41 protein-coding genes (2 of these 41 cut by a window edge) are annotated in these 57,671 nt (G+C 64.4%); 31 read left to right on the top strand and 10 right to left on the bottom strand.

Annotated features, from left to right (window positions below):
* The 5 genes from IGS61_RS24930 to IGS61_RS24910 form a co-directional block, all read right to left on the bottom strand.
* Positions 1–634, bottom strand: partial view of an SDR family oxidoreductase gene (locus IGS61_RS24930; RefSeq protein ID WP_230542049.1) — the 5' portion only. It extends 35 nt beyond the left edge of the window; only the first 634 of its 669 coding nucleotides appear in the window; the start codon lies at positions 632–634; its stop codon lies off the left edge, out of view.
* A gap of 74 nt (positions 635–708) precedes the next feature.
* Positions 709–1,905 carry an acetyl-CoA C-acyltransferase gene (locus tag IGS61_RS24925; RefSeq protein ID WP_230542048.1) on the bottom strand — a complete coding sequence of 399 codons (1,197 nt, stop codon included), beginning with the start codon at positions 1,903–1,905 and terminating at the stop codon, positions 709–711.
* Complete coding sequence (gene aceK / locus IGS61_RS24920) at positions 1,902–3,701, bottom strand: bifunctional isocitrate dehydrogenase kinase/phosphatase (protein WP_230542047.1); 1,800 nt, start codon at positions 3,699–3,701, stop codon at positions 1,902–1,904. Before aceK ends, IGS61_RS24925 begins: the two co-directional genes overlap by 4 nt.
* A 53-nt stretch (positions 3,702–3,754) precedes the next feature.
* Positions 3,755–4,939, bottom strand: coding sequence for an isovaleryl-CoA dehydrogenase (locus IGS61_RS24915; RefSeq protein ID WP_070260712.1), 1,185 nt, complete (start codon positions 4,937–4,939; stop codon positions 3,755–3,757).
* Positions 4,940–5,065: 126 nt separating this feature from the next.
* Positions 5,066–5,470, bottom strand: a complete 405-nt coding sequence (locus tag IGS61_RS24910) for a MerR family transcriptional regulator (protein ID WP_034753754.1) — start codon at positions 5,468–5,470, stop codon at positions 5,066–5,068.
* 705 nt (positions 5,471–6,175) lie between these two features.
* Between IGS61_RS24910 and IGS61_RS24905 the strand changes: the two genes are divergently transcribed.
* Both IGS61_RS24905 and IGS61_RS24900 read left to right on the top strand, forming a co-directional pair.
* Positions 6,176–6,583: a hypothetical protein gene (locus tag IGS61_RS24905; protein ID WP_034753756.1), complete on the top strand. Its 408-nt coding sequence runs from the start codon at positions 6,176–6,178 to the stop codon at positions 6,581–6,583.
* Positions 6,584–6,672: 89 nt separating this feature from the next.
* Entirely contained in the window at positions 6,673–6,999 is a 327-nt protein-coding gene (locus tag IGS61_RS24900; protein WP_131689791.1) for a hypothetical protein, read from the top strand.
* A 136-nt stretch (positions 7,000–7,135) separates the two neighbouring features.
* On the opposite strand, the gene IGS61_RS24895 is transcribed toward IGS61_RS24900, so the two are convergent.
* From IGS61_RS24895 to IGS61_RS24875, 5 genes are all read right to left on the bottom strand, one after another.
* Positions 7,136–7,738 (bottom strand): UbiX family flavin prenyltransferase, encoded by a 603-nt coding sequence (locus tag IGS61_RS24895; RefSeq protein ID WP_230542046.1) that lies wholly within the window; start codon positions 7,736–7,738, stop codon positions 7,136–7,138.
* Complete coding sequence (gene grxD / locus IGS61_RS24890; RefSeq protein WP_034753766.1) at positions 7,731–8,042, bottom strand: Grx4 family monothiol glutaredoxin; 312 nt, start codon at positions 8,040–8,042, stop codon at positions 7,731–7,733. Before grxD ends, IGS61_RS24895 begins: the two co-directional genes overlap by 8 nt.
* 105 nt (positions 8,043–8,147) lie before the next feature.
* The gene (locus tag IGS61_RS24885) at positions 8,148–8,618 is read right to left on the bottom strand and encodes a GNAT family N-acetyltransferase (RefSeq protein WP_230542045.1); all 471 of its coding nucleotides are present in this window, start codon (positions 8,616–8,618) and stop codon (positions 8,148–8,150) included.
* 4 nt (positions 8,619–8,622) lie between these two features.
* Positions 8,623–10,971, bottom strand: coding sequence for a Tex family protein (locus IGS61_RS24880; protein ID WP_077398246.1), 2,349 nt, complete (start codon positions 10,969–10,971; stop codon positions 8,623–8,625).
* 94 nt (positions 10,972–11,065) lie between these two features.
* Positions 11,066–11,431 carry a hypothetical protein gene (locus IGS61_RS24875; RefSeq protein ID WP_230542044.1) on the bottom strand — a complete coding sequence of 122 codons (366 nt, stop codon included), beginning with the start codon at positions 11,429–11,431 and terminating at the stop codon, positions 11,066–11,068.
* 266 nt (positions 11,432–11,697) lie between these two features.
* Between IGS61_RS24875 and IGS61_RS24870 the strand changes: the two genes are divergently transcribed.
* The 29 genes from IGS61_RS24870 to hisD all read left to right on the top strand — a co-directional run.
* On the top strand, positions 11,698–12,351 hold the full coding sequence (locus IGS61_RS24870; RefSeq protein ID WP_230542043.1) for a secretin and TonB N-terminal domain-containing protein: 654 nt from the start codon (positions 11,698–11,700) through the stop codon (positions 12,349–12,351).
* A 2-nt stretch (positions 12,352–12,353) separates the two neighbouring features.
* A complete protein-coding gene (locus IGS61_RS24865) occupies positions 12,354–12,911 on the top strand; it encodes an RNA polymerase sigma factor (RefSeq protein ID WP_230542042.1) in 558 nt (185 codons plus the stop codon).
* Entirely contained in the window at positions 12,904–13,851 is a 948-nt protein-coding gene (locus IGS61_RS24860; protein ID WP_230542041.1) for a FecR family protein, read from the top strand. Before IGS61_RS24865 ends, IGS61_RS24860 begins: the two co-directional genes overlap by 8 nt.
* A gap of 253 nt (positions 13,852–14,104) precedes the next feature.
* A complete protein-coding gene (locus IGS61_RS24855) occupies positions 14,105–27,736 on the top strand; it encodes a filamentous haemagglutinin family protein (RefSeq protein WP_230542040.1) in 13,632 nt (4,543 codons plus the stop codon).
* Positions 27,737–27,892: 156 nt separating this feature from the next.
* Positions 27,893–29,521: a ShlB/FhaC/HecB family hemolysin secretion/activation protein gene (locus tag IGS61_RS24850; protein ID WP_230542039.1), complete on the top strand. Its 1,629-nt coding sequence runs from the start codon at positions 27,893–27,895 to the stop codon at positions 29,519–29,521.
* Positions 29,522–29,577: 56 nt separating this feature from the next.
* Positions 29,578–31,359, top strand: coding sequence for a DUF2341 domain-containing protein (locus tag IGS61_RS24845; RefSeq protein WP_230542038.1), 1,782 nt, complete (start codon positions 29,578–29,580; stop codon positions 31,357–31,359).
* A gap of 13 nt (positions 31,360–31,372) precedes the next feature.
* Positions 31,373–31,783: an ExbD/TolR family protein gene (locus IGS61_RS24840; RefSeq protein ID WP_034753784.1), complete on the top strand. Its 411-nt coding sequence runs from the start codon at positions 31,373–31,375 to the stop codon at positions 31,781–31,783.
* A 10-nt stretch (positions 31,784–31,793) separates the two neighbouring features.
* Positions 31,794–32,510, top strand: coding sequence for a hypothetical protein (locus IGS61_RS24835; protein ID WP_230542037.1), 717 nt, complete (start codon positions 31,794–31,796; stop codon positions 32,508–32,510).
* A gap of 37 nt (positions 32,511–32,547) precedes the next feature.
* A complete protein-coding gene (locus IGS61_RS24830; protein ID WP_230542036.1) occupies positions 32,548–34,281 on the top strand; it encodes a putative porin in 1,734 nt (577 codons plus the stop codon).
* Between the two features lie 9 nt (positions 34,282–34,290).
* Positions 34,291–34,986 (top strand): hypothetical protein, encoded by a 696-nt coding sequence (locus tag IGS61_RS24825; RefSeq protein ID WP_230542035.1) that lies wholly within the window; start codon positions 34,291–34,293, stop codon positions 34,984–34,986.
* Between the two features lie 29 nt (positions 34,987–35,015).
* Positions 35,016–35,504, top strand: coding sequence for a YbjN domain-containing protein (locus IGS61_RS24820; RefSeq protein ID WP_230542034.1), 489 nt, complete (start codon positions 35,016–35,018; stop codon positions 35,502–35,504).
* 209 nt (positions 35,505–35,713) lie between these two features.
* On the top strand, positions 35,714–38,818 hold the full coding sequence (locus IGS61_RS24815) for a DEAD/DEAH box helicase (RefSeq protein ID WP_230542033.1): 3,105 nt from the start codon (positions 35,714–35,716) through the stop codon (positions 38,816–38,818).
* Between the two features lie 51 nt (positions 38,819–38,869).
* Complete coding sequence (locus IGS61_RS24810; protein ID WP_230542032.1) at positions 38,870–39,997, top strand: PAS domain-containing sensor histidine kinase; 1,128 nt, start codon at positions 38,870–38,872, stop codon at positions 39,995–39,997.
* A gap of 137 nt (positions 39,998–40,134) precedes the next feature.
* Positions 40,135–40,815, top strand: coding sequence for a response regulator transcription factor (locus IGS61_RS24805; protein WP_034753797.1), 681 nt, complete (start codon positions 40,135–40,137; stop codon positions 40,813–40,815).
* 155 nt (positions 40,816–40,970) lie between these two features.
* Complete coding sequence (locus tag IGS61_RS24800; protein ID WP_230542031.1) at positions 40,971–41,678, top strand: transposase; 708 nt, start codon at positions 40,971–40,973, stop codon at positions 41,676–41,678.
* A 194-nt stretch (positions 41,679–41,872) separates the two neighbouring features.
* Positions 41,873–46,573: a glutamate synthase-related protein gene (locus tag IGS61_RS24795; RefSeq protein ID WP_230542030.1), complete on the top strand. Its 4,701-nt coding sequence runs from the start codon at positions 41,873–41,875 to the stop codon at positions 46,571–46,573.
* 67 nt (positions 46,574–46,640) lie between these two features.
* A complete protein-coding gene (locus IGS61_RS24790) occupies positions 46,641–48,104 on the top strand; it encodes a glutamate synthase subunit beta (RefSeq protein ID WP_230542029.1) in 1,464 nt (487 codons plus the stop codon).
* A gap of 259 nt (positions 48,105–48,363) precedes the next feature.
* Positions 48,364–49,173 (top strand): ABC transporter ATP-binding protein, encoded by an 810-nt coding sequence (locus IGS61_RS24785; RefSeq protein ID WP_230542028.1) that lies wholly within the window; start codon positions 48,364–48,366, stop codon positions 49,171–49,173.
* Positions 49,170–49,952: a lipid asymmetry maintenance ABC transporter permease subunit MlaE gene (mlaE, locus tag IGS61_RS24780; protein ID WP_230542027.1), complete on the top strand. Its 783-nt coding sequence runs from the start codon at positions 49,170–49,172 to the stop codon at positions 49,950–49,952. The genes IGS61_RS24785 and mlaE overlap by 4 nt, the downstream gene beginning before the upstream one ends.
* A 79-nt stretch (positions 49,953–50,031) precedes the next feature.
* A complete protein-coding gene (gene mlaD / locus IGS61_RS24775) occupies positions 50,032–50,502 on the top strand; it encodes an outer membrane lipid asymmetry maintenance protein MlaD (RefSeq protein ID WP_070219660.1) in 471 nt (156 codons plus the stop codon).
* Complete coding sequence (locus IGS61_RS24770) at positions 50,499–51,380, top strand: MlaA family lipoprotein (protein WP_230542026.1); 882 nt, start codon at positions 50,499–50,501, stop codon at positions 51,378–51,380. Before mlaD ends, IGS61_RS24770 begins: the two co-directional genes overlap by 4 nt.
* A gap of 72 nt (positions 51,381–51,452) precedes the next feature.
* Positions 51,453–52,088 (top strand): MlaC/ttg2D family ABC transporter substrate-binding protein, encoded by a 636-nt coding sequence (locus IGS61_RS24765; protein ID WP_230542025.1) that lies wholly within the window; start codon positions 51,453–51,455, stop codon positions 52,086–52,088.
* A 52-nt stretch (positions 52,089–52,140) separates the two neighbouring features.
* Positions 52,141–52,488, top strand: a complete 348-nt coding sequence (locus IGS61_RS24760; RefSeq protein ID WP_230542024.1) for an STAS domain-containing protein — start codon at positions 52,141–52,143, stop codon at positions 52,486–52,488.
* A gap of 210 nt (positions 52,489–52,698) precedes the next feature.
* Positions 52,699–53,616, top strand: a complete 918-nt coding sequence (locus tag IGS61_RS24755) for an ABC transporter ATP-binding protein (protein WP_230542023.1) — start codon at positions 52,699–52,701, stop codon at positions 53,614–53,616.
* Positions 53,613–54,374 carry an ABC transporter permease gene (locus tag IGS61_RS24750; protein WP_076569463.1) on the top strand — a complete coding sequence of 254 codons (762 nt, stop codon included), beginning with the start codon at positions 53,613–53,615 and terminating at the stop codon, positions 54,372–54,374. Before IGS61_RS24755 ends, IGS61_RS24750 begins: the two co-directional genes overlap by 4 nt.
* A 58-nt stretch (positions 54,375–54,432) precedes the next feature.
* Complete coding sequence (locus IGS61_RS24745) at positions 54,433–54,669, top strand: BolA family protein (protein ID WP_034753824.1); 237 nt, start codon at positions 54,433–54,435, stop codon at positions 54,667–54,669.
* A 4-nt stretch (positions 54,670–54,673) separates the two neighbouring features.
* Complete coding sequence (gene murA / locus IGS61_RS24740) at positions 54,674–55,924, top strand: UDP-N-acetylglucosamine 1-carboxyvinyltransferase (RefSeq protein WP_070257789.1); 1,251 nt, start codon at positions 54,674–54,676, stop codon at positions 55,922–55,924.
* Between the two features lie 12 nt (positions 55,925–55,936).
* Positions 55,937–56,617, top strand: coding sequence for an ATP phosphoribosyltransferase (hisG, locus tag IGS61_RS24735; RefSeq protein WP_035823105.1), 681 nt, complete (start codon positions 55,937–55,939; stop codon positions 56,615–56,617).
* A gap of 29 nt (positions 56,618–56,646) precedes the next feature.
* On the top strand, positions 56,647–57,671 hold the 5' portion of the coding sequence (hisD, locus tag IGS61_RS24730; protein WP_230542022.1) for a histidinol dehydrogenase. Its footprint extends 301 nt past the window's final position; the window shows 1,025 of its 1,326 coding nt (coding positions 1–1,025); the start codon lies at positions 56,647–56,649; its stop codon lies off the right edge, out of view.

Below are 57,671 nucleotides of genomic sequence, written 5' to 3'. Positions count from 1 at the left end.
ACACGGCCTTGTCCGTGGCCGGCAGGCTGGCCAGCGTGGCGCGCATGCCGGCTGCGCTTTCCTCGGGGGAAATATCGGCGCCGGCGCCGCCCATGTCCGTGCGCACCCAGCCCGGGTGGAAGGCCACGCAGCTGACGCCTTGCGGGCCATGCACGAGGGCCGTATCGATCAGCACGGAATTCAAGGCCGCCTTGCTGGCGCGGTACAGCGAACCGCTGGGGTTGCCCCGTTCGCTCAGGGAGCCCATGTGCGAGGACAGCACGGCGAGTTTTCCTTTTGCATTCGCCACCAGCGGCGCCAGGATCGGCAGCAGCCGCATGGCCGCCAGCACGTTGGTGTGCATGACGAGGTCGAAATCGGCTTGCGCAGGGAAACCGTCGTGGCGGGGGCCGTACACGCCCGCGTTGAGGATCGCCACGTCGAGCTTTTCATCGTCGAGCTTCCAGCCCAGGCCGGCACAGCCTTCCACATCCGTCACGTCGAGCTGGTGCGCTTCCGCGCCCAGTTGCCTGAGGGCCTCGCAAGCGTCCGGCGTGCGCGCCGTGGCGATCACGCGCCAGCCGTCGTGGCGGTATTGACGGACGAGTTCGTGGCCGATGCCGCGCGAGGCGCCGATGATCAATGCGGTTGGCATATGTTTTCTCCCTGGTAGTCAAATGAAAAGGCGCGCACCGTGAACTGCCGTGCGCGCCCGTGCTCGGGAAGAGCTTATACCAGTTCGATCGCCATCGCCGTCGCTTCGCCGCCGCCGATGCACAGGGCCGCCACGCCGCGCTTGCCGCCGGTTTTTTTCAGGGCGCCCAGCAGGGTGACGATGATGCGCGCGCCCGAGGCGCCGATCGGGTGGCCCAGCGCGCAGGCGCCGCCGTGGATGTTGATCTTGCTGTGTGGAATGTCGAGGTCGTGCATGGCGGCCATGGGCACGGCGGCGAACGCTTCATTGATCTCGAACAAGTCCACATTGCTGCTGCTCCAGCCCGTCTTGGCGTAGAGTTTCTTGACGGCGCCGATGGGGGCCGTGGTGAACTCGTTCGGCGCCTGCGCGTGCGTGGCGTGGCCGTGAATTTTCGCGATGACGGTGCAGCCGAGCTTTTTCGCCGTCGATTCGCGCATCAGCACCAGGGCGGCCGCGCCATCGTTGATCGACGACGACGAGGCGGCCGTGATGGTGCCGTCCTTCTTGAAGGCCGCCTTCAAGGTCGGGATTTTTTCCAGGCGGGCTTTTTGCGGGCCTTCATCGATGCTGACGATGGTGTCGCCGCCGCGGCCGGAAACGGTGACTGGCACGATTTCCCATTCGAAACTGCCATCCTTGGTGGCCGCTTGCGCGCGTTTCACGGATTCGATGGCAAACGCATCCTGCGCTTCGCGCGTGAAGCTGTATTGGCTGGCGCATTCTTCGGCAAACGTGCCCATCGAGCGGGCGTTGCCCTTTTCATCGCGGCTGTAGGCGTCTTCCAGGCCATCCATCATCATGTGGTCATAGATCATGCCGTGGCCGATGCGGTAGCCGCCGCGCGCCTTCGGCACCAGGTAGGGGGCGTTGGTCATCGATTCCATGCCGCCCGCCACCACCACGTCGGCGCTGCCGGCGAGCAAGGTGTCGTGCGCGAACATGGTCGTCTGCATGGCCGAGCCGCACATTTTCGACAGGGTCACGGCGCCCGTGGAATCGGGCAAGCCCGCCTTGCGCAAGGCCTGGCGCGCGGGCGCCTGGCCCTGGCCAGCCATCAGGCAATTGCCGAAAAACACGTGTTCCACGGCATCCGGCGCCACGCCGGACCGTTCGACGGCGGCGCGGATGGCCACGGCGCCCAGGTCGCTGGCGGTGACGTTGGCAAAATCGCCCTGGAAGGCGCCCATGGGGGTGCGCGCGGCACCGACGATTACGACTGGATCATTCATGTTGGATCTCCGGTTGAGGGTAGGGAAGGTGACTGCATACAAAAACGCAGGTGCTGCGGATACGGGAAGACGTCCTCGATATGGCCGTCTTCGATGCGCTGCTTGCGCGCCTGCCAGTATTGCGCCGTCAGCAGGTCGGCATGGTGCTGCATGAAATATTTACGGATGCGGGGATTACCCAGCAGGAAGGTGCCGAATTGTTCGGGAAACACATCGTGCTTGCCGATGGGATACCACGGTTCGGCCGACATTTCTTCCTCCTCCGTGCGGGCTTGCGGGATGGCGCGGAACTGGCAATCGGTGATGTACTCGATTTCATCGTAATCGTAAAATACGACACGCTGATGACGGGTCACGCCAAAGTTTTTGTACAGCATGTCGCCCGGAAAAATATTTGCCGCCACCAGCTCCTTGATGGCGTTGCCGTATTCGACGATGGCGTGTTCGACCAGGTCGTCGCGGCCTTCCTTCTCGGCATTGCTCAGCCACATGTTCAGCGGCACCATGCGCCGCTCGATGTACAGGTGGCGGATGATGATCTGCCCGTGCTCTTCCTCGATCAGCGAGGGGGCGAACTGTTTCAGCTCGGCCAGCAGTTCCGCGGCAAAACGGGCGCGGGGAAAAGCCACATTGGAATACTCAAGCGTGTCGGCCATGCGGCCCACGCGGTCGTGGTGTTTCACCAGCAAATACTTTTGCTGGACTTGCGCGCGCGTGGTTTCCTTGGGAGGAGGAAAGAAATCCTTGATCACCTTGAAGACATACGGAAACGACGGCAGGGCAAACACCAGCATCACCAGGCCGCGAATGCCGGGTGCGCTCTCGAAGTGGTCCGACGAGTGTTTTAAATGCTGCAGGTAGTCGCGGTAAAACAAGGTCTTGCCCTGCTTTTGCAAGCCCAGTATCGTATAAATCTCACTGCGAGGCTTGCGCGGGAGCAAACTTCGGAGAAATTGCACGTAGGCGGACGGCACTTCCATATCGACCAGGAAATACGCGCGCGTAAACGAAAACAGTACGGCGATTTGCTGCTGCTCGAACAGCACCGTGTCGAGCACCAGCTTGCCGTGGCGGTTGTGCAGGATGGGCACGACGAACGGGTATTCGCGGTTGCCGTTGATGGCCTTGCCGACCAGGTAGGCGCCCTTGTTGCGGTAGAACAAACTGGTCAGTACCTGGAGCTGGTGGTTCGGCTCCAGCCGGTCGCTGCCGAACAGCTGCTGCAGGCGCGCTTCCACCTGGGCCACGTCGCGCTCCAGGTTGGCAAATGCGCAGTCCAGCTGGAAGTTGCTCACCATGCGCTGCAAGGTGTGGCGCAAGCCATCCTTGCCCGGGTAATACACGCGGTAAGTAGGAGCGGGGTCTTGTGTTTCGATGTATTCCGTGGAAACGACGGGGCGCACGAAAATATAGTCGTTATTGAAATACGTGCGGTGCAGGATATTGCAGCAGACGGAATTGAAGAAGGTTTCCGCCAGTTCCGGCTGCTTGTGTTCCGTCAGCATGCCGATGTAGTGCAGCTTGAGTTCGCGCCATACTTCGTCGCTCAACTCCGACTCTTCGTACTCATCTTCGAGCATCTGCACGCATTCCTGCACGCGCTTGTCATAAAAGTCGATGCGTTCGCGGGCCGCCGCCTGTGCCGCGCTCCAGGCGCCTTGCTCGAAATACTGCTTGGCTTGCTGGCTCGTTTCGCGGAACAGGCGGTAATGCTTGTCGAAGCCGTCGCGGATGGTGCGCGCGATATCGAATGCAATCTGGGAAGAAAGCAATTTGGGGAAGGCAATGTGCGTCATAGCTGTGCTCGCATGAATGGCTCCTCACCCAGTCGATCGCCGCGCGCCCGTGCTTACTTTGTTTCCGCAAACAGTTCGCGGCCGATCAGCATGCGGCGGATTTCGCTGGTCCCGGCGCCGATTTCGTACAGCTTGGCATCGCGCCACAGGCGGCCGGCCGGATACTCGTTGATGTAGCCGTTGCCGCCCAGGGCCTGGATCGCTTCGCCTGCCATCCAGGTTGCCTTCTCCGCACTATACAGAATGGCGCCGGCCGCATCCTTGCGCAGCTGGCGCACGGCTTCCGGCGTGGTGGCGCGGTCGCAAGCCTGGCCCACGGCATACACATAGGCCTTGCAGGCCATCATGGTCGAATACATATCGGCCAGCTTACCTTGCATCAACTGGAATTCGCCGATGGGTTGGCCGAATTGCTTGCGGTCATGCACGTAGGGCACGACCAGATCCATGCAGGCCTGCATGATGCCCAGCGGGCCGCCGGACAGCACGGTGCGTTCGAAGTCGAGGCCCGACATCAGCACGTTGACGCCCTTGCCCAGGCCGCCCAGCACGTTTTCGGCCGGCACTTCGCAATCCTGGAACACCAGTTCGCCCGTGTGCGAACCGCGCATGCCCAGCTTATCGAGCTTTTGCGCGATGGAAAAGCCCTTGAAATTCTTTTCGATCAGGAAGGCCGTCATGCCGCGCGGGCCCGCTTCCAGGTCGTTCTTCGCGTACACCACCAGCACGTCCGCGTCGGGGCCGTTGGTGATCCACATCTTGGTGCCGTTCAAGACCCAGCGGTCGCCCTTGAAGTCGGCGCGCAGCTTCATGCTGACGACGTCGGAACCGGCGTTCGGTTCGGACATGGCCAGCGCACCGATGTGCTCGCCCGTGATCAGTTTCGGCAGGTATTTGGCTTTTTGCTCGGCCGTGCCGTTGCGCTTGATCTGGTTCACGCACAGGTTCGAGTGGGCGCCGTAGGACAGGCCGACGGAAGCCGAGGCGCGCGAGATTTCTTCCATGGCAATGATGTGCGCCAGGTAGCCCATGCCGGCGCCGCCGTATTCTTCGCTGACGGTGATGCCGAGCAAGCCCATGTCGCCCATCTTGCGCCACAGATCCATGGGGAACTGGTCGGTGCGGTCGATTTCGGCCGCGCGCGGCGCGATTTCGGCGGCGGCAAATTGTTGGATCGCTTCGCGCAGCGAGGCGATGTCGTCGCCGTGGTCAAAGGTCAAGCCTGGGAGATGGAGCATGTCGTCCTCGTCGTCGTTATAAGTGTGGCGGTCATGGGTGCCGGGTCAGTGAAGCTATGATACTCAGTTGTGACGTTTACGTAAACGTAAAGCGCTGCGCGCGGCAACTGTCACCTGCCTGCGTCTTTAGTTTGTTTGCGCCTTATCAAGGTTCAAGTCCGCCAGCATGCGCGCGCACGCGTCTTCATGCGCACTGATTTCCGCCAGTGCCATTTCGATATCGATGCGCTGCTGCTCCAGGGTCTGGCGGTGCTGCGCCAGGACGCCCAGGAAGCGGTCCATCTGCGCGCGCGTGTCCTTCGGCGACTCGTACATGTCGACCAGGCTCTTGATCTCCGACAACGCCAGGCCCAGGCGCTTGCCGCGCAGGGTCAGCTTCAGGCGGGTGCGGTCGCGCGGCGTGTAGACGCGGCTGCGTCCGCCCGCGCCTTCGCGTTTCGGGCTGAGCAAGCCCTGGTCTTCATAGAAACGGATGGCGCGCGCCGTGATGTCGAATTCCCGCGCCAGTTCGGTGATGGTATAGGTCGTCATGGGGGCGGGCGGTGTCGGTTGCATGGGTGATCGGTAGCTCGATGGGTACTGCGAGAAAAGGGGGCAAAGTGCCGTTTACGTCAACGTCAATACTATTGTAGCGTGCCCTGCCCGTGCTGCAACAAAAGAAGGCGCAGAGAGGGCTATTTGGCGAATAAGACAACAATTACTGAAAATAAATTGATTCTTCTTGCGCAAACGCGCTTAAGATCGAGAGTTGGTGGCCAAGATGACACCAAAAAGAGCTTTCCTGGCATAACTGCGACATTCTTTTCGCTACGATGGCAGTAAAATTTTTTTGGCGCAGATTCTTTCCATTAGGCACGATCAAAAAACAACGTTCCACTATGAGCACGCTGTTCAGATTGTTTCTATATTGAAAACAAAATGGCCCTTCTGAAAACTTTGTCTACAAGAAATTGTATGGCATGGGCATTGCGCGTATCGATAGAGGAGGGCATTATCCGATACCGTACGTTGTAATGCCAAACCGAGGCTTTGAATCGTGCTGCAGTGCGAAAATCAAGGCTAGCCGCGAATTTGACCCGAAGCCACACAGAATCGCAAGAGAAAATTCGGCCCACATTTTCACCCGGAAAGGCCGGCCGGAGTGTTAATTGTTAATTGATACTCTTTTCAAATGTAACAATCTGTATGGTCATTCAAGAAACTGACTTTCATGTTACAACATGAAATAGTACACCTATGAATTCTTCTAACGAACGCGAAAGCTTCAGCCAGCGACTTCAGTTGGCTCTCAAAAACGCCCATTACTCTCCAGACAGCCCGACCAGACTGGCCCGGGAATTCAACATTCGTTTCGACGGACGCCCGATTACTGTGCATGCAGCTAGGAAATGGTTAGTAGGTGAAGCAATTCCCACGCAAGAGAAATTGCGCATGATTGCCCAATGGTTGGGCGTTCCGGCGGAATGGTTGCGTTTTGGCGGTCCGGAAAGCGCCACGCCGAATGGCGAAGCGGGCAGCGCTTTGTCGCGTTTTGAGTCCGCTGATGTGAAATTAATTGCCGATTTGCAAAGATTAGATGAACATCATCGTCAAATCGCGCGAGAATTTATTCGCATGCTGGTGAGAGTCAACTACCAAAAGTAAGCATTCAGGCCATCCCCGGCCGGCGCCGTCCGCTTTTTGCTGACGGTGCTCTTCCTGTTCTTTTATTTGCGCAAGGTCATACTGGAGACATGATTTTGCCGCACAATAAGACCTCGCATGTTGCGCTGCAGCGGAATTATTTGACAATAATCCCGCACGCAGCGGCGCAGCGGCCAATACCAGCGCATAATCACATCAGAAGCAGCCAGTTCATCCACTACGGAGCCGAGCATTTGAGCCGTCTTATGAAAAGTAACTACAGCAATACCGCGCAGCTGAAAGACTTGATGACCGTGCCCCCCATGACTGCCGCGCAACATGCGGAAGTGATGCGCAAACGGATCGCCCACCGCAGGATGGTTGAAGAAGCCAGGGATTTGAAGCAGGCCAGTGCCGTTCAGTTCGAAAAACGCTGAGTGGTGGATGCCTGACCAAAGCTGCTGCGCGTCGGCATAGGTAGTCTGCGAGCCTCACTGCCGCTCGCTACGCTTTTGTCAGGCATCGTGACTTGGCAGGGGTTTCCCCGCTTATAAGTTGATTGCGTTGGTGATGTCAGGTTTCTGACGCTTTAAGGCCATTCCACCGTGGTGCCAGGGCGTGCTCGATGCCGAGCAGGTCGATGACCCTCGCCACCGTATGGTCGACCATGTCCGCAATGCTCTGCGGGTGGTGATAAAAGCTCGGTAATGGCGGGAAGATGATGCCGCCCATTTCGGTCACGGCCGTCATATTGCGCAGGTGCGCCAGGTTGAACGGCGTTTCGCGCACCATCAGGATCAGGCGCCGGCGCTCCTTGAGCACCACATCGGCTGCCCGCGTGATCAGATTATCCGACAAGCCATGCGCGACGGCCGCCAGGGTCTTCATCGAGCACGGCGCGACGACCATGCCATCCGATTGAAACGAGCCGCTGGCGATTGACGCGCCGATATCGCGCAGCTTGTGCACGACGTGCGCCTGCGCTTCGATGTCCTTGCGCCCCACGCCCGTTTCCTGGTGCAGGGTCAAAACAGCGGCATCGGACAGGATCAGATGCGTCTCGACGCCGGGGATGGCGCCGAGCAATTGCAGCAGCCGCAAGCCATACACGGCGCCCGTGGCGCCCGTGATGGCCACGACGATACGGCGCGGCCGCTGCGTTTGGCTATCAGGCATCCAGCAGGGACTTCAGTTCGCCCGATTCAAACATTTCATTCATGATATCGGAACCACCGATGAACTCGCCTTTGACATACAGCTGTGGAATGGTTGGCCAGTTCGAGTAATCCTTGATGCCCTGGCGCACTTCCGGGTCGTCCAGCACGTTGACGGTGGCGATGTTTTCTACGCCGCATGCTTTCAGGATCTGGATGGCGCGGCCGGAAAAGCCGCACTGCGGGAACTGGGCCGTGCCCTTCATGAACAGCACGACTGGCGTGTTCGTCACGGTTTCTTTGATCCAGGTTTGTACGTCGCTCATAGCTGCCTCTGATGGGTAAATAAATAGATGCCGTCATTTTATAAGAAAACGACGGCACGGGTATGCGCTCAGGTCATAAATCGGGCAAGTCAGCCACGTTGACGCTTATAAGGTCTTGCCCAGGCAGGTCGATTGTGCCGCGCCCACGTATTTGCCCCAGGCAACGACGGGTGTATAGCCGTGCCTGGCATAAAACGCCACCGCGCGGCCATTCGCCACGCGGGTGGACAAATGCAGTGCCTGGTAGCCATGTCCACGCGCCTGCGCCTCCACATGGGCCAGCAGGGCCGCGCCCGCGCCGGTGCTGCCGGGGCGCGCATACATGCGCTTGAGTTCGCCTATGGCGCTGTCCGCTTCGCCCAGCGGCCGCAGGGCGGCGCAACCGAGCAGGGTGCCGGCGCTGTCGCGGGCCAGATAAAAGCCGCCGCGCGGCGTTGCCGCCTCCACGTCGAAGGAGGAGCGGCCGCTGTCGCCATTGATGCACAGCAGCGCGTCCGACAATGCGTCGAGCAGCAGCCGGGCATCCGGGCTGGCGGCGTCGACCGCCAGGATGACGAGGTCATGCCCGGCGGCCATGGGCTTAGCCGCGCAGCTTGGCGAAGGCGGCGGCCATGCTGCCGGCCGGCTCCGGCGCGTTGCGCGACTGCGACTGGTGCTGCGCCATGCTGCGGCGGTCGTTGCGGTCGCCACGCTGCTCCGGCTTGCTGCCCGCCTGCGGCGCGCTGTCCGTCAAACGCATGGTCAGCGCGATGCGTTTGCGCTTCTCGTCGACTTCCAGCACTTTGACGCGCACGACTTGTCCGGCCTTGACCACCGTGTGCGGGTCTTTGACGAAGGTGTTCGACAGGGCCGAGATGTGCACGAGGCCATCCTGGTGCACGCCGATGTCGACGAAGGCGCCAAAGGCGGCCACGTTGGTGACGACGCCTTCTAAAATCATGTCCGGGCGCAAGTCGCGGATTTCTTCCACGCCTTCCTTGAAGGTGGCGGTGGTAAATTCCGGACGCGGGTCGCGGCCCGGCTTTTCCAGTTCCTTCAGAATATCGCTAATGGTCGGCACACCGAAGGTTTCATCCGCGTACTTTGCCGGGCTGAGGGTTTTCAGCAGCGCCGTTTCGCCGATGACGGCCTTGATATCCTTCTTGATGTCCGCCAAAATCTTTTCCACCAGCGGGTACGATTCCGGGTGGACGGCCGAGGCGTCCAGCGGGTTCTCGCCGCCCATCACGCGCAGGAAGCCCGCCGCCTGTTCGTACGTTTTATCTCCCAGGCGCGGCACGGCTTTCAAGGCCGCGCGCGAGGTGAACGCGCCCTTCATGTCGCGGTAGGTGACGATGCTTTGCGCCACGCTGGCCGACAGGCCGGACACGCGCGCCAGCAGGGGAGCGGACGCCGTGTTCACGTCCACGCCCACGGCGTTCACGCAATCTTCCACCACGGCATCGAGCGAGCGGGCCAACTGGCTTTGACTTACATCATGCTGATACTGGCCCACGCCGATCGATTTCGGGTCAATCTTGACCAGTTCGGCCAGCGGGTCTTGCAGGCGGCGCGCGATCGACACGGCGCCGCGCAGGGACACATCCATGTCCGGCAACTCTTTCGAAGCGAATTCGGACGCCGAATACACCGACGCGCCCGCTTCCGAGACGACGATCTTCGTCATCTTCGCTTCCGGGTGCTGCTTGATCAAGTCTTGCGCCAACTTGTCCGTCTCGCGCGAGGCGGTGCCGTTGCCAATCGAAATCAGCGACACATTGTGCTTGGCAGCAAGACGGCCCAGGGTGTGCAAGGAGCCATCCCAGTCGTTCTTCGGCTGGTGCGGGTAGATCACGGCCGTGTCGACCACTTTACCGGTGGCATCGACGACGGCGACCTTGACGCCCGTGCGCAGGCCGGGATCGAGGCCCATGGTGGCGCGCTGGCCGGCCGGCGCGGCCAGCAGCAGCGCCTTCAGATTGGTGGCGAAGACGTTGATCGCGTCGAGTTCCGAGCGTTCGCGCAGCGCGCCCATCAGTTCCGTTTCCAGGTGCATGAAGCTTTTCACGCGCCAGGTCCAGCGCGCCGTGTCCGCCAGCCACTTGTCGGCAGGACGGCCTTGTTGCTTGATGCCGAAGCGGGCGGCGATGCGGCCTTCGCACGGGTTGTGCGGCGCATCCCATTTCGGTTTTTCCGCTTCCGTGTCCAGGCGCAGGGTGACGTCGAGGATGCCTTCGCGGCGGCCGCGCAGCAGCGCCAGCGCGCGGTGAGATGGCACGGTGGAAATGGTTTCCGAGTAGTCGAAATAATCGGCGAATTTTTCGCCTTCGTCCTGCTTGCCTTCCACCACTTTCGATTCCACGATGCCGTGTTCCTGCACGTATTCGCGCAAGGTTTGCAGCAGGGTCGCGTCTTCGGCGAAGCGCTCCATCAGGATCTGGCGCGCGCCGTCGAGGGCCGCCTTGGTGTCGGCCACGCCCGGGTTGTTGCCGTCGGCACTCGTAAACGCCTCGCGCAGGAACTTGCCCGCTTCCATTTCCGGCGTCAGTTCCGGGTTCTCCAATAAACCGTCGGCCAGCGGCATCAGGCCCGCTTCGATGGCGATCTGCGCCTTCGTGCGGCGCTTCTGTTTATATGGCAAATACAGGTCTTCCAGGCGCGTCTTGTCTTCCGCGTGCATGACGGCGTCGAGCAGCTCGGGCGTCATCTTGTTCTGTTCCGTGATCGAGGCCACGATGGCGGCGCGCCGCTCTTCCAGTTCGCGCAGGTAGCGCAAACGCTCTTCGAGCAGGCGCAGCTGGATATCGTCGAGGCCGCCGGTCGCTTCCTTGCGGTAACGGGCGATGAAGGGCACGGTGGCGCCTTCGTCGAGCAGTTCGATGGCGGCGGCAACCTGCACCGGTTTGGCGGCAAGTTCAAGGGCAAGGCGTTGTTCGATAGTGGGCAGCATGGTTGTTTCCAGAGCGATCAAGCCTGGAATGATACGCAATCGGCGCGATTGCGCAATCTTGACAGCGCAAATGGACTGTGCGTTGACAACACCTTTAACGGGGCGGCAGCAGCGGGCTGGCGGGCGGCGGCGGTGCCGGCCTCTGCGGCGTGACGGACTTGCCGAAGGCATTGCCCATGCGGTGTTCGAGGGCGGCGCGGTTGTACAGGCCCAGCTGGTTGGACGGACGCTGCATGGTCGCTTCCGCACCGGACAGGGCGGGCGGCGGCCTCGCTGCGGCGTTGGCCGGCGGCAGTAATTTTTCGCTCAGGCAAGACATTGATTGCGCGCGCTTGCCATCGACTTCCACTTCCACGCAGCCCTTTTGCGGTGCGGCGGCCGTCACGACGACGGTGTGCTCGTCCGCCTGCGCGGGCAGGGCGGCGCAGATCAACAGCAACAGCAAGAACAGGCGTGCCATGGCGGCTCCCGGAGCGGTGGGGAAGCGTTCAGCATAGCAAAGCCATGTGTCGCAGTGATGACACGCCAGCCCGCCAACGATGTGACCGATGTCATGCAGTTGTCATTTTACGAAGCTACCATCTTGCCATTCTGCAGACAACATTGCAGTCAAGACACTTCATGAGCAGGATTTTTCGTTGATTCCCCTGGAAAATGACACGAACTCACCGCCGCACCGCAACAGGCAATGCCCTGGCCCTGTCCGCTTGTTTGCTGATGACATTCATGACATTCATGCGGCCGGCGGCGGGCGCGGCCGGTAATGATGCGGGCGCGCCGGCCACCGTGCGCTTCGACTTGCCTGCCCAGCCGCTCGATGCGGCCCTGGTGGCGTTCGGCGAAGTGACCGGGTATTCCGTGCTCGTCAGCAGCCAGCTGGCGGCGGGGCGCACGGCGGCGCCCGTGCGCGGCGACTACACGCCGGCCGAGGCGCTGCAGCGCCTGCTGGCAGGCACGCAGCTGGGCGCGCGCTTCAGCGGCAGCAATGCGTTTACCTTGCTGGCGCTGGCCGACGCTCCCGTGGCGCCGGCGCCCGCGCCGGCCGAAGTTACCCCCGCCACCGCACCATTGCAAGGCTATGCGGCCATCCTGCAGCGCTCGCTGACGCGCGCCCTGTGCCGTCTGCATCCGGACGCCTTCGGCCGCTACCGCCTGGCTTTCCAGCTGTGGCTCGACGAACGGGGCAAGGTGCGCGCCGTCCACGTGCTCGAAGCGAGCGGCGTGGAACAGCGCGACCGCGCCGTGGTGCAGCGCTTGCGCAGCCTGCTGATGGATGGCGCGCCGCCGGCGGGCTTGCCGCAGCCGCTGACGATTTTATTGACGCCGCGGCCCGATCCGGATGCCGATTGCGCACCCTACCTGCTGGCCGGAGCGCCCTGAGCATGCCGGAATTGCTCAAAACCTCCTTGCGCAAGCTGTTCCTGGAACGCTACGGACAGTTTCGCCGCCACCTGCAGCGCCGCCTGGGCTCGGAAGACCTGGCCAATGACGCGCTGCATGAAACGTATCTGCGCGTGGAACGGATGAACGCGCCCGAAGCGATCAGCTATCCGTCCGCGTATTTGATGCGCATCGCCATCAATATTGCGGAAGATCAACGCCGCGACAATGCGCGCCTGCTCAGCCTGCCCGATATCGACGATCTGTACGAGATGGCCGACGAATTGGCCGACCCGGCCCGCACCTTCAGCGCGCGCGCCGAACTGGAAGAACTGGAGCGGGCCTTGCAGGAGTTGCCGAAACGCCGGCGCGCCATCGTCATCGCCGCCCGCGTCGACCAGTTGCCGCACCGCGACATCGCCGAGCGCTTCGGCATTTCCGCCCGCACCGTGGAGAAGGAATTGCGCGCCGGCCTCGAACATTGCTGCGAGCGCATGGGACGCGATTTCATCCAGCGCTTCGGTCCCGGCGCGGGAAAAACGTCTAAACATCATGACTGAACAAGCGGAAGACGACATGGGTGTCATCCAGAAGGAAGCGCAGGCGTGGGTCGTGCGCCTGGCCTCGGGCCAGGTTAGCGAGCGCGATGCGCAAGTGTTTCGCCACTGGTGCGCGCGCAGCCGCCGGCATGCCAATGCCTTTGCCGAGGCGCGCGCCGTGTGGGGCGCGATGGCGCCGGCCGCGCGCGCCGTCAAGCGGGCGCAGGCGCCCGTGAACGTGGCGCGGCGCGCCTGGCTGGGCGGCGCCGTGGCAGCCTCGCTGGGCTTGCTGGTGCTGCGCCCGCCGACGGACCTGTGGCCAGCCGTGGCGGGTCTTGCCGCCGACTATGCCACGGGCACGGGCGAGCAGCGCGAAGTGGCGCTCGATGGCGGCGTGCTGGTGCAGATGAATACGCAGACGCGCCTCGATGCGGCGCAGGGGCAGGACGGCGCCGCGTCGCTGGTGCTGCTGGCGGGCGAGGCGGAATTCCAGGCCGGCTTGCGCGGCGCGGCGCGCGTGCGCGTGCAGGCGGGCGATGGCAGCGTGTCGGCCGGCAGCGCGCGCTTCAATATCCGCCTGTTTGGCCAGGAAGTGTGCGTGACGTGCCTGGCGGGCCGCTTGCGCGTGGCGCAGGCCGGCAACGATGCGGAGCTGGCGGCCGGCCAGCAGCTGAGCTACCGGCCCGAGCATTTCGGCATCGCCCGCGCGGTGGCAAAAAGCGACGTCAGCGCCTGGCGCCACCGGCTGCTGGTGTTCAAGCAAAGCACTTTGGCCGAGGTGGTGGACGAGGTGAACCGCTACCGTCCCGGCAAGCTGATCCTCAATGGCGACGCCTTGAAACTGACGCGTGTGCAAGCGAGCTTTTCGCTCGACCGCCTCGATGACGTGATCGCCCTGATCCAGGACGCGTACGGCGCGCGCGTGACGCGTTTGCCGGGCGGCATCGTGCTGTTTGGCTAGCGATGCACGCCGATGGCATCTCGCCAATTATGACATTTTGATGACCTTTTGCAGTCCCGGACCTTGTTCCCTGTCAATGCTGCTGGAAGCCGCGAATCAGTGCTTGCCGCCCGCCCTCGTGCGTGGTGCGCGCCGCCTCGCGATATCGGTCAGCAACGGAACATGAAAAGGGAATGTCGCCATGCAGCGAAGCAAGTCGGTCACGAAACACGCATCCTCCTCCGCCATGGCGGGCAACCGGAGCGGTCGCCCGGTGCGATTGAAACCGCTGGCGCTGGCCATCGCCGTGCTGCTGCAGGCGGGTGGCGCGCAGGCGCAGCAGCCGTTCAGCGGCGCCTGGTTTGCGGGCAAGGGCGCCAACCAGGGTGCTGCCGCCAGTTCGGGACGCTTGCCGAATGGCCAGCCGATCATCGCGACGGACAATAAGCAGGCGCAGCAGCAAAAAGCCAATGCGCAGCTGCAAAGTTCGCTGAACAATCTGCAACTGGCCGCGCGCGCCATCGCCGTGCAGCAGGCGGCCCAGCAGGCGGCGCGCCAGGCGGCCATCGCCGCCGGCTCGAAGGTGCCGGAAGGCCTGGCCGAAGGCGGCTTGAAAGTCGACAGCAACAGCCTGACGGCCGGCTGGTTCAATGCGAATGGCCCCACGCAGGCGCAGGCCGACGGCAAGACCGTGGTCACCGTCAAGCAGACGGCCGACAAGGCGATCCTGAACTGGGAAACGTTGAATATCGGCCAGAATACCACCCTGCAATTTGACCAGTTGGCGAACTGGTCTGTACTCAACCGCGTCAACGATCCGCTGGCCCGTCCCAGCCAGGTGCGTGGCCAGATCAAGGCCGACGGCACGGTGATGCTGGTCAACCGCAACGGCATCGTGTTTACGGGCAGCAGCCAGGTCGACACGCGCAGCCTGGTGGCCGCCGCCGTGGGCATGAGCGACAGTCAATTCCGCAAGGGCATCTACAGCGAAACGCAGGGCTCGGGCTTCAAGCCCACGCTGGCCAATGACCTGGTGCTCAACGGCAGCGTGGTCACGCACGCCAACGCCACGGCCGACGTGGTGGTGCAGGCCGGCGCGCAGATCGGCACGCGCAAGCCGCAGACGGTGACGGAGGGCGGCGGCTACGTGCTGCTGGCCGGCCGCGAAGTGCATAACGGCGGCAGCCTGTCGGCGCCGAACGGGCAAGTCACGCTGGCCGCCGGCGACAGCTTCGTTATCCGCAAGGGGCTGGGGACGGACGCCAACCAGACTTCTAGCACCCGCGGCAACGAGGTCGACGTCAAGTTCAATGCGCAAAGCGGCGCCGGCAAGGTGACGAATGCGGGTCTGGTGCAGGCGCTGACCGGCGACGTCACCCTGACGGGCCGCGACGTGAAGCAGGCCGGTGTGTTGCTCAGCAGCACCAGCGTGACGACACGCGGCACCGTGCACCTGAAGGCCGACGGCAGCGAAGGCCTGGTCACGCTGGCCCCTGACAGCCTCACCACGGTGCTGCTTGACGACAGCGGCGCCACCGCGCTGGACGTGCAGCGCGATGCGCTCATCAAGGATTCGGCGCTGCTCAGCGACGGCGCCTACAACCGCCGCGACCTGTCGCTGATCCAGATCGCCTCCGGCCGTGACATCGCTTTCGATACCGGTTCGCTGACCCTGGCCACCGGCGGCCAGGTGAATGCGCTGGCCACGCGCCGCACGCAAGTGGCGCGCGGCGCCAGCATCGACGTCTCCGGCGCCGTCGGCGTGAACGTGGCGATGGCTTCGAACAATGTGCTGATCAATGCGCAGGGCAACGAGCAGCGCGACGCACCGGGCAACCGCGACAGCAAGGCCCTCAACAGCACCGACCTGTGGGTCGACCGGCGCGACCTGGTGCGGGTGGCGGCCGGCACCAACGGTTATCCGACCGACCGCTGGTACACGGGCGGCGGCTTGCTCGAAGTGAGCGGCTATCTGAACACCAGCGGCCACGGCATCGGCGAATGGGCGGCGCAGGGCGGCACGGTGGCCTTCCAGGGCGGCGAACTGGTGACCCAGGCCGGCTCTAAGCTCAACGTGTCCGGCGGCACTTTCGACGTCCAGACGGGCATGATTCGCCAGAGCTGGCTCAGCGGCAAGGATGGCCAGCTGTACAGGCTGTCGACGGCGCCCGGCGACGTGCTGTATACGGGCGTCTACCAAGGCTACGCCGCGCACCACCAGCGCTGGGGCGCGGAAACGACGGAAAATTTCGCCAATCCCCTGATCGGCGCCCAGCAACGGCTGGAAAACGGCTATACCGTGGGCCGCGATGCGGGCCGCGTAGTGGTGGGAACCACATCGGCCGTGCTCGAAGGCGCGATCGAATCGAGCGTATTCCAGGGCGAGCGTCAGCAGGATGCGCGCGACGCCACCCTCGACGGCTATCGCCAGTCGCAACTGGCCGCCGCCCGCAGCGGCCAGCTGGTGCTGGGCCAGCTGGCGCCCGTGTATGACGCCGCCAGCGCGCAGCTGCGCGACAATCCCGCGGCGCTGCTGCAGGCCATCCATATCGGCGCCGGCGGCGCCAGCGCCGGCGATCTCCTGCGCGAAGACGCGCTGCCCGAGAATCTGGTCGGCAAGACCTACCTGGACGCCGGCTGGCTCAACGCACAACACCTGGGCGGCATCAAGGCCTACGCCGGCAGCGCCATCGAGGTCGATGCGGCGGTGCAGGTCACGCCGGGCGGCGAAATCGCGCTGCATGCGCCCCAGGTCAAGGTCAACGCCGGGCTGACGGCGCGCGGCGGCAGCATTGCGCTGGGCGACATCGTCAGCAAGCCGACCACCGGCACCGCCGCCTGGCTCGATACGCCGGTCGCCACGCCGGCGGCCGGAGCGAAGGTGGGCATCGAGGTGACGGCCGGCGTGACGCTCGACACGCGCGGCCTGTGGAGCCAGCTCAAGCTGGATCCGGGCAACACGTCCGGCTTGCCCTATGTCAACGGCGGCGCGGTGGCGCTGGTCAGCAGCGGCACCGTCAACCTGGCGGCCGGCAGCGTGATCGACACGTCCTCGGGCGCGGCCGTGCTGGCCGACGGCAAACTGAAGGGCGGACGCGGCGGCGACATCAGCTTGCGCTCGAATCAGAACGATCCCAACGGCGTCAAGTCGGAGACGCTGGTGCTCGATGGCGAACTGCGCGGCTACGGCGTCAACGGCGGCGGCACGCTGACCATCGACAGCGGTACCGGCGTGGCGCTGGGCGGCGGCGTGCTGGCCGGCAATGGCGTGTTGCTTGCAGGCCAGTCCGTCCCTGTGCACCTGACCTTGGCGGAAGCATTCACCATCAAGGCCGGCACCGTGCTCGATGCCGACTTCAGCTATGTGAGTACCCTGGTCCCTGCCGGCCAGCCCTTGCTGGACTTGCCGGATTTCAGCGCGGCGCGCCCCTACACCCTGCCGGTCGCCTGGGTGGTGCCGCCCGCCTCGATCAGCTATGAATTCATCTTCATCACCGACAGCAAAGGCATCGTCTACACCAGCGGCATGACCGTGCCGGCCGGCGTCACGCTCACGGGCGCGCGCGGCAAGCTCGGTTCCGGCTACCTGGTGCCGGCCAACGCCTTCCCGAACGGCATGCCGGTGCCCGCTTTCAACGCCAGGGTGGCCGCCGGTACCGCGTTCGCGTTTGATGTGACCTTGCAGGCGGGCGAGCGCTTGCTGGCCGGCAACCGTGCGCCGCAGGACCTGGTGGTCAAGCCGCTGCTGGTGCTGGACAACGAGCTGTTCCAGCGCGGCTTCGCGCACTACAACATCAACGGCCAGCAGGGCGTGCAGGTGGCGCAGGGCGCCACCATCGACGTCAGCATGCCCTTGCTGCGCGCCGACCTGGCGCTGGCGGCGCAATTGCCGACCGGCGCCGATTCCGCCGCCGTCCTGCAACCGTGGCTGGCCCCGCTGTGGCAGGAAAATGCCGCAAAAGGCGTGCTCAAGCAACGCGCCGGCGCCGATATCGCGCTGTCGGCCGGCACCCGCAGCGCCAAGGCGCCGCTGGTGGTGGGCCAGGGCGCCACGCTGCGCGTGGATGACGGCAAGAGCATCAGCCTGACCGGCAATGGCCAGATCACCGTGGAAGGCACGCTGAGCGCGGCCGGCGGCCGCATTTCCGTGTTGCCGGGCATGCTGATCACCGGTGGCGAGATCAACCGTCCAGACGGCAGCGCCAATGCCCAGTCGATCTGGATCGGCGAGCGCGCGGTACTCGACGTGGCCGGACGGGCGGCCACCGCCACCGACGCCCAGGGCGGCGTGTATGGCCATGTGGGCGCCGGCGGCACCATCGAGATCGGCGCCAGGCATAACCTCGACGCCACCCAGGTCGAGGCGGCCGACGCCTTTGTCATCGTGCGCCCCGGCGCGCGCCTGGAAGCGTCCGGCGCCGCCGCCTTGCTCGACTTGCCCGGTCAGGGCAGCGTGCAGGTGGCCAGCGACGGCGGCAGCATCGCGCTGAGCTCCTTCCGCGGCTTGTTGCTTGACGGCACCATGCATGCGGCAGCGGGCGGGACAGGCGCTGCCGGCGGCACGCTGGCGCTCAACCTCGAAGCGCCGAACTACGGCATCGTCGGCAAGCTCGACTTGAAGGGCCTGGGCGTGGAAGACGCGGTGCGCGTGCCGCGCGAGCTGGTGCTGTCGCGCCTGCAGGGCGAAAGCAGCCTGGCCGCCGACCTGCAGGTGGGCGACAGCGATCCTGCGCTGCGCTACGGCGTGGCCCGCCTCGGTGCGGATCGCGTGGCCGCCGGCGGCTTCGATCACCTGGCCTTGCTGTCGAACGGCTTGATCAGTTTTGATGGCAACCTCGACCTGTCGCTGGGGCAGAGCCTGCGCCTGACATCCAGTGCATTGGCCCTGGCCGGGCATGCCGACGGCGCCAGCGCGCAAGTCAAGCTGGCGGCGCCCTACATCCGCCTGGCCGGCACCAGCCGCACCCAGAGCGACGACCACCTGATGCCCAATCCGGTGCGCGGCTCCGGCAACGGCGGCGTCGGCGCTGGCAAGCTGGGCGTGCCCAACGTGGACGACCACGCCAGCCTGACGCTGAATGCCGCGATGATCGACCTCGCCAATGCCGTCAATGTCGGCAGCAACGGCGTGATCGGGCAAAACGCCGCCGCCGACCTGGAAGTCAAGCGCGATGCCTTTGGCGAGCTGGCGCTGCGTTCGAGCGGCGACATCCGCATGCGCACGGCGGCCGCGCTGTACACGCCCGGCAATCTGACCCTGGCGGGCGCGCAAATCTATCCGGTGAGCGGCGCTACCGGCAAGGTGGAGGTGGGCAAACGTAACGTGATCAACGAATTCGGGCAATTGGCGACCGAGTTCGATCCGGCCCGCAGGCTGACCATCGAGCGCAGCGGCGACCCTGCCGCGCCGTTGCCGGCCCTGCCCTACTCGGTATTCGGTTCGCTTGAACTGAGTGCCGGCACGGTGAACCAGGGGGGCGTGGTGCGCGCGCCGCTGGGCAAAATCACGCTGGGCCAGAATACAAATGGCGCAGTGACCGGCCACACCAATCTGCTGCCTGGCAGCGTGACGTCGGTCAGCGCCAACGGCCTGGTGATGCCGTACGGCGGCTCGCTCGATGGCCTGAGCTACATGATGGACGGCGTCGACGTCGTGTACAAGGGCGTGGGCAATGACCCGGCCGTCGTGCTCACCGGCAAACACGTCGATGTGCGCGCCGGCGCCGTGCTTGACCTGTCAGGCGGCGGCACCCTGACCGGCGCGGCCTTCCTGGCCGGACGCGGCGGCTCGACGGACGCCCGCCTCAACCCGCTGGTGCAGACGTCCGGCAAAGGCAGCTTCGTGCTGCCGGGCCTGGCCACCAATCCCGTCTACGCCATCGTTCCGGGCGCGCAGCCGGGGTATGCGCCCATCGTGGCCGAGAATGGCGCCGGCGATCCGGCGCTGGGGCGCCAGATCACCATCGGCGCCGGCGTGCCGGGCCTGGCCGCCGGCACCTATACCTTGCTGCCGTCGAGCTTTGCGCTGCTGCCCGGCGCGTTCCGGGTGGAATTGAACGGCCTGGCCGCCGGCGGCTTGCCCGTCGGGTCGGCCACGGCCATGCGCAACGGCTCGTTTGCCACCGCAGTGCAGCTGGGCACCAGCAATACCGACCGGCGCGCGGCGCTGCCATCGCAGGCGGTATTGACGCCGGCCGACGTGCTGCGCAGCTATTCGCAATACAATGAAACGAGCTACGGCGCATTCGCGCTGGCGCAGGCGGTGCGCGACGGCGTGCCGCGGCCGCTGCTCGAACGCGACGCCAAGGCGCTGCACATTGAACTGGTGCAGTCCAATGCGGGTGCTGGCGGCACGGGCGTGATGCAAGATGCGCTGCGCTTTGCCGGCACGACCAACTACACGCCAGGCAAGGACGGTTTCGGCGGCAGCGCGCTGCTGCTGGGCGGCTCCGGCAAGAACTACGAAATCATCGGCGGCGCCAGCGCGCCCACCGTCGACTTCAAGGGCATGTCGGTGCGGGTCGACGCCCTGAACGCCATCGGCGCCCCGCGCCTGGGCATCGGCGGTTTGCCTACCGTCAACTACAGCAGCACCAACGGCAACCAGCAAGCCAATATCGCCCAGTTCCAGGGCGGCGTCGATAACATCGTGGTGCGCGACGGCGCCGTGCTCAAGGCTGGCGAAGTATTCCTGGTGACCAATAGCAAGGCAGGCGGCATCGTCATCGAGCAGGGGGGCGGCATCAATACCCTGGGCCGTGGCGCCGCCGCCTGGGATTCGGGCAATGGCTATGTGTATGCGCCGGGCACGTCCAGCGTGCTGGCCGTGTCGAATGGCCGGCTGGACATGCTGGCGCCCGGCGTGAGTACCGATCCGCGATCCGGACCGGGCCGCATCGACATCGGCGCCTGCGCGGCGGGCGCCGTGTGCAGCGGCAGCACGCCGCTGTATTCGGAAGGCAGCATCGTCGCCGCCACCGACCAGAGCTTCAACTTGCGCGACGCCACCACCTACGGCACGCGCAACCTGGTGCTGGCCGTGGGCGGCATCAATGTGGGCAGCGAAGCGTCGCTGGCCGCCATGGCTGCGCGCGACGCGTTGCCGGCCGGACTGACCCTGAACCAGGGCATCCTCGACCGCCTGCTGCGCGGCGACGCCAGCGCGGGCGCGCCGGCGCTGGAAAGCCTGGCGCTGACGGCGCGCGACGCCATCAATTTCTATGACAGCGTCGAATTGTCGACCATCAATGCGAGCACGGGAAAATCGTCGCTGGAACGGCTGGTGATCGGCACCCCGGCGATCTACGGCGCCGGCGGCAGCGACGCCGTGGCGCGCATCAAGACCGATGTGCTGGTATGGAACGGCGCCACGACGGCGCCCGGCCTGGTCGCCAGCGGCGGTGCCGGCGGCGGCAGCGGACGCCTGCAGGTCGACGCCCGCCAGGTCGAGTTCGGCTATGGTCCGAACAGCCGGCCCGACACTATCCACGGCATGGACCGCCTGATCCTCGGCTTTGCCGATGTCGCCATCAATGCCAGCGAGCGCATCACCGCCAACCATACGGGTTCGCTGTCGGTGTACCAGTCGCAAAGCGGCTGGGATACGGCCAGCAAGGGCTATCTGCGCAGCGGCGGCAACCTGGCGCTGAACACGGCGCTGCTCACGGGCGCCGCCGGCTCCGTCAACAAGATCAAGGCGGGCGGCGACATCCATGTCGCCAGGCCGTCCGGCGCGGCCGCCACCGCCCCGGATGCGGCCGCGCTGGCCGGCGCACTGGGCGCCGAAGTGGCGCTGGACGGGCGCAGCGTGACGCTCGACACGGCCGTGCTGTTGCCAAGCGGCAAGCTCAGCGTGTCCGCTGAGCAAGACGTGGTGCTGGGCGACGGTGCCCGGCTCGACCTGGCCGGCCGCAAGATCGATTTCAACGGCGTGCCCAAGTACAGCTGGGGCGGCGACGTGGTGCTCGACAGCCGCCACGGCGACGTGCGCCAGGCGGCCGCGTCCAGCATCGATTTCTCGGCTGTCTCCAACCGCGCCGGCAAGCTCACCGCCACCGCGCTGGACGCGCAGGCGGGCAGCGTGGCGTTGCTGGGCAGCATCACCGGCGGCAGCAGCGGCCACTACGACGCGGGCGGCACCGACGTGCCGTTCGCGGCGGGCGGCCTCGACGTACGCGGCCAGCATATCGAGGATTTCAAGGGCTTGAACCAGCGCCTGAGCAAGGGCGGCGTGTTCGGCAGCCGCAGCTTCCAGCTCAAGCAGGGCGACCTGGTGCTGGAGAATGAATTGAAGGCGCGCGAAATCACGGTTTCGGTGGATGGCGGCCGTCTGGCCGTCAACGGCACCGTCGACGCCAGCGGAGAGCAGGTGGGCAGCATCCGCCTGGCCGCGCGCGACGGCGTCAGCGTGGCCGGCAGCGCGCTGCTCGACGCCCACGGCAGCGTGCTGCGGGTCGACAGCTACGGCCAGGTGATCGAGGCGCCCAACCGCGCCGTGATCGACATCGATGCCGGCAGCGGCCGCCTGGTGCTCGATACCGGCGCGCGCATGGACTTGCGCGCCGGCACGGCCGGCAAGGCCGAGCGCATCGCCTCGCTGGGCACGCTGGAACTGAGCGCGCAACGCCTGGGCGGCGCCAGCGGCAACGACGTCGCCATCGATGCGGCCGGTCCGCTGGCCATCGACGGCGCCCGCGCCATCACGGTCAACGGTTTCTGGTCGTACACGGACGCCCGCCCGGGCACGGAAATGACGGCCGACGGCCGCCCTTACCAGGTCATCGACCAGGCTTACCTGGACCGCAAGCACGACGATAGCGTCGATTTCATGAAGGGCGCCCTGGCGAATGACGGGCTGATGAACGGCCGCCTGTCCGGCCTGCGCAAGGACAAGGACGCCTTCCACCTGCGTCCGGGCGTGGCCATCCTCAGCGCCACGCCGGACGGCGACCTGCATGTCGATGGCGACATCGACCTGTCGGGCCACCGCTACGCCAGCGTCAATCCGCACACGCAGAAGACCGGCGTGGCCGGCTCCGGCGAAGCGGGCGCGCTGGTGCTGCGCGCCGGCGGCAACCTGAACGTCTTCGGCAGCATCAATGACGGCTTCGATGGCAAGGCCTTGCCGGTCACGCCGGACGACAAGGGCTGGATGCTGGCCAAGGGCCGGGTGCCGTTCGGCGCCGACGTCATCGTGCCGCATGGCCAGCTGGTCACGCTGGCCGACGACACCTTCTTCCAGTCCGGCCGCACCCTGAACTACGACCTGCCGATGAAACCGATGAGCTTGCGGGCGGGCACGGCGCTGCCGTCGCAAGCCACCCTGACTGCCGCCGTGGAATTGCCGGCCGGCACGGTGCTGGGCGGCGCCGTGCGCAATGCCGCCGGCGATATCGTGTATGCGGCGGGCACCGTGCTGGCGAAGGCCGTCACGCTGGGCAGCGGCACGCGGCTCGATGCCGGCACCCGCTTGCCCGTGGGAATGTCCGTGGCGGCCATGACCTGGCCCGGCGGCGTACCGCTGCCGTACCCGGTGGGCGCGGTCAGGGACACGCCGAGCCCCGACTACGATGGCGATGGCACCCCCGATACGCCTGCCAATGGCGTGGCGCTGGCCGGCGAACTGCAGCTGCGCAAGGGCGCGCTGGTGCCGAGCGAAACCTGGGTGCGGCTGCCTGGCGGCGCTGATTCGGTGGCCCTGCGTCCGGCCGATGCCGACGGCAACCAGGGCCGCAACTGGGCGCTGGCGCCGATGCTGGCCAGCGGTTCGCAGTCGTGGTCGATGCGCCTGGTGGCCGGTGCCGATATGCAGGCGGCCGATAGCCGCGCGCTGCGCCCCATGGGCGACAACCGCAGTCTGCTGCTGGCCGACCACCACTACGGCGCGGTCCTGGGGCTCAGTCTGCCGAAGGTGGCGGCGCCGCCGATCGACGGCGTGGCGGGCAATTTCTACTGGATGGGCAACTCGGAGATGTTCGGCTATCCTCCCGGCACGCTGGTTAATCTCGCCGAATTTACTAGCGTGGAAGCCTTGCTGGAATACAATAATTTCGGCCCGGATGTGGGCGATCTGGTGACCTGGCTGCCCGAAGGCGCCAGTTTCCCGATGGTAGCCCTGCCTGCGCGGCAACAGCTGTTCAGCGTGCTGCGCACGGGCACGGGCGACCTCGACCTCCTTGCTGGCGGCAACTTCAGCCAGAATTCGCCGTACGGCGTGTACACGGCCGGTACCCAGGCGGCCAACGTGGCGGCGGCTTACCGGCTGCCGCGCGCGGCCGATCGCAAGGGTTCCATCCTTGGCGCCGATGGCGACGCCTTCAAGCCCTACGTCGATGGTGGTGCGCAAAGCCTGTACCAGGCCTGGTATCCGGAGCATGGCGGCAACGTGCTGGTGCGCGCGCAGGGCGACGTCACCGGCGACCTGGTGGGGGGCGGCTACACCACGGAGCGTCGTCCCGACGATGTGGGCTATTTGCGTCCGCAGCAGGACAGCAGCGCCGTCGGCACCTGGCTGTGGCGCCAGGGCACCGGCAGCGCGGTCGCCCAGGGCGATGGCGTGCCCACCGCCTGGTGGATCAACTTTGGCAGTTATGTCGCTGGCGGTCTTGGCACGAACTTCCTGTACGAGACCCAGCCCGTGATGACCGGCTTTACCGGCATCGGCACCCTGGGCGGCGGCAACCTGGTACTCGAGGCGGGCAGGGCCGCCGGTATGTTGTCGCCGCGTACCGATCCAGGCGCGAAATTCGTCTCGCGCAGCCAGGGCCTGAACCTGGCGGTGGCCAGCACCGGCCGGGTATCGGCCGACGGTTCCGTGCTTACGCTCACCGGCGGCGGCGATCTCGACGTGCGCATTGGCGGCGGCCTCAATCCGGTGGCCGAGGTGCGCTCGTTTGCCGACACGATCGGCGAGATCACGCCGGATACCCGTTTTTCCGGCACGCGTGGCGACCTCAATAGCACCTTCGTCAACCTGCGCGGCGCCTTGCGCATGGAGGCGGGATCGGTGGGCGGCATCGAGCTGCGCTTCGACATGGGCGACAGCCAGGAGTCGCGCGCCTATCAGGTCTACACGGCCACCTCGTCCATCGCGGGCGGCGGGCCGGTGGTGGTGCCGGGCGACTCCGGCGTGCGCATCGATGCGCGCGGCGACCTGGTGCTGGGCGGCGTGGGCGACGCCGGCCGCGTCACCCAGATCAACAACGGCACGCCGTTCACCGCGAAGGGCGTGGCGCAGGACGGCGAAGGCTACAGCTGGTTCTCGCTGTGGACGCCGTCGACCGCCATCGACCTGTTCAGCGCGGGCGGCAACCTGACGCCGTCCACGGCCTGGAGCGACGACCGCGCCAGCGGCAATCAGGCTTCCAGCGGCGGGCGTTTCGTGATGCCGTCGCAATTGCGCGCCGTGGCCGCCAGCGGCAGCCTGTATGTCGGCAACTCCGCCCAAGGGGCGAGGGATATGGACACCAGCACCAATGCGCCGGCGCGGCCGGCCACCGGCCTGCTGCTGGCACCATCGCCGGTCAATGCGCATTTCACCCGCCGCACGCCGGGGCAGCTGGAATTGCTGGCCGCCGATTCGATCTACGCCGGCGCCTATACGGTGACGGCGTCGGGCGCCGATCCGACCGCGCTGCCGAGCCCATTCAATCCCGGTTTCGCGGGCGTTTCCGGCACCACCGCGTATGGCGACATGTACACGCATAACGTCAACCAGGAGGCACAGGCGCCCAGCGTGCTGTTCGCGTCGCGCGAAGCGGGCGCTTCACCGCAGCGTTATCCGCTGTTCACGCTGACGCCGCCCACCGCCTCGGGCTACGCGGTGCAAGACCAGTTGCCGGCGCGCTACTACGCGCTGGCAGGCGACATCATCGGCCTGCGCACCGGTTCCATCATCACGCGCGGCGGCGGCAATGCGGCCAGCCACAGTACCTGGTACGAGGGCGCCGGTCCGGTCGATATCCGTGCCGGCCGCGACATCGTCAACTCCGGCACGGCGCTGGGGCTGGTCGAAGCCACGCCACAGGGATTGCTGGGCTGGACGTCGGAGATAGCGTACGCCAATCCGTCGCTGCCGCTGCGGCCGACGGAAAACTTTGTCGGTTCGGCGCGCGGCAATTTGATACTGCACAACAATCCGGACGAGGTATCGGTCGTGCGTGCCGGCCGCGACATCCGCTATGGCACGTTCTACGTGGGCGGTCCGGGCACGCTGGAAGTGACGGCCGGGCGCGATATCGACATGGCCGACAAGGCCGAGCTGAAGAGTATCGGCGCGGTGACGCATATCACGGCTGGCGACCGCAGCAGCGGCGCCAGCATCGCGGTGGCGGCCGGGGTCGGGGCGCATGGCCCCAACTATGACGCCTTTGCCGCGCGCTATCTCGACGCTGCCAACCTGATCGATCCAGGCAAGCCGCTGGCCGACCAGCCCGGCAAGGCGGTGGCCGTGTATGGCGGCCGCCTGGGCCTGGCAGACTGGTTGCGCGCGGAATTTGGCTACAGCGGCGACGCGGCGGGCGCGCCCGCCTTCCTGGCCGCACGCCAAGGCGAGCTCGACAAGTCTCTCCAGGCCAGCAGCGGCGGCGCCAGGCGCGACCTGCAGCGCGAATACGGCCTGTCGAGCCAGTTGCACCTGGTCAACTGGCTGGAAACCCGCTACGGCGCCGGACAGCGAAACGGCGCCGGGCTGACCTTCGATGCCGCCAGCATGGATGCGCGCAAGTTTTTCGCGGCCTTGCCGGCCGAACAGCAGCGCGTCTTCCTGCGCAACGTGTATTTCGCCGAACTCAAGGCTGGCGGGCGCGAGTACACGGCAGCGGGCGGCGTGCGCGAAGGCAGCTACCTGCGCGGTCGCGAAGCCATCGCCACCTTGTTCCCGAGCAAGGATGCGCAGGGCAAGCCCGTGACCTATGCGGGCGACCTGACCATGTTCAGCGGCGCCACCTACTATCTGGACGGCGCCTCAGGCGGCAGCACCAAGCGGCCGCGCAAGGGCGTCAATTACCTGACGCGTGAGCAGTATGTGCGTTTGGGCGACACCCACGCGCCGGTGTTCGACCTGGCCGATGCCGGCATCCACACCGATTTCGGCGGCAACATCGACATCCTGACGCCGGGCGGACGGACCCTGGTCGGCGTCGATGGCGGCTTCGTGCCGGGCGAAGGCTCGGGCGTGCTGACGCAGGGCGCCGGTGAAATCCAGATCTACGCCCGGGACAGCATCCTGCTGGGCCAGAGCCGCATCTTCACCACCTTCGGCGGCAACATCCTGGCCTGGTCGGCGCAGGGCGACATCAATGCGGGGCGCGGCTCCAAGTCCACCGTGGTGTTTACGCCGCAGCGCCGGGTCTACGACGACATCGGCATGGTGACCTTGTCGCCGACCACGCCGAACACGGGCGCCGGCATCGCCACCCTGAACCCGATCCCGGAGGTGCCGCCCGGCGACATCGACCTGATCGCCCCGCTGGGCAGCATCGACGCGGGCGAGGCGGGCATCCGCGTCTCGGGCAACGTCAACCTGGCGGCCTTGCAGGTGGTCAACGCGGAAAACATCCAGGTGCAGGGCAAGTCGACGGGCATGCCGGCCATTGCCGCCGTGAACGTGGGGGCGCTCAGCAATGCCAGCGCGGCCGCCTCGCAAGCCGTGACGGCGGCGCAGGACGTGCTGCAGCGCGAACGGGCCGCCACGCGCCAGGCGCAGCCATCGTTGTTCACCGTCAAGGTGCTGGGTTTCGGCAACGAGCAGGCGGATGAGGCCGGTGTTGGCAAGCACCAGGGCGGCGAGCCGCAGGCGTCCAGCTACCAGCCGGCCGGCGTGGTGCAGGTGCTGGGCGCGGGACCGTTGTCGGCGCCGCAGCTGCAGGCGCTCACGCCGAACGAACGGCGCGGTTTACAGCCTTGAGCGGAGTTTTATGAACATTTGATGACATTCGGCAGTCGCCGCGCGCGGCGGCTGTCTAGGCATCAGTAGATCAGCATTAGCAACAAACAATACGCCGGCCCAGCGCCGCAACACAGGGCAACCGTTTGATTTTAAGGTGAATGGAAGATGCGTGAGATGAAAAAACAGGGCAGGGACGTGCCGCCAGCGGCGCCTGCGACCGCCTTGACGATGCTGTGCCTGGCCATGCTGGCGCTGCCCGGCATGGCGCGCGCGCAGGACGCCGTCCCGGCGGCGGCCCCCGTGGCCGCGCCGGAACGGCAAGTGACGATCGAGGAATACCTGGTGCGCGGCAATACCGTGCTCGACGCCCGCGCCATCGAAGCGGCGGTCACGCCCTTCCTGGGGCCGGGCCGCACTTTGAAGGACGTGGAAGGGGCGCGCGACGCCCTTGTTGCGGCATATCAAGCCCGGGGCTACCAGTCCGTCTACGTCGACCTGCCCGAGCAGCAGGTGGAGCAGGGCGTGGTGGTGCTGCAGGTGAGCGAAACCAAGGTGGGACGCCTGCGCGTGGTCGGCGCGCAATACAACTCGCCGCTCGACGTGCGCCAGCAAGTGCCGGCCCTGACGGAAGGCAAGGTGCCCGACTTTACCCAGGCGCAAGTGGAACTGACGGCCCTGAACCGCGGTCCCAAGCGCCAGGTGATGCCGCTGGTCAAGCAAGGCAGCCTGCCCGGCACCATGGACGTGGATTTGAAAGTCGACGACAGCAGCCCGTGGCGCGCCAGCGTGGGCTTGAACAACGATTACAGCGCCGATACGAAGAAATTGCGTACCAGCATGTCGGTCGGCCACGACAACCTGTGGCAGCTCGGGCATAGCGCCACCATCAGCTTTTTCGGCACGCCGGGCGACCTGAACCAGACCAAGGTGTGGTCCGCCTCGTACGTGGCGCCGATCGGCACGCAGGGCTGGAGCGTGGAAGCGACCGGCTACCAGTCGAACAGCAACGTGGCCAGCACGGGCGGCACCAGCGTGCTGGGCAAGGGGCATGCGCTGGGCATGAAAGTCAACTATACGGTGCCCAACAGCGGCATCTGGTGGCACAGCTTTTCCGCCGGCATCGACTTCAAGGATAACCAGGAAGCGCTCAAGCTCAATGGCACGGGCAGCAATATTCCGCTCAAGTACGTGCCCCTGAGCGTGTCGTACAACGGCTTTGCGCAGACGGAGGCGGCAACCTACGGCCTGGGCCTGTCGCTGGTGGCCGGCACGCGCGCTTCATTCGGCTACGGTAGCGACAGCGCCGCCTATGACAACAAGCGCTACAAGGCCTCGCCCAGCTTCCTCGTGCTGAAGGGCGACGCCAACGCCACCTACACCCTGGGCAGCGGCGCGCAGCTGCACGGGCGCATGTCGGGCCAGCTGGCCGATGCGGCACTCGTATCGGGCGAGCAGATGGCCGCCGGCGGCGCCAACTCCGTGCGCGGCTATCTGTCGGCCGAGGCGACGGGCGACTACGGCGTGTCCGGCACCGTCGAATGGCGCACGCCCCAGCTGACGTATTTCAGCCGTCTGGAAAACTGGCGCCTGTATGCGTTTGCCGATGGCGCGCGCCTGCGCCTGCGCGATCCGATGATCGAGCAGAAAGACCTGTTCGGCCTGGCCTCCGTGGGCGTGGGCAGCAGCTTCCAGTTCCTGCGCTACCTGAATGGCCGCATCGACTTTTCGTATCCGCTGCGCGATGGCCCGCGCACGCACAAACACGTGCGCCGCATCAATTTCAACCTGTCGGCCAGCTACTGACGGGCCAGCTCAACAGCACTGCACTTTTTTAGACTTTTCTTCGGAGAATCACTGTCATGCAACGTTTTCTTTTTCTGCTCACGATCCTGGGCACGCTCGTTCCCGGCCTGGCGCATGCCTGGTGGCAGCCCGACTGGGCTTACCGCAAACCCGTCACCGTCGATGCCGGCCCGAAGGCGGGCGCCGTGGGCGGCGATCCCGGCCGCATTCCCGTGCTGCTGCGCTTGCATTCGGGCAACTTCAACTTCGAAGGCGTCAGCGACAACGGCGCCGACCTGCGTTTCGTGGCGGGCGACGATAAAACGGTGCTGAACCACCAGATCGAACAGTTCAATCCGCTGCTGGGCATCGCCCTGATCTGGGTCGACGTGCCGGCCCTGACGGCCGGTACGCCGCAGCAGCTGTGGATGTACTATGGCAATCCGAAGGCGCCCGCTTCCGGCAACGGCCAGCGCACGTTTGACCCCGACTACAGCCTGGTGTACCACTTCAGCGAGCCTGGCGTGCCTTCGCGCGACAGCACCGCCTACGGCAACCATGCCCAGACGGCCGTGCCGGCACTCGACGGTTCCGTCATCGGCGCCGGTGCCCGCCTGGGCACGGCGCCCCTGATGCTGCCCGCCTCGCCTTCGCTGGCGCTGGCCGCCGGTGCGCCATTCACCTTTTCCGCCTGGGTGCGTCCGGACAGCCTGGGCGCGCAGCAAGTACTGTATGCGCGCCGCGATGGCGCCAGTGAATTGCTGATCGGCGTAGACCAGGGCGTGCCTTTCGTGCAGGTGAATGGCCAGCGCAGCAAGCCGGGCCAGCCTATCCAGGCCGCGCAATGGTCGCACCTGGCCGTCAAGGCCGACAAGAACAACGTGGCCCTGTACGTGGGCGGCCGTCCGGCCGTCTCGCTGGCCACCGCCCTGCCGGCGTTCAGCACGGCGGCCTCGGTGGGCGCCGATGCGCCGCCGGTCGCTTCCGGTACTTCCACCCTGGCCAACTTCACGGGCGCCATCGACGAGCTGCGCCTGTCGCGCACGGCCCGTCCCGACGCCCTGCTGCTGGCCGACGCCGTCTCGCAAGGTTCCGAATCGCGCCTGGCCGTGTTTGGCGCCGATGAACAGCAGGCCGGCAAAAGCCATTTCGGCTTCATCATCGCCGCCATGCCGCTCGACGCCTGGATCGTCGTCGGCGTGCTGGGCCTGATGATGGTCTTGTCGTGGATCATCATGATCGGCAAGGGCCGCAGCTATGGAGCCATCTCGCGCGCCAATGCGCAATTCATGCAATCGTTCCACGAAGCGGCCGGCGCACCGCTGGACCACCTGGCGCGCAACGGCAAGCTGAGCGCTTCCGTGAAGACGGATTCCTCGCTGTGGCGCCTGTATGACGTGGCCATCGACGAGATGCGCCGCCGCCACGACCGCGGCTACGACCTGAACGCCGTTTCGAACGCCACCATCGGCGCCATCCGCGCCGCCATGGATGGCGTGATGGTGCGCGAAAGCGAGCGCATGTCGAAGCGCATGATCTGGCTGTCGACCACCATCGAAGGCGCGCCGTATGTCGGCCTGTTCGGCACCGTGATCGGCATCATGCTGGTGTTCGTCGTGGCGGCCATGGCCGGCGCCGTGGACATCAACTCGGTGGCGCCGGGCATGGCGGCAGCGCTGCTGTGTACGGCTGCGGGCCTGGGCGTGGCGATTCCCGCGCTGTTCGGCTACAACTGGCTGTCGTCGCGTTCTGACGCTATCGTCGCTGATATGGCCGTCTTCGTCGATGAATTTGCCACGCGCCTGGCTGAAGAGCAGGGCGACGGACGCCAGATGCGTCCCGTGCTGCAACAGGCGTGAGGGGCGCATAACCATGGCCACCTCCGCCAAGTTTACCCCCCGCAAGCGTAGCGGCGGCATCAACATCACGCCCTTCGTCGACGTGCTGCTGGTGGTGCTGGTGATCTTCATCTTGACCAGCAATGCCAGCATTCCGGGCATCAAGGTCGACCTGCCCAAGGCCAGTTCGGCCATGGCGCTGGAAAAACCGAAGACCAAGGCCATCACCATCGACAACGCGGGCCAGGTCTTCCTCGACGCCTATCCCGTCACCCTGCCCGAGCTGGAAGAGCGCTTGCGCACGGAAAAGGCCCTGACGCCCGATTTTCCCGTGATCGTGCGCGGCGATGCCGCCGTGCAATACGCGAAAGTGGTCGAAGTGCTCGACTTGCTGCGCCGCATCGACCTGAACCAGGTGGGCCTGGTGACCGGCAAGCCGGCATGAGGAGCACAAGGTGAAGCGTGACGACATGATGAAGATGGCCGCCTCGGAACCGTCGGGCGCGGCGCAGTGGTGGCGCCGCTGGGGCGGCGTGGCCGGCGGCGCGCTGCTGGCCGCTGGTCTGGCCGCGCTGGTCTGGTATTTGCTGTCGGACACGGCGGCCACCAAGCGCGAAGTGGCGGCCCCGCCGATGCTGATGCTGCCCCCGCCGCCCCCGCCGCCGCCGGAACCGGAAAAGCTGCCGGAACCGACGCCCGACAAGGTGGTGCCGGAAGTGTCGGAGCCGGAACCGACGCCGGCCGATAAACCGATGGATGACGCGCCGGAAAGCCCGTCGCCGGACAAGGGCGACCCCGTCACCATCGACGGCGCGGCGCAGGCCGGCAGCGATGCGTTCGGCATCCAGGCCGGGCGCGGCGGCGGCATGACGGGCGGCGGCGGTGGCGGCGGCCTCGGTGCGGGATCGTATGGCCGCTATGTGGCCAACGCTCTGCAGATGGCCTTTGCCCGCGACCCGCGCACGCGCCAGCTGGCGTTTGCCGACATCCGCGTCGACCTGTGGCTCGATGCGGAAGGCAAGACGACGAAGGTGCTGCTGGTGCAGGGCACGGGCAATGCGCAGACGGATGAGCAAGTGCTGGCCATGGTGCGCGATTTCCGCGCCGATGAGCGCCCGCCCGCGTCCCTGCGTTTCCCGGCCCGCGTATCCATTAAAGGCCGCCGGCCATAGCGTCCTTAATTCATATTAATTTTTACCGAAAGAAGCGATGAACCTCATATTTTCTTCCCCACAGCGCCTGCGCCGCCTTCCGCTGGCGCTCGCTGCCCTGGCCTTGAGCGTGGCGGCAGGCGCGGTACAGGCGCAAGCGCCGGCCGACAGCACCATGGTCAAGCTGATTCGCGGCCTGATCCAGAGCGGCGCCCTGAACAAGGATGCCGGCGAAGCCTTGCTGGCGCAGGCGCAGAGCGAAGCGCTGGCCGCGGCGCAAGCCCGTCCGGCCGCCGCGCCGGCCGCCCTGGCGCAGGTGCAGCCGGGCGACGTGCGCGTGCCGTATATTTCGCAAACCGTGCGCGAGCAGATCCGCGACGAAATCAAGGGACAAGTGCTGGCCGAGGCCAAGGCGGGCGGCTGGGCGGCGCCGAATGAAACGCCGGCCTGGACCAAGCGCATCCGCCTGGAAGGCGACGTGCGCGCGCGCTACGAATCGCGCTACTACGACATGGCCAACAGCAATATCGAGATCGACTGGCGCTCGCTCAACAGCGGCAGCGGCTACGACGTCAATTCCAACACCAATCTGGCCCTGCCGGCGCTGCTCAACACGCGCGAAGACCGCAAGCACTTGCTGCGCGCGCGTGCCCGCCTGGGCATCCTGGCCGACATTTCCGACAGCACGCAAGCTGGCATCCGCCTGGCCAGCGGCAACGACGACAGCCCGGTCTCGACCACGCAAACCCTGGGCGGCGGCCTGGGCAAGAAAAACATCTGGCTGGACCAGGCCTGGCTGTCCTACCAGCCCGCTTCCTGGCTGAAACTGACTGCGGGCCGCTTCGATAACCCGTTTGTTTCCAGCGATGAACTGTTTTCCAGCGAACTCAATTTCGACGGCATCGCCGCCAAGGTGCAGCAGCCCGTCGGCGCGAGCAAGGACGTCACCGTATTCGGTACCCTGGGCCTGATTCCGCTCGAGTATTCGTCCGACAACGCGCCTAGCCGCAGCCAGGCAAAAATGTCGAGCGAAAACAAATGGCTGCTCGGTGCACAAGTGGGCGCGTCGTGGAAGATCAATAGCGACCACCAATTGCGCGGCGCCGTGGCCTACTACAACTTCCGCAACATCAACGGCGAGTATTCGCAGCCGTGCGCCCTGTACGCGGGCGCCGATGGCTGCAGCACGGACTGGTCGCGTCCATCGAGCATGCAAAAGGGCAATAGCTTGATGTTGCTGCGCAATATCGCCCTGAACCCGCTGGACCCGGCGAATACGCCGCAGCCGCAATTCGTGGGCCTGGCGTCGAAGTTCCGCCTGGCCAACCTGAATGCGCGCTGGGATAGCAAGGTGGCCGGCGGCACGGACTTGCGCATCGAAGGCGATTATGTGCGCAACATGGCCTACGACAAGAATGAAATGTGGGCGCGCGCCAAGGGCGGCATCATGAACAACTTCGGCGGCACGGGCGGCGTCTCGCAAGCCGATTTCAGGAGCGGCGGCAACGCCTACATGCTGCAGGCGACCCTGGGCAAGGCGAATACGCAAGCGCGCGGCGACTGGAACGTGCTGCTTGGCTACAAGCGCATCGAACCGGATGCCTTGCCTGACGCCTACAACGATTCCACCTTCCACCTGGGCGGCACGAATGCGCGCGGCTACTACCTTGGTGGCGCGTATGCGCTCGACAAGAATACCTGGCTCAATGGCCGCTGGACGTCGAGCCGCGAAGTGTTCGGTTCGGCACTGTCGATCGACACCCTGCAAATCGAATTGAACGCGCGTTTTTAAGGAGCCATGATGTTGATATCCAACAAAATGCGCTTGCCGCTACTGCTGCTGAGCTTGCTGGCCGCCGGCATCGCCCAGGCGCAGGGACAGAAGGGGCAAAGCATGGAAGAGCGCTTGCGCGCCGAGTTGCGCAATGTCACGGCGCAGTTGCAGCAGACGCGCGGCGAGCTGGAATTGCTCAAAGCCAAGGGCACGCCGGTCGCCACGGCCGCACCAGTCGCCGCGCCCGCCAGCGATGGCTTGAAGAAGGAGCTGGCGCGCAGCCAGTCGCAACTGGCGCAGGAACGCGCGCAGCGGGAAAAACTGGCAGCCGAGCAACAGCGCGGCGCCGCCGCCGCGCAAGAGGCCAGCGCCAGTCTGGCCCAGTACCGCCAGACCGGCGAACAGCTGGCCGCCACGGGCAAGCAGCTGGCAGCGGAGCGTGCGCGCCTGGACGGCGAAGTGGCAGCGCAGCGCGGCGCCCTGGCGCGCTGCGAGAGCAAGAATGCCCAGCTGTATGCGGCCGGGCAGGAAATCCTGCAAGCGTATGAAGGCCTCGACGTGCTGGACGTCATGAAGGCGCGCCAGCCGTTCGCCGCGCAAAGCCGGGTGAAACTCGAACAGATTGCCCAGCAGTACGGCGACCAGCTGTACCAGGGCCGCTTTGATGCGCGTCAAACCGACGCGGCAGCAACGCCGGCCGCCCCCGCACCGGCCCCCCAATAATTTTACTTTTTGAAATGAATGGAATGACGATGGAAAACACGAATAGCTTGCTGACCACCCTGAATGCGGAACAAACGGCCGAGGCCATCAAGGCGGCCGGCTGCGCCGTTACCAGCATCGAGCACGACGGCGTCGTGCGCCTGCATAGCGCCAGCCATGGCATCGGCTTTCAGGTGCTGTGGGGCAATGAAGCTGCGCCGGGCCAGTACGCCGACCTGACCCTGAGCTGCCCGCTGCGCGTGCAGGGCGGCGACTTGCCGGTCGGCTTGCTGGCCGAATGGCACCGCAGCAAGCGCTTCGCCCGCGTGGCCCAGCATGGCGATTTCGTCGTGCTGGAAATGGATGTGCTCGTCGCCGGCGGCGTCAGCCGCGAGTACCTGAATATCAATCTGCAATTGTGGACGCAGATGATGGGCCAGTTTTTCTTGTTCTTGCGCAACTTTACCCCGGCCGATACGAGCACCGCACCGGTAGTCGAGGCCGCCAGCGTGGCCGAAGAAGAAACTGTGCCGGCCTGATAATCGATCCACAGGCGGCGAAAAAAGGCCCATGACGGGCCTTTTTTGCCGTCAGCGAACCCCAAGTGTCGTATTAAATACTTATTTTTTAGGCATCGCGCATTAAAACTGCTCAAAGAGCGTGTGTGAATCAAGCCAGCAACGGCTGTATGGCGGATAATATTGCCTGTTGCCGATTTGGATACGACCTTTACACAAAAATGCGCCCCATGGATTTTACCCGCGACGAAACCAGTGAAACCCCAGTTGCCCCGGCCAGCGCGCCGGGAGCGCCTTTGCCGTACGCCGTCGCCACCTGGCTGCAGCGGGTGGAGGCTGCCGCCCATCCGAAGGCCGTGCTGACGATTGCCGAGCCCGATCCCAAACTCAACCAGCATCGCCTGATCTACGTGCTGGCGCCCACCAGCGGCGGCCGCCACGTGGCCCTGTGCCTGTACAAGGCGCGGCTGCGGCCGAATGGCGACGTGGCGGCGGCGTCCCCCATCAGCGAAATCTTTTCCCTGCTGTCGGCGCCGCCCACGTTCTTGACGCCGGCCGACGAAGACCTCGTGCGTTTCTTCGTGGCCATGCGCAGCGGACAGAATTCGCAGACGGGCAGCGCCACGGAGCCGAAGGGCAAGGTGGGCGCGGCCCTGCTGAAAATGCTGGCAGAGCAGGATAAATTGCTGTGGGCCAATTCCTGGGCCGACGTCGGCAATGGTCTCGTGTATCCATTGAAGGAAGGTCCCGTGCGTCCCGCCCGCCTGTTCTGGCGCGACGAGGGCAAGACCATGCGCCTGGGCTGGCAGGTGGACCCGCCGGAAGGCGCGAAGCACCATGGCGCCGACCAGATCGACTACATGCTGCCCACCGATCCGCCGTGGTATATCGACAATCTGTCGTGCGGCGTGCTGGAACTGAACCAGGGCGGCTCCGACATTTCCCTGGCCGATTTGCAGGCCCTGGTGGCGCAGGCGCCGCCGTTGAACGCGAACGACAAGGTGCGCGTGTCGCAACTGCTGCTGGCGCAAGGCTTGCAGCATTTGATGCCGCTGCCGCAGCCGTTGCCGCAGCGCTTGCGCAAGGATGTGCCGGCGCAACCGGTCTTGCTGCTCGATAGCGCCATGCTGGCCGATGGCAGTGCGCAGCGCTGGAGCGACTTCGCCGTGCTGTCCTACGATTACGATGGCGAAAGGGTCTCGTTCGACCCGTCGCAGCGCGTGGTGCGGCAAGTGGGCGAGGTGACGGAAATTATCCAGCGAAACACGGTCGACGAAGCGCGCGCGCTGGCAACATTGGCCGAGCTGCAATTCAAGAAGCCCGGTTCCGCCCCCCTGAGCGGGCTGAAAGGCGCCTTGCTGCTGCCTTCCCAGGCGGAATGGCTGCGTTTTGCCGAGTCCGGCATCGATACCTTGCTGGCGCAGGGCTGGATCGTGGAAAAGACGGCCAAGTACCGCTACGACGTGAGCGACGTGGGCGACTGGTACGCGGAAATCGACGACCAGGACCCGGACAGCGGCAACGCCTGGTTCGAACTGGAACTGGGCATCGTCGTCAACCACGAGCGCGTGCCGCTGCTGCCCGTGCTGGTGCAGCTGATCCGCAACGCGCCCAACGATTTCAACCCGAAAGTCATCGAAGCGCATGCCGACGATGACCAGATGCTGGCGACCTTGCCGGACGGCACGCGCGTGGCCCTGCCGTGGGGCCGCGTGCGCCCGATTTTGAACACCCTGGGCGAACTGTATTTCGGCGACAAGATCAGGCATGCCGTGCGCATGTCGACGCTGGATGCGGCGCGCCTGGAAGAGCTGGCGCGGGGCCTGGAGATGCAGTGGACGGGCGGCGAGCAGCTGCGCGCCATGGGCCGCAAGCTGAGCCAGTTCGGTTCCGTGCAAAAAGTGGCGGCGCCCGCCGGCCTGCAGGCCACCCTGCGCGATTACCAGGCCGATGGCCTGGCGTGGATGCAATTCCTGCGCGACCATGACCTGGCGGGGATTTTGGCCGATGACATGGGCCTCGGCAAGACCGTGCAAACCCTGGCGCATATCCTGGTGGAAAAGGAAGCGGGCCGCCTCACGCATCCGGCCCTCGTCATCGCACCAACGAGTTTGATGGGCAACTGGCAGGACGAGGCGGCCAAGTTCGCGCCCAGCCTGAAGGTATTGCTGCTGCAAGGCAAGGACCGCGCCCAGCAATTCGACCAGATCGACCAGTGCGACCTGGTGCTGACAACGTACGCGCTGTTGCCGCGCGACGAGGAAACCTTGCGCGAGCATGATTTCCACCTGGTCATCCTCGACGAATCGCACTACATCAAGAATACGCGCAGCAAGGCGGCGCAAAGCGCGGGCCTGCTGCGCGCGCGCCACCGCCTGTGCCTGTCCGGCACGCCGCTGGAAAATCATTTGGGCGAACTGTGGTCGCAATTCCACTTCCTGCTGCCGGGCTTGCTGGGCGACGAAAAGACCTTCAATACCCAGTTCCGCCATCCGATCGAGCGCCAGGACGATCCGCTGCGCCGCATGCTGCTGAACCGCCGCATCAAGCCGTTCCTGCTGCGCCGCACGAAGGACAATGTCGCCAAGGAATTGCCGCCGAAGACGGAAATGGTGCGCAAGGTGGAGCTCACGGGACCGCAGCGCGACCTGTATGAAACCGTGCGTCTTGCGATGGATCAAAAAGTACGCGAAGAAATCGACAAGAAGGGCGTGGCGCGTAGCCAGATCGTCATCCTCGAAGCGCTGCTGAAACTGCGGCAAGTGTGCTGCGACCCCCGCCTCGTGAAATCCTTGCCGGCGAAGAAGCAGTCGGCCGGTTCGGCCAAGCTGCTCGACCTGATGCAGATGGTGGAAGACTTGCTCGACGAAGGGCGCAAGATCCTTGTCTTCTCACAATTTACCAGCATGCTGGAGCTGATCGAGGAAGAGCTGGAATCGCGCGACATTCCCTACGCCTTGCTGACGGGCGAAACGAAGGACCGGGGCGCGCAAGTGGCGGCCTTCCAGCAGGGCGCCGTGCCGATCTTCCTGATCAGCCTGAAAGCGGGCGGCGTGGGCTTGAACCTGACGGCGGCCGACACGGTCATTCACTACGACCCGTGGTGGAATCCGGCGGCGGAAAACCAGGCCACGGACCGCGCCTGGCGCATCGGCCAGGACAAGCCAGTCTTCGTGTATAAACTGATCGCGAAGGGCACCCTGGAAGAAAAAATCCAGTTGCTGCAGCAAAAGAAATCGGAGCTGGCGCAATCGATCCTGGCCGAAGGCGAATCGCAGAAGATGGCCCTCACGCAGGAAGACTTGCAGCAGATTTTCGCCCCGCTGGAAGATTAACGCAGCAGCACGCTTATACTTGGCGCATTCCATTCACGCCAGGTATAAAGCATGCTGCCCATTTTCCTCCTGCTGCTTGCCGGCGCCATCCTCATGGCGCTGCGTTTCGTCCAGTTGCGCCGCGCCCTGCTGCGCGCGCGCGCGGGCGAACAGCAGTTCCGCCTGCTGCTTGAACACAGCCGCGATACGGCCTTTCTGCTCGACGCCGCTACCCTCGAATTACTCTACATCAGCCCCGCCGCGCAGCGCATGACCGGTTACGACCTGCCTGCCCTGCGCGCACACGCGGCGCAGCTGGCGGCCGACGTGCCGGCCCGGCTGCAGCGCTGGCGCGATGGCGATACGAGCCGTTTGACCCTGCTGCGCGAAGCGGAATTGGCGCATGCCGACGGGCACCTGCTGGCGCTGGAAATCAGCTCGACCATCGTGCCTGCCGCGCAAGGGCGCGGCGTCACCGTGGCGGGCACGGTGCGCGACGTCAGCGCTGCCCAGGCCCAGGAAGCCGAGCGGGAAAAGGAGCAGAAGCGCTTCGCCTCGATGCTGTCGCATGAATTCCGCTCGCCGCTGGCCACCATCGACGGCGCCATCCAGCGCCTCGTCTCGACCTCCGGTGACGCCGACGAGGCCACGCGCAAGCGCTATGTGAAGATCCAGACGGCCGTCGACCGTTTGTTGGCCATGATCGACGACTATCTGTCACCTGAACGCATGGCGGCCATCGGCCGTGAGCGGGCCGCCGACGGCATCGCGCCGCTGGCCTTGCTGCAGCAGGCAGCCGCCGGCGTGCCCGCCAGCCACCGCGTGCGGCTGGAACTCGACGAAGACTTGCCTGCCCGGCTGCGCTGCGACGTGCCCGGCATGGCCCTGTGCCTGAAAATCCTGCTGGACAACGCCGTCAAGTTCAGCCCGGCCGGCAGCAGCATCACCGTGGCGGGACGGCGGGCCAGCGGCGGCGGCGTGGAGCTGTGCGTGCGCGACCAAGGTACCGGCGTGCCGGAGGCGGAACTGGCGCATATCTTCGAAAAAAGTTTCCGTGGAACCCATGCCACGCATGCGGGCGCGGGCCTGGGACTGTACATGGCGCGCGCCGTCGTGGACGTGCATGGCGGGAGTTTGCAGGGGCATAATCTGCCCGAAGGCGGGGCAGTTTTTCGGATTTGGCTGCCGCTTCCTGTCTAGACAAGGAAAAGCCTTGCTTCCGCTGAAGTCAACCGTGATAATTCCTTGACGTAAACCTATCAGCCCGTCCATCATGGTGCAGAAGTGAATGGCATGGTTTGCCCACGGTTTGCTTACTAACAAAGAATGGCGTAGCAATGACGAAAATATTGATCGTCGAAGACAATCTGGACTACGCCGAAGACATGGCGGAATTCCTCGTTGAGCTCGAGCACGAAGTCCATATCACCAGCTCCGCTGGCGGCATGTGGACTGCATTGAGCCATGGTAATGTCGGCGTGGTGGTGCTGGATCTGGGCTTGCCCGATGAAGACGGCTTCAACGTCATCCCCCGCATGCGCCAGCTGTATCCGCAAATCGGCGTGCTGGTGCTGACGGGGCGTGTCGCCTTCGACAGCCGCATCCTCGGCTTGCGCCTGGGCGCCGACCACTATCTGACCAAGCCGATCAAGTTCCCCGAACTGGCCGCCCACATCGAGGCGCTCGACCGCCGCGTGGGGCCGCAAGACCCCGTGCCCGAGCCAGGCAAGTGGACCTTGAAAGTAAGCGCTCGCCAACTCGAGCTGATGGGCGCCGTGATCGCCCTGACGGAAAAGGAATTCAACTTCCTGCACTTGCTGACCATCAACACCCGTCCCGTGCCGCGCGACGTCATCGTGGCCGGCATGGGTGGCGAAGACCCCGATGCGGGCCGCCGCGTCGACATGCTCGTGTATCGGCTGCGCAAGAAAGCCAAGACGGGCCTGGGCCAGGACTTGCCGCTGCGCAGTGCGTATGGCGAGGGCTACAGCCTGTCGGCCAGTTTCAATCTGTCCTGATCGTGCATATTGCGCCGCCCGCGAGCGGGCGGCAGCATAAAAGGGACAGAGTCAACCGCTTTTTTCAGCATTTCAAATAAAACAGGGTCAGAGTCGCGTCTGCACCCCGGAGTGTGTAAAATCAAGGCCTTAGCCTTCATTTTACGACTTTCCCCATGGCCCGTTTGCCCCGCCTCATCATTCCCGCACTGCCCCATTACGTGATCCAGCGCGGCAGCAACCGCCAGCCCGTGTTCCAGGACGCGGCGGACTACGCGCAATTCCTGTCCTGGCTGAAAACGGGCGCGAAAATGTTCAAGGTGGCCATCCACGCCTACGTTTTATTGCCAGATCAATTACATTTATTGGCGACGCCAGCCGATGCGACGGGCCTGGGGCAGCTGATGCAGTGGCTGGGGCGCTATTACGTGCCGTATTTCAACCAGAAATACGGCCGCGAAGGGGCCTTGTGGCAGGGACGCTACAAAACCTCCGTCATCGATCCCGACAATTTCTTCCTTACTTGCTGCCGCTACCTGGAATGCGTGCCCGTGCAGACGGGCCTGGCGGGCCAGGCGCTCGATTACAGCTGGTCCAGCTATGCCCACCATGCGGGCGTGCGGCCCGATGCCGTCATCACCGACCATGCCTTGTACTGGGCGCTGGGCAATACGCCGTTCGACCGCGAGGCGGCGTATTTGCGCCTGTTCGAGCAAGGCCTGGGCAGCAGCCAGGTGAAAACCGTGGAACAGGCCGTGTTGAAGGGCTGGCCGCTGGGTTCCGACGCTTTCAAGCAGGCGCTGGAGCAAAAAATGCAGCGGCAAGTGCTGCCCGCCAAGCGGGGCCGTCCCCGCAAAATCGTCGCCGAGCCGGACGCCAATTGAAAGGCATTCGCATTTAAAACAAAAAATGGTTTCTTTCTGACGTTTTATTGAAATGGCTTCGACTATGTCCCTATTAAATTTTTAGAGCGACGGAATAGAATTTAATTCGACTCCGACCCTAATTGTTCTAGTTGAGTTTTTTGTTGCGTTGCACTACTCTAGTTTTTCGATAGTCATATGCAGCGGAGAAGCCCATGAAAGCGCAAGGCCTGTACGACCCAGCCAATGAACACGATGCCTGCGGCGTCGGTTTCGTCGCCCATATCAAGGGCAACAAGACCCATTCGATCGTCGAACAGGGCTTGCTGATTCTGAAAAACCTCGATCACCGGGGCGCCGTGGGCGCCGATGCGCTGATGGGCGATGGCGCCGGCATCCTGATCCAGATTCCCGACCAGTACTACCGCGAAGAAATGGCCAAGCAGGGCGTGGAATTGCCGCCGCCTGGCGAATACGGCGTGGGCATGGTCTTCCTGCCGAAGGAACACGCCTCGCGCATCGCTTGCGAACAGGAAATCGAACGGGCCGTGCGCATCGAGGGCCAGGTCGTGCTGGGCTGGCGCAACGTGCCCATCGATACGGACATGCCGATGTCGCCCACCGTGCGCGCCAAGGAACCGGTCATCCGCCAGATCTTCATCGGCCGCGGCCCGGACATCATGGTTACCGACGCGCTCGAGCGCAAACTGTATGTGATCCGCAAATCGTCGGGCCACGCCATCCAGGCCTTGAAACTGCTGCACGGCAAGGAATTCTTCGTGCCGTCGATGTCGGCGCGCACGATTGTCTATAAAGGCTTGCTGCTGGCCGACCAGGTGGGCGTGTACTACAAGGACTTGCAGGACGCGCGCTGCATCTCGGCCCTGGCCTTGGTGCACCAGCGTTTCTCGACGAATACCTTCCCCGAATGGCCGCTGGCCCACCCCTACCGTTTGATCGCGCACAATGGCGAGATCAACACGGTGAAAGGCAACTTCAACTGGATGCGCGCGCGCGAAGGCGTGATGAAGTCGGCCGTGCTGGGCGACGACCTGCAGAAACTGTTCCCGCTGATCTATGAAGGCCAGTCCGACACGGCGTGCTTCGACAATGCGCTGGAACTGCTGCTGATGGCCGGCTACCCGATCGCCCAGGCGATGATGATGATGATTCCGGAAGCGTGGGAAAACCACACGACGATGGATGACAACCGCCGCGCCTTCTATGAATACCACGCGGCCATGATGGAACCGTGGGACGGCCCCGCCGCCATGGCATTCACGGATGGCCGCCACATCGGCGGCACGCTGGACCGCAATGGCTTGCGTCCGGCCCGCTACATCGTCACGGACGACGACCTGGTGGTGATGGCGTCGGAATCGGGCGTGCTGCCGATTCCCGAGTCGAAAATCATCCAGAAATGGCGCTTGCAGCCCGGTAAGATGTTCCTGATCGACCTGGAAGCGGGCCGCATCATCGACGACCAGGAATTGAAAAACACCTACGCGAACGCCAAGCCCTATAAAGCGTGGATCAACTCGGTGCGCATCAAGCTCGACGAGATCAAGCTGGCCGAAGGACAAGCGAAACAGGACCGCGCCCAGGGCGAAAAAGCTCAGCCGTCGCTGCTGGACCGCCAGCAGGCGTTCGGCTATACGCAGGAAGACTTGAAATTCCTCATGGCGCCGATGGCACTGGCCGGCGAAGAGGCGACGGGCTCGATGGGCAATGATTCGCCGCTGGCCGTCATGTCGAACAAGCTCAAGCCGCTGTATAACTACTTCAAGCAATTGTTCGCGCAAGTGACGAATCCGCCGATCGACCCGATCCGCGAAGCGATGGTGATGTCGCTCGTGTCCTTCATCGGCCCGAAACCGAACTTGCTCGATACCAATAACGTCAACCCGCCGATGCGCCTGGAAGTGGCGCAGCCCGTGCTGGGCTTTGACGACATGGCCCGCTTGCGCAACATCAGCGCCCACACGGGCGGCAAGTTCAAGTCGTACGAACTGGACATCTGCTACCCGCTGGCCTGGGGCAAGGAAGGCGTGGAAGCGTGCCTGGCCTCGCTGTGCGCGGAAGCCGTCGACGCCGTGAAATCCGGCCACAACATTTTGATCGTCTCGGACCGCGCCATTTGCGCCGACCAGGTGGCGATCCCCGCGCTGCTGGCCACCTCCACCGTGCACCAGCACCTGGTGAGCAAGGGTTTGCGCGCCTCAACCGGCCTCGTCGTGGAAACGGGCTCGGCCCGCGAAACGCACCACTTCGCCTTGCTGGCAGGCTATGGCGCGGAAGCCGTCCACCCGTATCTGGCCATGGAAACCCTGGCCGAGATGGCGCACGGTTTGCCCGGCGACTTGTCGGCGGACAAAGCCATCTACAATTACACCAAGGCGGTCGGCAAAGGCTTGATGAAAGTCATGTCGAAGATGGGCATTTCGACGTATATGTCGTACTGCGGCGCGCAAATCTTCGAAGCCATCGGCCTGAACAAGTCGCTGGTGGACAAATACTTCAAGGGCACGGCCTCGAACGTGGAAGGCATCGGCGTGTTTGAAGTGGCGGAAGAAGCGCTGCGCCTGCACGCGCTGGCCTTCGGCAACGATCCCGTGCTGGCGGATAAGCTTGACGCGGGCGGCGAATACGCATTCCGCGTGCGCGGCGAAGACCATATGTGGACGCCGGACGCGATTGCCAAGCTGCAGCACTCCACGCGCAGCAACAATTTCTCCAGCTATAAGGAGTACGCGCAAATCATCAACGACCAGAGCCGTCGCCACCTGACCCTGCGCGGCCTGTTCGAGTTCAAGCTCGACCCGACCAAGGCCATCCCGCTCGACGAAGTGGAACCGGCCAAGGAAATCGTCAAGCGTTTCGCCACGGGCGCCATGTCGCTCGGTTCGATCAGCACGGAAGCGCACGCAACGCTTGCGGTCGCCATGAACCGCATCGGCGGCAAGTCGAACACGGGCGAGGGCGGCGAAGATCCGAACCGCTACACGCAGGAATTGAAGGGCATCCCGATCCGCCAGGGCGACACCATGGCGTCGGTGGTGGGCGCCGAGCAGATCGTCGTCGATATTCCGCTGCAGGAAGGCGATTCCATGCGCTCGCGCATCAAGCAGGTGGCGTCGGGACGTTTCGGCGTCACGGCCGCCTACCTGAACTCGGCCGACCAGATCCAGATCAAGATGGCGCAGGGCGCCAAACCGGGCGAGGGCGGCCAGTTGCCGGGCCATAAGGTGTCCGAATACATCGCCAGCCTGCGCTTTTCCGTGCCGGGCGTGGGCCTGATTTCGCCGCCGCCGCACCACGACATTTATTCCATCGAAGACCTGGCGCAGCTGATCCATGACTTGAAGAACGCCAATCCGCGCGCGTCGATTTCCGTGAAGCTGGTGTCGGAAGTGGGCATCGGCACGGTCGCCGCCGGCGTCACCAAGGCCAAGGCCGACCACGTGGTCGTCGCCGGCCATGACGGCGGCACGGGCGCTTCGCCATTGTCGTCCGTAAAACATGCGGGCACGCCGTGGGAGTTGGGCCTTGCTGAAACGCAACAAACCCTGGTCTTGAACGGCTTGCGCAGCCGTATCCGCGTGCAGGCCGACGGCCAGATGAAGACGGGCCGCGACGTGGTCATCGCCGCCTTGCTGGGCGCCGACGAGATCGGTTTCGCCACGGCGCCGCTGGTGGTCGAGGGCTGCATCATGATGCGCAAATGCCACTTGAACACGTGCCCTGTGGGCGTGGCTACGCAAGATCCGGTCCTGCGCGCCAAGTTCTCGGGCAAGCCCGAGTATGTCGTCAATTACTTCTTCTTCGTGGCCGAAGAAGCCCGCCAATTGATGGCGCAGCTGGGCATCCGCACGTATGACGAGCTGATCGGCCGCGTGGACTTGCTCGACAAATCGAAGGCGATTGCGCACTGGAAGGCGCAGGGGCTGGACTTCTCGTCCATCTTCTACAAGCCGGAAACCCCGGATGGCCAGGCTTGCCGCCACGTGGAATTCCAGGACCATGCGCTGGAAAAGGCGCTCGACCACAAGCTGATCGCGCAAGCGCGCGCGGCGCTGGAAAAGGGCGAGCGCGTCTCCTTCATCTCGCCCGTGCGCAACCTGAACCGCACGGTGGGCACCATGCTGTCCGGCGAAGTGGCGAAGAAATACGGCCACGCCGGCTTGCCGGACGACACCATCCACATCCAGCTGCAAGGCACGGCGGGCCAGTCGGCCTGCGCCTTCCTGGCGCACGGCATCACGATCGACCTGGTGGGCGAGGGCAACGATTACGTGGGTAAAGGATTGTCGGGCGGGCGCATCATCGTGCGGCCGAATACGGAATTCCGTGGCTGGGCCGTGGACAACATCATCATCGGCAACACGGTGCTGTACGGCGCCATTGCCGGCGAAGCCTTCTTCAACGGCGTGGCCGGCGAACGCTTTGCCGTGCGCAACTCGGGCGCCACCACGGTGGTCGAGGGCCTGGGCGACCATGGCTGCGAATACATGACGGGCGGCACGGTGGTGGTACTGGGCAACACGGGACGCAACTTCGCGGCCGGCATGTCGGGCGGCATCGCCTATGTGTATGACCCGGCCGGCGACTTTGCCAGCAAGTGCAACACGGCCATGGTCAGCCTGGACAAGGTCGTGTCGGCGGCGGAACAGCATCTGGACCGCGATGCCTGGCATACGCAGCACCGCGATGGCGTGCCGGAAGCGGACGAAGTCATCCTCAAGCGCCTGATCGAGCGTCACTTCAAGCACACGGGCAGCACCCGCGCCCGCGTCCTGCTCGACGACTGGGCCGCGGCGCGCGGCAAGTTCGTGAAAGTCTTCCCGAACGAATACAAGCGCGCACTGATCGAAATGGCGGCTGACGCCGCCATGGAAGTGCAAGCCGTCGCCGCCTGAGCCAGCTAGAACAATGATACGGGAGCGGCCAGGCCGCTCCCCGCCAGCCAAATACAAAGGAAACATCGTGGGTAAAATTACCGGCTTCATGGAATTCAAGCGCCAGGACGAACACTATCTGGAGCCTGCCGCGCGTCTGAAGAACTACAAGGAATTCGTGCTGCACCTGTCGGATGCGCAAGCGACCGTGCAAGGTGCGCGCTGCATGGATTGCGGCATCCCCTTCTGCACCACGGGTTGTCCCGTGAATAACATCATTCCCGACTGGAATGACCTGGTGTACCGCGGCGCCTACCGCGAAGCCCTCGACATCTTGCATTCGACGAATAACTTCCCGGAATTTACGGGCCGCATTTGCCCGGCGCCGTGCGAGTCGGCCTGCACCCTGGGCATCCACGAAGATCCGGTCGGCATCAAGTCCATCGAACACAAGATCATCGACATGGGCTGGGAGCACGGCTGGGTCACGCCGCAGCCGGCGGGTTTTAGCACCGGCAAGAAAGTCGCCATCGTCGGTTCCGGCCCCGCCGGCCTGGCGGCGGCGCAGCAGCTGGCGCGCGCCGGCCATGCCGTCACCGTGTTCGAGAAGAGCGACCGGGTCGGTGGCTTGTTGCGTTATGGCATCCCCGACTTCAAGATGGAAAAGTCGCACATCGACCTGCGCGTAAAACAGATGGAAGCCGAAGGCGTCGTCTTCCGCACCAGCGTGCTGGTCGGCAAGGACTTCCCTGCCCATGTCAACAACTGGGCCAAGGAAACCATTTTCCCGGAAGACCTGGAAAAGGAATTCGACGCCGTCATCATGGCCGGCGGCGCCGAGCAGCCGCGCGATTTGCCCGTGCCGGGCCGCGACTTGAAAGGCGTGCACTTCGCCATGGATTTCCTGCCGCTGCAAAACAAGGTCAACGCGGGCGACAAGCTCAAGGACCAGATCAAGGCCACGGGCAAGCACGTGGTGGTGATCGGCGGCGGCGACACGGGTTCCGACTGCGTCGGCACCTCGAACCGCCATGGCGCCGCCTCCGTGGCCCAGTTCGAACTGATGCCGCAGCCGCCGGAACAGGAAAACAAGCCGCTCGTCTGGCCCTACTGGCCGACCAAGCTGCGCACCTCGTCCTCGCACGAGGAAGGCTGCGAGCGCGACTGGGCCGTGGCCACCAAGCGTTTCGAAGGCAAGGGCGGCAAGGTGGAAAAGCTGATCGCCTGCAGAGTCGAATGGAAAGACGGCAAGATGAGCGAAGTGCCGAACTCGGAATTCGAGATGAAAGCGGACCTGGTCTTCCTGGCCATGGGTTTTGTTTCCCCAGTGCAACAAGTGCTGGAAGCGTTCGGCGTCGATACGGATGCGCGCGGCAATGTCAAGGCGACAACAGATGGCGCCGGCTGCTACCAGACCTCGGTGCCGAAAGTCTTTGCGGCCGGCGACATGCGCCGTGGCCAGTCGCTGGTGGTGTGGGCCATCCGCGAAGGGCGCCAGTGCGCGCGTGCCGTCGATGAGTTCCTGATGGGGGCATCCCTGCTGCCGCGCTAATTAACGAGCAATTGTTCGTTTTTTGACAGGGCCACGGCGCGGAGCGCGCCGTGGCCTTTCTTATTTTTACTTGTCAAGTCGACAGCCGTGAGTGCCATCGGATGGGTGCGCGATGCGCAGGTCAAATTTCCACTACAATATCTGACTTTCGATTCATTAGTGTTGTATTCTTCCCCTTTACGGGGCTGTCCCAAGGGGTGTCTCAGCAGAGGTTGGCGTTTCTGCACTACAATACGCCATTAAAATAGTGAGCTTCGTCGTGCCAAATCTTGTTGAGATCCGTGATTTACACTTTGCCTATGGAGAACGTTCGATTTTATCGGGCCTTCAAATGGATTTCCCACGTGGAAAAGTTGTGGCCGTCATGGGTGGCTCCGGCAGTGGCAAGACGACCGTACTGCGCCTGATCGGCGGGCAGCTGCGTCCCAGTTCCGGTTCCGTGAATGTGGACGGCCAGATCGTGCATACGCTGGGCACCGACGAGCTGTATCAGCTGCGCCGCAAGATGGGCATGCTGTTCCAGCACGGCGCGCTGTTTACGGACTTGACGGCGTTCGAGAACGTGGCCTTCCCCCTGCGCGAACACACGGACTTGAATGAAGAGCTGATCCGCACCCTGGTGCTGATGAAGCTGCACGCCGTGGGCTTGCGCAATGCGGCGCAATTGAAGCCGGCCGAGATTTCGGGCGGCATGGGCCGCCGCGTCGCGCTGGCGCGCGCCATCGCGCTCGACCCCGAATTGATCATGTACGACGAGCCGTTCGCCGGCCTGGACCCGATTTCCATGGGCGTGACGGCCAATTTGATCCGCAATCTGAACGATGCGCTGGGCTCCACGTCTATCCTGGTATCGCACGATGTGAAGGAGTGTTTCGCCATCGCTGATTATGTCTATTTTCTGTCATCGGGCAAGATCGTGGCGCACGGCACGCCGGCCGAGATGGCCGTGTCGACGCATCCTTACGTCAAGCAGTTCGTCAATGCCGAGGCCGATGGCCCCGTACCGTTCCATTATCCGGGCAAGTCGCTGGCCGATGACCTGGGTCTGCACGCGGGGGGCGGCCGATGATCGCGCGTTTCCTGGCGGCGATCGGAGCATGGTTGCGCAATGCGGTACAAGATCTCGGCTTTGCCGTGCGTTCGTTCTTTATCATCATCGCCTCGTCGGGCGGCCTGTGGCGCCGTCCGCGCCTGGTGATCGAGCAACTGTTTTTTATCGGTAACCGCTCGCTGGTGATTACCGCCGTCTCCGGCCTGTTTGTCGGCATGGTGCTGGGTTTGCAAGGCTATTACACCTTGACCACGTATGGCGCCGAGCAGTCGCTGGGCTTGCTGGTGGCGCTGTCGCTGACGCGCGAACTGGGCCCCGTCGTGACGGCTTTGCTGTTCGCGGGCCGCGCTGGCACCTCGCTGACGGCGGAAATCGGCCTGATGAAGGCGGGCGAGCAATTGTCGGCCATGGAAATGATGGCCGTGAACCCGATCCAGCGCGTGCTGGCGCCCCGTTTCTGGGCCGGCGTGATCGCCATGCCTATCCTGGGCGCCATCTTCACGGCCGTCGGCATCGTCGGCAGCTACCTGGTCGGCGTGGTGCTGATCGGCGTCGATGAAGGCTCGTTCTGGTCGCAGATGCAAGGCGGCGTGGATGTCTGGAAAGAGGTCGGCAACGGCACCATCAAGAGCCTGGTGTTCGGCATCGCGGTGACCTTCATCGCGCTGTTCCAGGGTTACCAGGCGCAGCCGACGCCGGAAGACGTCTCCGGCGCCACTACGCGCACGGTGGTGATTTCGTCGTTGATGGTGTGGTGGCTCGATTTCATGATGACAGCGTTGATGTTTAGCAAGTAATTGCTCATCAGCGACAAACAGCGGGCCTGGGCAGGATATTGCGCAGGCGGCAACAAGTAAAAATTATTTAGGATTGTTTATGCAACGTAAATCTTTGGATGTCTGGGTCGGCTTGTTCGTCTTGCTCGGTGTAGCGGCATTGATGTTTCTGGCGCTCAAGGCCGGCAATATGAGCTCGCTGTCTTTCAGCAAGACGTATACCATTACGGCCAAGTTCGACAATATTGGCGGCCTCAAGCCGCAGGCGCCCGTCAAGGGCGCCGGCGTGGTGGTGGGGCGCGTGGCGGAGATCCGCTTTGACGACAAGACCTACCAGGCGCTGGTGAAACTCGACATCGAAGATGGCTACAAATTTCCGAAAGACAGCTCGGCCAAGATTCTGACGGCCGGTTTGCTGGGTGAGCAATATATCGGCCTGGAAGCAGGCGGCGATCTGGCGAACCTGGCAGAGGGCGACAAGATCGCCCGTACTCAATCGGCCACAGTGCTGGAAGACCTGATCAATCAGTTCATCTACAGCAAGGCAGCGGAAGGAAAGGACAGCAAATGAGCGAGTCGACCAAACAATCCCAAGGCAGCCTGGCGCGTATCGGCCTGGCCCTGGCCATCGCCGCCAGCGTGAGCGCCTGCGCCACCGGCACCAATCCGCGCGACCCGCTCGAGGGTTACAACCGCGCGATGTTCAAGTTCAACGATACCGTCGACCAGGTGGCCCTGAAACCGGTCGCCACGGCCTACAAGACGGTCACGCCATCGTTCGTGCAAACGGGCGTGGGCAACTTCTTCGGCAACTTGTCCGACGTGTGGAGCGCCGTGAACAACTTGCTGCAAGGCAAGGGCGAAGCGGGCTTGCAAGACGTCGTGCGCGTCAGCATGAACTCGACCTTCGGCATCTTCGGCCTGATCGACATCGCCTCGCAGGCCGGCATTCCCAAGCACAGCGAAGACTTTGGCCAGACCCTGGGCTGGTATGGCGTGCAGCCTGGTCCGTACGTGATGCTGCCGCTGCTGGGCCCATCGACCGTGCGCGACACGGTAGCCCTGCCGCTCGATATCACGGGCGACCCATGGCGCTACAAGGATCCTGTCTCGGTGCGCAATATCGGCACGGTGACGCGCGTGGTCGACAAGCGCGCCGCGCTGCTCGACGCGACCAATCTGATGGAAGCGGCCGCGCTGGACCGTTATGAATTCATCCGCGACGGCTTCCTGCAAGCGCGCGAAAGCAAGGTCTTCGATGGCGATACGGACCGCCGCGACCGCAAAGTGCCAAAAAACGACACCAGCGATTACGAGCCGGAGTACGAGGCCAAACCGCAGCCTGCCAATGACGCGCCTGCGGCCACGGCCGCCGCCGAGGTGGCGCCAGCGGACCTCGTAACATCTGGTAGCAATACCGTTGCCTCCGAGGCCAGGCCTCAGGAGTAAACTCCGGTACAAGAACACCACGGCTGCGATCAACGCCAGCCGGTGCATAGCAACACCATGAAAGGTAGAACCATGAAATTGATGAAACAACTGCTGGCGATGGCGACCATCGCCTTTGCCACCGCGGCCCAGGCCGCACCCGCTGCCGAAGCGCCGGATGCCCTGGTCAAACGCATCAGCCAGGACGTGATCGACACGGCCAAGGCCGACAAGGCCATCCAGGCTGGCGATATCAAGCGCGTTACCGAATTGGTGGAAAGCAAGATCTTGCCGTACGTGGATTTCCAGCGCATGACCTCGCTGGCCGCCGGCCGCCACTGGCGCGACGCTACGCCCGACCAGCAAAAGCAGCTGGCCGCGGAATTCCGCACCTTGCTGATCTACACGTATTCGGGCGCCTTGTCGCAGATCAAGAACGAAACCGTGGAATTCAAGCCGCTGCGCGCCGACCCGGCCGACACGGAAGTGGAAGTGCGCTCGCAAGTGAATGTGGCGCGCGGCGAACCCGTGCCCCTGAACTACCGCGTGGCGAAAACCCCGTCCGGCTGGAAGATCTATGACATCAACGTGCTGGGCGCGTGGCTGGTGGAAACGTACAAAAGCAGCTTCGCCAGCGAGATCAGCAAGGGCGGCATCGATGGCCTGATCAAGACCTTGCAGGCAAAAAACAAGGCCCTGGCCAGCCGTCCCGCCGCCAAAGCCAAATAATCGGCTATCATATAGCTCCTGACCCAGCTCCAGACCAGCGCAGCCCGACGCCATGCCCGACTCTCTCGACACCTTGCAGTCCCTGACTTCCCTGACCGTGCACAATGCCACTTCGGCCTTGGAGCAGGGTCTGGACGCCATCCGCTCGGGTCAGACGAAGTTCGACTTGCGCAACGTCAAGGCCGTCGATTCGGCCGCCGTTTCCGTCATGCTGACGTGGCAGCGCGCCGCGCAGGAAGCGGGCGGCGTGCTGGAGCTGAAAAACCTGCCGAACAACCTGAAAAACCTCACCAAGCTGTATGGCGTCTGTTCGCTCGTGTCGAGCACCCTGACGGCCGACGACTGCGCCAGCGCCGGCGGCCACGCCGAGCGCAGCCCGTCCGACCTGCATCATCATTGATCCTGTCCCACTCCCCGCATCAGCAGTAGCTTTCAAGCCGGCAGGCCAGCAGCGCCGCCGGATTGATCTCCAAGTGTTCCACGAAGTTTCCAACTATAATTGACTGTTGCGCCACCCTCCACGGAAGGGGCGCCCTGCGCCGGCCTGCCAGCCTGGCTTTCCCCGGCAGCCGGCGCATCACACCAGACGCATTACACTTGAAACAAGCACATGACCGCAATTCAAATCACGAATGTAGAAAAGAGCTATAAATCGCTCAAGGCGCTGGGCGGCGTGTCGCTGGCCATCGAGGAAGGCGAGTTTTTCGGCTTGCTCGGCCCGAATGGCGCCGGCAAGACCACCCTCATTTCCATCATCGCCGGCCTGATACGCCCCGACGCGGGCACCGTCAAGATCCATGGCCACGACGTGGTCACGGACTTCCGCAACGCGCGCCGCAACCTGGGCGTGGTGCCGCAGGAGCTGGTGTTCGACCCGTTCTTCACTGTGCGCGAAACCCTGCGCCTGCAGTCCGGCTATTTCGGCCTGCCGAACAACGACAAGTGGATCGACGAGGTCATGGAAAACCTCGACCTGACCGGCAAGGCCGACACCAATATGCGCGCCCTGTCCGGCGGCATGAAGCGCCGCGTGCTGGTGGCCCAGGCGCTGGTGCACAAGCCGCCCGTCATCGTGCTCGATGAGCCGACGGCCGGCGTCGACGTGGAACTGCGCCAGACCCTGTGGAAGTTCATCTCGCGCCTGAACCGCGAAGGCGGCCACACGGTGGTGCTGACCACCCACTACCTGGAAGAGGCGCAAGCCATGTGCCAGCGCGTGGCCATGCTGAAAACCGGCAAGGTGGTGGCGCTCGACACCATGTCGGCCCTGATCCGCCGCATCGCCGGCTCGCAGCTGCAGCTGCACCTGAAACACGGCGCCTTGCCGGCCGACCTGCGGCACCTGGTGCTGCACCCGGAAGAACAGCAGGCGCCGAACAAATTCAGCCTGCGCGTCAACGAATACAGCGAAGTCGAGAAAATCCTCGCCCGCCTGCGCGAGGCGGGCGTCGAAATCGATGAAATGCAATTGCAACAAGCCGACCTGGAAGATATCTTCTTGCAGATCATGGATAAAGGTACCGTATGATTTCGACAGGATTTCGCACCCTCGTCTACAAAGAGACGCTGCGCTTCTGGAAAGTGGCGACGCAAACCGTGGCCGCGCCCGTGCTCACGTCGATGCTGTACCTGCTGGTGTTCGGCCATGTGCTCGACGGCCGCGTCGAGCCTAGCCCCGGCGTCAGCTATACGGCCTTCCTGATTCCCGGCCTGGTGATGATGAGCGTGCTGCAAAACGCGTTTGCCAACTCCTCGTCCTCGCTGATCCAGTCTAAGATCACGGGCAACCTGGTGTTCGTGCTGCTCACGCCCCTGTCGCACTGGGAAATCTTCTCGGCGTATGTACTCGCTTCCGTCGCGCGCGGCCTGGCCGTGGGCTTTGGCGTGTTTGCCATCACCTGCTGGTTCGCCGACCTGTCGTTTGTCGCCCCGCTGTGGATCGTCATCTTCGCGTTTCTCGGCGCCGCCATGCTGGGCACCATGGGCCTGATCGCCGGCATCTGGGCCGAAAAATTCGACCAGCTGGCCGCCTTCCAAAATTTCCTGATCATGCCGGCCACCTTCTTGTCGGGCGTGTTCTATTCGATCCACTCGCTGCCCGCCTTCTGGCAGACGGTATCGCACCTGAACCCTTTCTTTTACATGATCGACGGCTTCCGCTACGGCTTCTTCGGCACGTCCGACGTCAGCCCATGGCTCAGTCTTTCCATCGTCGCCGGCTTCCTCGTGATCCTGGCGCTGGCATCGATCCGCCTGCTGAAAAGCGGCTACAGACTGCGACACTAATTGCGCCATTGATTGCGGCACATCACATCACTACATTATTCAATATCAAGGACTTATCGTGACCACCACTCCAGAACTGATCCACGGCTACCTGTCGGCCGGCCTCGAATGCACGCACCTCGAAGTGGAGGGCGATGGCCAGCACTTCCAGGCCGTGATCGTTTCGCCCGCGTTTGCCGGCAAGCGCCTGATCCAGCGTCACCAGATCGTCTACGCGGCGCTGGGCGACCGCATGCGCGAAGAAATCCACGCGCTGTCGATGAAAACCCTGACACCTGAAGAATTCCAAGGATAAGCACATGGACAAGCTCCTCATCAACGGCGGCAACCGCCTGAACGGCGACATCGCCATCTCCGGCGCGAAAAACGCCGCCCTGCCCATCCTGTGCGCGGGCCTGCTGACCGCGGGCGACCTGGACCTGACCAACGTGCCGCATTTGCACGACGTGGCCACCATGCTCAAATTGCTGGGCCAGACGGGCCTGAAAGTGCAGCAGGACGGCGACCGCGTGGTCTTGAATGGCAGCGCCATCGACACCCTGGAAGCGCCGTATGAACTGGTGAAAACCATGCGCGCCTCGATCCTCGTGCTGGGCCCCATGCTGGCGCGCTTCGGCGAAGCCAAGGTGTCCTTGCCGGGCGGCTGCGCCATCGGTTCGCGCCCCGTCGACCAGCACATCAAGGGCCTGGAAGCGCTGGGCGCCGAGATCCGCATCGAAGCGGGCTACATCTACGCCAAGTGCGCCAAGCTGAAAGGCGCGCGCATCGTCACCGACATGATCACCGTCACCGGCACCGAGAATCTGCTGATGGCCGCGACCCTGGCCGAAGGCGAGACCATCCTGGAAAACGCCGCCTGCGAACCGGAAGTAACCGACCTGGCGCACCTGCTGGTGGCCATGGGCGCGAAGATCGACGGCATCGGCACCAGCCGCCTGGTGATCCAGGGCGTCGACGCCCTGCACGGCGCTTCGCACGCGGTGATCGCCGACCGTATCGAAACGGGTACCTTCCTGTGCGCCGTGGCGGCCACCGGCGGCGACATCACCTTGCGCAACGTGCGCACCGATATTCTCGACGCGGCGCTCGACAAGCTGCGCGCCATGGGCCTGACGATGACCTTCGGCGCCGACTGGATCCGCGCCGAGATGTCGGCCCGTCCGAACCCCGTCAGCTTCCGCACCACGGAATACCCGGGCTTCCCGACCGACATGCAGGCGCAGTTCATGGCCGTCAACACGATTGCGAATGGCGCCAGCCGCGTCACCGAGACGATTTTCGAGAACCGCTTCATGCACGTGCAGGAAATGAACCGCCTGGGCGCCGACATCACCATCGAGGGCAACACGGCCATCATCGCCGGCGTCAAGCAGCTGCGCGGCGCGCCCGTGATGGCGACCGACCTGCGCGCTTCGGCGTCGCTGGTGATCGCCGCCCTGGCGGCCGACGGCGAAACGCTGATCGACCGCATCTATCACCTCGACCGCGGCTACGACCGCATGGAAGTCAAATTGTCGGCCGTCGGCGCGAACATCGTACGTATTAAATAACAAGGAACGAGCATGAACGGATCGAACAACGGCGACAGCTCCCAGCTGATCCTGGCGCTGTCAAAAGGCCGCATTTTTGAGGACACCATGCCGCTGCTGGAAGCGGCCGGCATCAAGGTGCTGGAAAACCCGGAGACCTCGCGCAAGCTGATTTTGGCCACCAACGATCCGAACGTGCGCGTCATCATCGTGCGCGCCAGCGACGTGCCGACCTACGTGCAGTACGGCGCGGCCGATTTCGGCGTGGCGGGCAAGGACGTGCTGCTGGAACACGGCGGCGAAGGCCTGTACCAGCCGATCGACCTGAATATCGCCTCCTGCCGCATGTCGGTGGCGGTGCAGGCCGGCTTCGACTATGAAAAAGCCGTGCACCAGGGCGCGCGCTTGCGCGTGGCCACCAAGTTCGTGCACACGGCGCGCGAGCATTTCGCCGCCAAGGGCGTGCACGTCGACCTGATCAAGCTGTATGGCTCGATGGAGCTGGCGCCTTTGGTCGGCCTGTCCGACGCCATCGTCGACCTGGTCAGCACGGGCAGCACCTTGCGCGCGAACAACCTCGTCGAGGTCGAGCACATCATGGAAATTTCATCGCGCCTGGTGGTCAACCAGGCGGCATTAAAGCTCAAGCGCGAGCGCTTGCAGCCGATTATCGAGGCATTTGAGCGCGCTTCGCAAACTGCCTCGCAAGCCTAGACAACACATTCAGTAGCAGAAAGCCGATTATGCCGATACAGATACGCAAGCTCGATTCAAGCCAGGATGGTTTCCAACAATCGCTCGATACGCTGCTGGCGTTCGAGGCGGGCACCGATGCAGCGATTGAAACGTCGGTCGCAAAAATCCTGGCCGACGTAAAAACGCGCGGCGATGCCGCCGTACTGGAATACACCAACCGTTTCGACCGCATCCCGCATGGCGGCGCGGCGGAAATGGCGGCGTTTGATATTTCGCAAGCCGAACTGCAGGCGGCCCTGAACGGCTTGCCGTCGGCGCAGCGCGAGGCGCTGCAGATCGCCGCCCAGCGCATCCGCGCCTTCCACGAACGCCAGCGCGAGGAATTGCGCGGTTTTAGCTACACCGAGCCCGATGGCACGGTGCTGGGGCAAAAGATCACGCCGCTGGACCGGGTCGGCATCTACGTCCCGGGCGGCAAGGCGGCGTATCCGTCGTCCGTGCTGATGAACGCGATTCCCGCGCACGTGGCGGGCGTGGGCGAGATCACCATGGTGGTGCCGACGCCCGATGGCGTGAAAAACCAGATGGTGCTGGCCGCTGCCGCGATCGCCGGCGTGACGCGCGTGATCACCATCGGCGGCGCGCAGGCCGTCGGCGCACTGGCCTACGGCACGCAGACGATCGCCGCCGTGGATAAAATCGTCGGCCCCGGCAACGCCTATGTGGCCGCCGCCAAGCGCCGCGTGTTCGGCATCGTCGGCATCGACATGATCGCGGGGCCTTCCGAAATCCTCGTGCTGTGCGACGGCACGACGGACCCCGACTGGGTCGCGATGGACCTGTTTTCGCAGGCCGAGCACGACGAACTGGCGCAGGCCATTTTGCTGTGCCCCGACGCAGACTACATCGCGAAAGTCGAGGAGAGCATCGCCAGGCTGCTGCCGACGATGCCGCGCCAGGCCACCATCAGCACCTCGCTGGCCGACCGCGGCGCGCTGATCAAGGTGCGCAGCATGGCAGAGGCGTGCGAAATCGCCAACAGCATCGCGGCGGAGCACCTGGAAATCTCGGC

This window comes from Janthinobacterium sp. FW305-129 (genome assembly GCF_020858115.1).
Taxonomy (GTDB): domain Bacteria; phylum Pseudomonadota; class Gammaproteobacteria; order Burkholderiales; family Burkholderiaceae_D; genus Janthinobacterium.
Note: the sequence above shows the minus strand (reverse complement) of the source record. Positions and strands in the feature narration are given on the sequence as shown.

Excerpts from the sequence above, each read along its gene's own strand:
- IGS61_RS24755 (WP_230542023.1), top strand. The coding sequence starts at position 52,699 with ATGACCGCAATTCAAATCACGAATGTAGAAAAGAGCTATAAATCGCTC.
- mlaD (WP_070219660.1), top strand. The coding sequence starts at position 50,032 with ATGCAACGTAAATCTTTGGATGTCTGGGTCGGCTTGTTCGTCTTGCTC.
- IGS61_RS24810 (WP_230542032.1), top strand. The coding sequence starts at position 38,870 with ATGCTGCCCATTTTCCTCCTGCTGCTTGCCGGCGCCATCCTCATGGCG.
- IGS61_RS24880 (WP_077398246.1), bottom strand. The coding sequence starts at position 10,971 with ATGCTGCCCACTATCGAACAACGCCTTGCCCTTGAACTTGCCGCCAAA.
- IGS61_RS24900 (WP_131689791.1), top strand. The coding sequence starts at position 6,673 with ATGATTTTGCCGCACAATAAGACCTCGCATGTTGCGCTGCAGCGGAAT.
- IGS61_RS24805 (WP_034753797.1), top strand. The coding sequence starts at position 40,135 with ATGACGAAAATATTGATCGTCGAAGACAATCTGGACTACGCCGAAGAC.
- IGS61_RS24895 (WP_230542046.1), bottom strand. The coding sequence starts at position 7,738 with ATGCCTGATAGCCAAACGCAGCGGCCGCGCCGTATCGTCGTGGCCATC.
- IGS61_RS24750 (WP_076569463.1), top strand. The coding sequence starts at position 53,613 with ATGATTTCGACAGGATTTCGCACCCTCGTCTACAAAGAGACGCTGCGC.
- IGS61_RS24795 (WP_230542030.1), top strand. The coding sequence starts at position 41,873 with ATGAAAGCGCAAGGCCTGTACGACCCAGCCAATGAACACGATGCCTGC.
- IGS61_RS24925 (WP_230542048.1), bottom strand. The coding sequence starts at position 1,905 with ATGAATGATCCAGTCGTAATCGTCGGTGCCGCGCGCACCCCCATGGGC.
- IGS61_RS24865 (WP_230542042.1), top strand. The coding sequence starts at position 12,354 with ATGCCGGAATTGCTCAAAACCTCCTTGCGCAAGCTGTTCCTGGAACGC.
- IGS61_RS24850 (WP_230542039.1), top strand. The coding sequence starts at position 27,893 with ATGAAAAAACAGGGCAGGGACGTGCCGCCAGCGGCGCCTGCGACCGCC.
- aceK (WP_230542047.1), bottom strand. The coding sequence starts at position 3,701 with ATGACGCACATTGCCTTCCCCAAATTGCTTTCTTCCCAGATTGCATTC.
- IGS61_RS24770 (WP_230542026.1), top strand. The coding sequence starts at position 50,499 with ATGAGCGAGTCGACCAAACAATCCCAAGGCAGCCTGGCGCGTATCGGC.
- IGS61_RS24885 (WP_230542045.1), bottom strand. The coding sequence starts at position 8,618 with ATGGCCGCCGGGCATGACCTCGTCATCCTGGCGGTCGACGCCGCCAGC.
- IGS61_RS24820 (WP_230542034.1), top strand. The coding sequence starts at position 35,016 with ATGGAAAACACGAATAGCTTGCTGACCACCCTGAATGCGGAACAAACG.
- grxD (WP_034753766.1), bottom strand. The coding sequence starts at position 8,042 with ATGAGCGACGTACAAACCTGGATCAAAGAAACCGTGACGAACACGCCA.
- IGS61_RS24915 (WP_070260712.1), bottom strand. The coding sequence starts at position 4,939 with ATGCTCCATCTCCCAGGCTTGACCTTTGACCACGGCGACGACATCGCC.
- murA (WP_070257789.1), top strand. The coding sequence starts at position 54,674 with ATGGACAAGCTCCTCATCAACGGCGGCAACCGCCTGAACGGCGACATC.
- IGS61_RS24845 (WP_230542038.1), top strand. The coding sequence starts at position 29,578 with ATGCAACGTTTTCTTTTTCTGCTCACGATCCTGGGCACGCTCGTTCCC.
- IGS61_RS24800 (WP_230542031.1), top strand. The coding sequence starts at position 40,971 with ATGGCCCGTTTGCCCCGCCTCATCATTCCCGCACTGCCCCATTACGTG.
- hisG (WP_035823105.1), top strand. The coding sequence starts at position 55,937 with ATGAACGGATCGAACAACGGCGACAGCTCCCAGCTGATCCTGGCGCTG.
- IGS61_RS24905 (WP_034753756.1), top strand. The coding sequence starts at position 6,176 with ATGAATTCTTCTAACGAACGCGAAAGCTTCAGCCAGCGACTTCAGTTG.
- IGS61_RS24830 (WP_230542036.1), top strand. The coding sequence starts at position 32,548 with ATGAACCTCATATTTTCTTCCCCACAGCGCCTGCGCCGCCTTCCGCTG.
- IGS61_RS24760 (WP_230542024.1), top strand. The coding sequence starts at position 52,141 with ATGCCCGACTCTCTCGACACCTTGCAGTCCCTGACTTCCCTGACCGTG.
- IGS61_RS24910 (WP_034753754.1), bottom strand. The coding sequence starts at position 5,470 with ATGACGACCTATACCATCACCGAACTGGCGCGGGAATTCGACATCACG.
- IGS61_RS24825 (WP_230542035.1), top strand. The coding sequence starts at position 34,291 with ATGTTGATATCCAACAAAATGCGCTTGCCGCTACTGCTGCTGAGCTTG.
- IGS61_RS24815 (WP_230542033.1), top strand. The coding sequence starts at position 35,714 with ATGGATTTTACCCGCGACGAAACCAGTGAAACCCCAGTTGCCCCGGCC.
- IGS61_RS24765 (WP_230542025.1), top strand. The coding sequence starts at position 51,453 with ATGAAATTGATGAAACAACTGCTGGCGATGGCGACCATCGCCTTTGCC.
- mlaE (WP_230542027.1), top strand. The coding sequence starts at position 49,170 with ATGATCGCGCGTTTCCTGGCGGCGATCGGAGCATGGTTGCGCAATGCG.
- IGS61_RS24870 (WP_230542043.1), top strand. The coding sequence starts at position 11,698 with ATGACATTCATGCGGCCGGCGGCGGGCGCGGCCGGTAATGATGCGGGC.
- IGS61_RS24840 (WP_034753784.1), top strand. The coding sequence starts at position 31,373 with ATGGCCACCTCCGCCAAGTTTACCCCCCGCAAGCGTAGCGGCGGCATC.
- IGS61_RS24860 (WP_230542041.1), top strand. The coding sequence starts at position 12,904 with ATGACTGAACAAGCGGAAGACGACATGGGTGTCATCCAGAAGGAAGCG.
- IGS61_RS24875 (WP_230542044.1), bottom strand. The coding sequence starts at position 11,431 with ATGGCACGCCTGTTCTTGCTGTTGCTGTTGATCTGCGCCGCCCTGCCC.